This window comes from Micromonospora sp. LOL_013 (genome assembly GCF_048060315.1).
GTDB lineage: Bacteria > Actinomycetota > Actinomycetes > Mycobacteriales > Micromonosporaceae > Micromonospora_E.
Window position 1 is genome coordinate 115,344 of sequence record NZ_JBHMIQ010000008.1, and the last position, 42,880, is coordinate 158,223.

Annotated in this window: 40 protein-coding genes and 2 pseudogenes (1 of these 42 running past the window's edge); 31 read left to right on the plus strand and 11 right to left on the minus strand. The window is 70.2% G+C overall.

From position 1 onward, the window contains the following. Positions 1-660: the 5' portion of an acetamidase/formamidase family protein gene (locus ACFHWS_RS07745; protein WP_416552603.1), read on the minus strand. The gene continues 447 nt to the left of window position 1, outside the view; only the first 660 of its 1,107 coding nucleotides appear in the window; its start codon is at positions 658-660; its stop codon lies beyond the left edge, outside the window. A gap of 277 nt (positions 661-937) precedes the next feature. Here ACFHWS_RS07745 and ACFHWS_RS07750 point away from each other — a divergent pair, with 277 nt between their 5' ends. Genes ACFHWS_RS07750 through ACFHWS_RS07765 form a run of 4 tightly spaced genes read left to right on the plus strand, consistent with a single transcriptional unit; the run spans position 938 to position 4,126 of the window. Further along, positions 938-2,365: an aromatic ring-hydroxylating oxygenase subunit alpha gene (locus ACFHWS_RS07750; protein WP_416552605.1), complete on the plus strand. Its 1,428-nt coding sequence runs from the start codon at positions 938-940 to the stop codon at positions 2,363-2,365. Positions 2,366-2,369: 4 nt separating this feature from the next. Then, the gene (locus tag ACFHWS_RS07755; protein WP_416552607.1) at positions 2,370-2,891 is read left to right on the plus strand and encodes an aromatic-ring-hydroxylating dioxygenase subunit beta; all 522 of its coding nucleotides are present in this window, start codon (positions 2,370-2,372) and stop codon (positions 2,889-2,891) included. A 14-nt stretch (positions 2,892-2,905) separates the two neighbouring features. After that, complete coding sequence (locus ACFHWS_RS07760) at positions 2,906-3,211, plus strand: Dabb family protein (protein ID WP_416552609.1); 306 nt, start codon at positions 2,906-2,908, stop codon at positions 3,209-3,211. Between the two features lie 21 nt (positions 3,212-3,232). Further along, positions 3,233-4,126, plus strand: coding sequence for a VOC family protein (locus tag ACFHWS_RS07765; RefSeq protein ID WP_416567890.1), 894 nt, complete (start codon positions 3,233-3,235; stop codon positions 4,124-4,126). A gap of 28 nt (positions 4,127-4,154) precedes the next feature. Here ACFHWS_RS07765 and ACFHWS_RS07770 read toward each other — a convergent pair whose 3' ends face one another. From ACFHWS_RS07770 to ACFHWS_RS07790, 5 genes are all read right to left on the minus strand, one after another. Further along, the gene (locus tag ACFHWS_RS07770; RefSeq protein ID WP_416567891.1) at positions 4,155-4,418 is read right to left on the minus strand and encodes a hypothetical protein; all 264 of its coding nucleotides are present in this window, start codon (positions 4,416-4,418) and stop codon (positions 4,155-4,157) included. A 98-nt stretch (positions 4,419-4,516) separates the two neighbouring features. After that, positions 4,517-5,581, minus strand: a complete 1,065-nt coding sequence (aroF, locus tag ACFHWS_RS07775; protein WP_416567892.1) for a 3-deoxy-7-phosphoheptulonate synthase — start codon at positions 5,579-5,581, stop codon at positions 4,517-4,519. 54 nt (positions 5,582-5,635) lie between these two features. Then, positions 5,636-6,439: a TIGR03084 family metal-binding protein gene (locus ACFHWS_RS07780; RefSeq protein ID WP_416552615.1), complete on the minus strand. Its 804-nt coding sequence runs from the start codon at positions 6,437-6,439 to the stop codon at positions 5,636-5,638. Between the two features lie 430 nt (positions 6,440-6,869). Continuing rightward, positions 6,870-7,334 carry a transposase family protein gene (locus ACFHWS_RS07785; RefSeq protein ID WP_416567915.1) on the minus strand — a complete coding sequence of 155 codons (465 nt, stop codon included), beginning with the start codon at positions 7,332-7,334 and terminating at the stop codon, positions 6,870-6,872. Between the two features lie 3 nt (positions 7,335-7,337). Next, a complete protein-coding gene (locus ACFHWS_RS07790) occupies positions 7,338-7,628 on the minus strand; it encodes a transposase family protein (RefSeq protein ID WP_416567893.1) in 291 nt (96 codons plus the stop codon). Between the two features lie 86 nt (positions 7,629-7,714). Here ACFHWS_RS07790 and ACFHWS_RS07795 point away from each other — a divergent pair. Beyond that, a pseudogene (locus tag ACFHWS_RS07795) lies at positions 7,715-8,230 on the plus strand (DUF5987 family protein); the annotation flags it as partial. 42 nt (positions 8,231-8,272) lie between these two features. Here ACFHWS_RS07795 and ACFHWS_RS07800 read toward each other — a convergent pair. Then, positions 8,273-8,761, minus strand: a pseudogene (locus ACFHWS_RS07800) (hypothetical protein); the annotation flags it as partial. Between the two features lie 421 nt (positions 8,762-9,182). Between ACFHWS_RS07800 and ACFHWS_RS07805 the strand changes: the two are divergent. Next, positions 9,183-9,734: a dihydrofolate reductase family protein gene (locus ACFHWS_RS07805; RefSeq protein ID WP_416567894.1), complete on the plus strand. Its 552-nt coding sequence runs from the start codon at positions 9,183-9,185 to the stop codon at positions 9,732-9,734. A gap of 303 nt (positions 9,735-10,037) precedes the next feature. Here the strand turns inward: ACFHWS_RS07805 and ACFHWS_RS07810 are convergent, their stop codons facing one another. Then, complete coding sequence (locus ACFHWS_RS07810; protein WP_416567895.1) at positions 10,038-10,991, minus strand: carboxymuconolactone decarboxylase family protein; 954 nt, start codon at positions 10,989-10,991, stop codon at positions 10,038-10,040. Between the two features lie 242 nt (positions 10,992-11,233). On the opposite strand from ACFHWS_RS07810, the gene ACFHWS_RS07815 reads away from it, so the two are divergent. The 4 genes from ACFHWS_RS07815 to egtD are packed head-to-tail and all read left to right on the plus strand — an operon-like array spanning position 11,234 to position 15,511. After that, positions 11,234-12,514, plus strand: coding sequence for a glutamate-cysteine ligase family protein (locus ACFHWS_RS07815; RefSeq protein WP_416552692.1), 1,281 nt, complete (start codon positions 11,234-11,236; stop codon positions 12,512-12,514). After that, positions 12,511-13,818, plus strand: a complete 1,308-nt coding sequence (egtB, locus tag ACFHWS_RS07820; protein WP_416552694.1) for an ergothioneine biosynthesis protein EgtB — start codon at positions 12,511-12,513, stop codon at positions 13,816-13,818. The genes ACFHWS_RS07815 and egtB overlap by 4 nt, the downstream gene beginning before the upstream one ends. Continuing rightward, positions 13,818-14,570, plus strand: coding sequence for an ergothioneine biosynthesis protein EgtC (gene egtC, locus ACFHWS_RS07825; protein WP_416552696.1), 753 nt, complete (start codon positions 13,818-13,820; stop codon positions 14,568-14,570). The genes egtB and egtC overlap by 1 nt, the downstream gene beginning before the upstream one ends. Continuing rightward, positions 14,549-15,511, plus strand: coding sequence for an L-histidine N(alpha)-methyltransferase (gene egtD / locus ACFHWS_RS07830; RefSeq protein WP_416567896.1), 963 nt, complete (start codon positions 14,549-14,551; stop codon positions 15,509-15,511). The genes egtC and egtD overlap by 22 nt, the downstream gene beginning before the upstream one ends. A gap of 23 nt (positions 15,512-15,534) precedes the next feature. Here the strand turns inward: egtD and ACFHWS_RS07835 are convergent, their stop codons facing one another. After that, positions 15,535-15,933: a rhodanese-like domain-containing protein gene (locus tag ACFHWS_RS07835; RefSeq protein ID WP_416552700.1), complete on the minus strand. Its 399-nt coding sequence runs from the start codon at positions 15,931-15,933 to the stop codon at positions 15,535-15,537. Next, positions 15,930-16,130 (minus strand): hypothetical protein, encoded by a 201-nt coding sequence (locus ACFHWS_RS07840; RefSeq protein ID WP_416567897.1) that lies wholly within the window; start codon positions 16,128-16,130, stop codon positions 15,930-15,932. The genes ACFHWS_RS07835 and ACFHWS_RS07840 overlap by 4 nt, the downstream gene beginning before the upstream one ends. Positions 16,131-16,638: 508 nt before the next feature. On the opposite strand from ACFHWS_RS07840, the gene ACFHWS_RS07845 reads away from it, so the two are divergent. From ACFHWS_RS07845 to ACFHWS_RS07870, 6 genes are all read left to right on the plus strand, one after another. Next, a complete protein-coding gene (locus ACFHWS_RS07845) occupies positions 16,639-17,922 on the plus strand; it encodes a helix-turn-helix domain-containing protein (RefSeq protein ID WP_416567898.1) in 1,284 nt (427 codons plus the stop codon). Between the two features lie 83 nt (positions 17,923-18,005). Further along, complete coding sequence (locus ACFHWS_RS07850) at positions 18,006-18,647, plus strand: hypothetical protein (RefSeq protein WP_416567899.1); 642 nt, start codon at positions 18,006-18,008, stop codon at positions 18,645-18,647. 50 nt (positions 18,648-18,697) lie between these two features. Further along, a complete protein-coding gene (locus ACFHWS_RS07855) occupies positions 18,698-19,333 on the plus strand; it encodes a hypothetical protein (RefSeq protein ID WP_416552706.1) in 636 nt (211 codons plus the stop codon). 181 nt (positions 19,334-19,514) lie between these two features. Next, entirely contained in the window at positions 19,515-21,050 is a 1,536-nt protein-coding gene (locus ACFHWS_RS07860) for a type I restriction-modification system subunit M (RefSeq protein ID WP_416567900.1), read from the plus strand. Continuing rightward, positions 21,047-22,234 carry a restriction endonuclease subunit S gene (locus tag ACFHWS_RS07865; RefSeq protein ID WP_416567901.1) on the plus strand — a complete coding sequence of 396 codons (1,188 nt, stop codon included), beginning with the start codon at positions 21,047-21,049 and terminating at the stop codon, positions 22,232-22,234. Before ACFHWS_RS07860 ends, ACFHWS_RS07865 begins: the two co-directional genes overlap by 4 nt. Next, positions 22,231-25,662 carry a DEAD/DEAH box helicase family protein gene (locus tag ACFHWS_RS07870; RefSeq protein ID WP_416567902.1) on the plus strand — a complete coding sequence of 1,144 codons (3,432 nt, stop codon included), beginning with the start codon at positions 22,231-22,233 and terminating at the stop codon, positions 25,660-25,662. Before ACFHWS_RS07865 ends, ACFHWS_RS07870 begins: the two co-directional genes overlap by 4 nt. 147 nt (positions 25,663-25,809) lie before the next feature. On the opposite strand, the gene ACFHWS_RS07875 is transcribed toward ACFHWS_RS07870, so the two are convergent. After that, on the minus strand, positions 25,810-26,046 hold the full coding sequence (locus tag ACFHWS_RS07875; protein ID WP_416567903.1) for a winged helix-turn-helix domain-containing protein: 237 nt from the start codon (positions 26,044-26,046) through the stop codon (positions 25,810-25,812). A 222-nt stretch (positions 26,047-26,268) separates the two neighbouring features. On the opposite strand from ACFHWS_RS07875, the gene ACFHWS_RS07880 reads away from it, so the two are divergent. The 15 genes from ACFHWS_RS07880 to ACFHWS_RS07950 all read left to right on the plus strand — a co-directional run bounded on the left by ACFHWS_RS07880 (position 26,269) and on the right by ACFHWS_RS07950 (position 42,709). After that, complete coding sequence (locus ACFHWS_RS07880) at positions 26,269-26,622, plus strand: hypothetical protein (protein ID WP_416567904.1); 354 nt, start codon at positions 26,269-26,271, stop codon at positions 26,620-26,622. Then, a complete protein-coding gene (locus tag ACFHWS_RS07885; RefSeq protein ID WP_416552718.1) occupies positions 26,619-27,341 on the plus strand; it encodes a hypothetical protein in 723 nt (240 codons plus the stop codon). Before ACFHWS_RS07880 ends, ACFHWS_RS07885 begins: the two co-directional genes overlap by 4 nt. 14 nt (positions 27,342-27,355) lie before the next feature. Continuing rightward, positions 27,356-27,805 (plus strand): hypothetical protein, encoded by a 450-nt coding sequence (locus ACFHWS_RS07890; RefSeq protein WP_416552720.1) that lies wholly within the window; start codon positions 27,356-27,358, stop codon positions 27,803-27,805. 79 nt (positions 27,806-27,884) lie between these two features. Further along, positions 27,885-28,727, plus strand: a complete 843-nt coding sequence (locus ACFHWS_RS07895; protein WP_416567905.1) for a maleylpyruvate isomerase family mycothiol-dependent enzyme — start codon at positions 27,885-27,887, stop codon at positions 28,725-28,727. Between the two features lie 195 nt (positions 28,728-28,922). Further along, a complete protein-coding gene (locus ACFHWS_RS07900) occupies positions 28,923-31,127 on the plus strand; it encodes an acyltransferase family protein (protein WP_416552724.1) in 2,205 nt (734 codons plus the stop codon). After that, entirely contained in the window at positions 31,127-32,656 is a 1,530-nt protein-coding gene (locus ACFHWS_RS07905; protein ID WP_416567906.1) for a hypothetical protein, read from the plus strand. Before ACFHWS_RS07900 ends, ACFHWS_RS07905 begins: the two co-directional genes overlap by 1 nt. Before the next feature lie 25 nt (positions 32,657-32,681). Continuing rightward, positions 32,682-33,410, plus strand: a complete 729-nt coding sequence (locus ACFHWS_RS07910) for a sugar phosphate nucleotidyltransferase (protein WP_416552772.1) — start codon at positions 32,682-32,684, stop codon at positions 33,408-33,410. A gap of 47 nt (positions 33,411-33,457) precedes the next feature. After that, positions 33,458-34,759, plus strand: coding sequence for a nucleotide sugar dehydrogenase (locus ACFHWS_RS07915; RefSeq protein WP_416552728.1), 1,302 nt, complete (start codon positions 33,458-33,460; stop codon positions 34,757-34,759). Further along, complete coding sequence (locus ACFHWS_RS07920) at positions 34,759-35,799, plus strand: NAD-dependent epimerase/dehydratase family protein (RefSeq protein WP_416552730.1); 1,041 nt, start codon at positions 34,759-34,761, stop codon at positions 35,797-35,799. The genes ACFHWS_RS07915 and ACFHWS_RS07920 overlap by 1 nt, the downstream gene beginning before the upstream one ends. Continuing rightward, positions 35,790-36,623 (plus strand): FkbM family methyltransferase, encoded by an 834-nt coding sequence (locus ACFHWS_RS07925; protein WP_416552732.1) that lies wholly within the window; start codon positions 35,790-35,792, stop codon positions 36,621-36,623. The genes ACFHWS_RS07920 and ACFHWS_RS07925 overlap by 10 nt, the downstream gene beginning before the upstream one ends. After that, on the plus strand, positions 36,623-37,642 hold the full coding sequence (locus ACFHWS_RS07930; RefSeq protein ID WP_416552734.1) for a sulfotransferase: 1,020 nt from the start codon (positions 36,623-36,625) through the stop codon (positions 37,640-37,642). The genes ACFHWS_RS07925 and ACFHWS_RS07930 overlap by 1 nt, the downstream gene beginning before the upstream one ends. Before the next feature lie 46 nt (positions 37,643-37,688). Beyond that, positions 37,689-38,951, plus strand: a complete 1,263-nt coding sequence (locus ACFHWS_RS07935; RefSeq protein ID WP_416567907.1) for a glycosyltransferase — start codon at positions 37,689-37,691, stop codon at positions 38,949-38,951. Next, a complete protein-coding gene (locus ACFHWS_RS07940; protein ID WP_416567908.1) occupies positions 38,948-40,180 on the plus strand; it encodes a glycosyltransferase in 1,233 nt (410 codons plus the stop codon). Before ACFHWS_RS07935 ends, ACFHWS_RS07940 begins: the two co-directional genes overlap by 4 nt. After that, entirely contained in the window at positions 40,177-41,556 is a 1,380-nt protein-coding gene (locus tag ACFHWS_RS07945) for a lipopolysaccharide biosynthesis protein (protein ID WP_416567909.1), read from the plus strand. Before ACFHWS_RS07940 ends, ACFHWS_RS07945 begins: the two co-directional genes overlap by 4 nt. A 19-nt stretch (positions 41,557-41,575) precedes the next feature. Then, the gene (locus ACFHWS_RS07950; RefSeq protein ID WP_416552742.1) at positions 41,576-42,709 is read left to right on the plus strand and encodes a DegT/DnrJ/EryC1/StrS family aminotransferase; all 1,134 of its coding nucleotides are present in this window, start codon (positions 41,576-41,578) and stop codon (positions 42,707-42,709) included. Positions 42,710-42,880 lie beyond the last annotated feature (171 nt).

A 42,880-nucleotide genomic window follows, 5' to 3' on the forward strand; every position in this document is an offset into this window, starting at 1 on the left:
GTTGCCGCCGTGCCCGCCGGGCGGCACCGAGTGCACCATCTCGTCGGTGTCGACGGCGACCCCCATCAGGCCGAGGAACGGCGCGAGCGGAAACCGGGCGGCCCGGCCGGCACCGAACGGCAGTACGCCGTAGAGCCGGCCGCCGCTGGAGACGACCTCGGTGAAGTGGCAGACGCTGCCGTAGGCGCGGGGGTCGCTGTCGGGCCCGGTGTCGACCGGGGTGAGCGGGAACTCGCCGGGCAGCGCGCCGTAGCCGTGCCGGCTGCTGACAAAGCCGTACGGGGCCCGGATCGTCAGGTCGAGCACGTCGACCCGGAGCAGGTCGCCGGGCTGTGCGCCGTCGACGGTGATCGGGCCGGTGACCACGTGCGGGCCGTCGTCGTCGTAGTCGTGGGCGATGTCGGAGGCGGCCAGGTCGCGGGAGTCGGTGAGGACCTGATCGGCGGGTACGTCGTACTGCTTGAGGTAGCCCACCGGGTCGCGGCCCTGGTCTTCGAGGATGCCTTCGTGGCTGAGGGTGTCGATCGTCACGGTCTCGCCGGAGCGCACCCGTAGCACCGGGGCGTGGCCGCGGTTGGGCAGCCGGCCCCACAGGCAGGTCTCGGGGGTGGTCGGCAGGTAGTGGGCGCCGGCGATCGGTCCCTGGTGCGGCTGGAGCATCGGTTCCTCCGGAAGGGGTACCCGGCCGGCGGGCGCAGGGCGCGCGGCGGTGCGTGCCGCTGGTGGGCCGGGGGTGACGGGTGGATGACCGGATCTTTTCCGGCGAACCCGCAGGAACGTGTTGCTCCCCTGTTAACAGTGAGTAACCCGATCACGGAAGATGCCCTGCTCTTGACAGGTGGAGGGCTCTGATAGCAGCATCGGAGTGCGAGACACTGTCTCGCATGACGTAGCGCCGCCGAGGCGGGCGGACGGGACGAAAGAGGGCGGTGGGGTGATGACGCAGCAGACGCCGGTGCGACCGCTCGGCGGAGCCGACGGTGGCGCGCTGATCGACGAGGACTGGGAGGCGATGCGCTTCCGGGTGCACCGCTCGGCGTACCGCGACCCGGGTGTGTTCCGCGACGAGATCGCCAAGATCTGGGGCCACACCTGGCTCTACCTCGGCCACGAGACCGAGATCCCCAACGCCGGCGACTTCAAGACCCGCACCCTCGGCGGCCGGCCGCTGATCTTCTGCCGCGACTCCGCCGGCGAGGTCAAGGTCTTCCTCAACGCCTGCACCCACCGCGGCACCATCCTGTGCCGGCACAACGAGGGCAACACCAAGTTCTTCCAGTGCTTCTACCACGCCTGGGCGTTCAGCAACTCCGGTGACCTGGCCGCGCTGCCCGGCGACGAGAGCTACCCCGACGACCCCGGCTTCCGCGAGTCGATGCGGCTGCGCCAGGTGCCCCGGCTGCAGATCCACGAGGGCTTCGTCTTCGTCGCGTTCGACCCCGACGTGCCCGATCTGCTCACCCACCTCGGCCCGGCCGCGCACTACATGTCGCTGACCGCCAAGATCGGCGCGCACGGCATGCAGACCCTGCCCGGCGTGCAGCTCTACAGCGTCAAGGGCAACTGGAAGCTCGCCGTCGAGAACGCCATGGACGGCTACCACTTCGCGCCGACCCACAACACCTTCGTCGGCTACCTGCGGGAGACCGGCTTCGCGGTCACCGACGACGACCAGTACGCCTACGACCTCGGCGGCGGACACGGACTGCTCGTGCTCACCGGCCACAACGGCCGGATCGGCATGGTCTGGGAGCCGCGCTTCGGCGACGAGGAGAAGGCCCGTACCGTCGCCAAGCGCAACGAGATGATCGCCCGGCTCGGGCCGGAGCTTGCCGCCGAGATCGCCGACGCCAGCCGGATCCTCTTCGTCTTCCCGAACCTGCTGCTGTTCGACCTCGAAGCGCTGACCATCCGCCAGCTCGAACCGGTCGCCCCGGACCGCACCGACGTGCGGGCCTGGCAGTTCGTCGAGACCGGCGAGCCGGAGTCGGTCCGGGCGCTGCGGATCAAGACCATGGTCAGCTTCGTCGGCCCCGGCGGCCTGGCCACCCCGGACGACATCGAGGCGTACGAGGCGGTGCAGCGCGGCATCGTCGCCACCGCCGACTCGGCCGACCCGGCCCACGACTGGTCCGACATGTCCCGCGGCATGGCCAACGAGAAGCAGGGCAACCAGGGCCGCTCCATCGACGAGGGCGCGATGCGCAGCTTCTGGCGGCACTGGGCCGACCGGGTCGGGGCGGCCACCGCCGTCGCCGGCGACCCACCGGCAGATCCCGGTGCGCCTGGCCCGTCCACCGTCTTCACCAGCGACTCCGCAGCCAGCGCCGGCTCCGCCGTGCCCACCACCAGCGGGAAGGAGTGACCCGATGTCCGCGACGACCAGCGGAGCAGTGCTCAACGTGGGGGCCCGTGAGGTAACCCGGGCCGACGTGGAGGACTTCCTCTACCGGGAGGCGCAGCTGCTCGACGAGTGGCGCCTCGACGAGTGGTTCACCATGTTCGAGCCGGACGGCCGGATGGAGGTGCCGACCACCGACTGGGCCGGCTGGGACGCCACCACCGCCGGGTTCTTCGTCTGCGACGACTATGACCTGATCCGGGCCCGGGTGAAGCGGCTCAAGAGCCGCAAGGCGCACGCCGAGAACCCGCACTCACGTACCCACCGGATGGTCTCCAACGTGATCCTGCTGGAGGCCGGCGCGGAGACGGTGTGGATCAGCGCCAACTTCCTCATCCACCGCTACCGCGACGGCGGCGCCTACACCTACGTGGGCCGCTACGAGCACGTACTCAAGGTCGACGACGACGGCCTGCGCTTCCGGGTTCGCCGCTCCATCCCGGTGATGGAGTCGATGGACCCCGGCGCCCGACTCAGCTTCATCCTGTAGCGGGGGCCGCCGTCGTGATCACCCACATGCTGGCGTTCAAGTTCCGCGACGACCTGCCGCCCGGTGTCGCCGAGTCGGTCCTCGCCGAGCTGGACACCTTCCCGAGCAAGTACCCGGCGATGCGCAACTGGCGCAGCGGGGTCAACGTCAGCACCCGGGACACCACGATGACCCACGGTTTCGTCGTGGAGTTCGCCACCGAGCAGGACCTGCTCGACTACCTGCACAGCGAGTCGCACGAGCGGTTCGTCCGGGAACGCTGGCGCCCGGTCGTGCAACGCCAGGTCATCGTCAGCATCCCCACCGCCGGGGACGCGTAATTCACCATGAAGGGGTCGCAGATGTCCACCGAGGCCGCCACCCGCCGTCGCGGGCCCTACGGCATGGAGTACGCCCGGATCGAGGTGCCGGATCTGGCCGCCTCCATCGAGTTCCTGCAGTACCACGTCGGGCTGCAGTTGGAGCAGCACGACGACGAGTACGCGTTCCTGCGCGCCGACATCGAGCACCACAGCATCGAGCTGATCGCCGCACCGCACCGCACCGAGTCGTGGACCACCGCGGTCGGGTTCAGCGTCGAGTCCGACGAGGTCCTCGACGACCTGCGGGAGCGGGTCGTCGCCGCCGGCCACGAGGTGCTTGAACTGCACGAGCGGATGAAGGGCCTGTGCCAGCGCGGGTTCGCCGTACGCGATCCCAACGGGCTGATCGTCGAACTGTTCACCGAGTTCGTCGAGTACGCCGAACCGCCGTTGATCGAACTGCGCCCGGTCGACCTGGTGCACCCGTTCCTGGCCACCGACAAGTACGAGGAGTCGCTCGACTTCTACACCAAGGTCCTCGGCTTCCTGCCCAGCGACTACGTCGGCGACGTGACCGTCTTCCTGCGCTGCGAGGACCGCTACCACCACAGCCTGGCGTTGCAGCGCAACAAGGAGTTCTACGCCGCGCACCTGTGCTTCAAGATGAAGAGCTTCGACCATGTGATGCGCGGCCGGGCGCGGGCGCAGTACAAGAAGGTGCCGATCGCCTCCGATCTGGTCAACCACTCGGCGTCGACGTCGATCGCGTTCTACATGCACGACCCGAAGCACGGGCCGCGCTACGAGCTGTGCGACCGGCACCGGGTCTTCACCCCGGAGGAGCACGCCACGCACCGGGCCCGGCGGATGGCCGTCGACCCGCGCAACATCGACGTGTGGCGGCCGGCCGCCGACGACTGGGGTCGATTCTGACCGGCGGTCGTCGGCCACACCTGACCGGTCAACCTTGGTCCGCGTCGAGGCTCGGTACCTCCAGCCCGGCGGCGCGCAGCGCGTCGGCGCGTTCGTCGCGGGTCGCCTCCTCACGGGCGAGCAGGTTGGCGTACTCGGCGATGTCGGCCGGGTCGGGCAACGTACCAGTCCGGTCGAGGTAGCGGGCGGTCTGGGCGGTCGCCTCGGCGTACGCCCGGGCGGCCCGCACGGCCCGTGGCATCGCCCGGTCGTCGGTCCCGCGGTCGACGTCGGGTATGGCCTGGTCAGTCACGTCGCTGGTCCTCTCCGCCCGTGCCGCTGCACCGGATGTGAGGGCTCCTACCCACATCCGGTGCAGGCATGCGTCGGGTCGCGGCCGGGCGGTCCCCGTCAGCAGCCCGACTGGGCAGCGGCCCGTGGCCGGGCCGACCGCGCTGGTGTCGCGGGCCGGCGACCCATCAGCCGGGTGAGCTCGGTGATCCGGTGCCCGAGCTCGACGAGTTCGGCACCGACCAGCGCCTGCGGTCCGTCGCACAGCGCCTTCTCCGGCTCCGGGTGCACGTCCACGATGACGCCGTCCGCGCCGACGCTCACCGCTGCCCGGGTCAGCGGAAGCACCAGGTCGCGGCGTCCCCCGGAGTGCGACGGGTCCACGATGACCGGTAGGTGGGACAGCTGCTGGACCACCGGCACGGCGGAGATGTCCAGGGTATTGCGGGTCGCCGTCTCGAACGTACGGATGCCCCGCTCGCAGAGCACGATGTCGAGGTTTCCCCGCTGGGCGATGTACTCGGCCGCCATCAGCCATTCCTCGACCGTCGCGGACATGCCGCGCTTGAGCATGACCGGCCGGCCAGCCGACCCGGCGGCCTGCAGCAGCGGGAAGTTCTGCATGTTGCGGGTACCGATCTGCAGCATGTCGGCGTACCGCGCGACCAGCGGCACGTCCTCGGCGCTGAGCACTTCGGTGACGACCGGCATCCCGGTGCGCTCCCGGACCTCGGCCAGGATGCGGAGTCCGTCCTCGGCCAGTCCCTGGAAGGCGTACGGCGAGGTCCGGGGTTTGAACGCGCCGCCCCGAAGGAGGCTCGCGCCGGCCTGACGGGCCAGCTGCGCGGCGGCCAGCGTCTGTGTACCGGACTCCACCGCGCACGGTCCCGCGATGAAGGTGACCGTGCCCGGCCCGATCGGTACGCCACCCACCCATACCACCGAACGCTGCGGATGATGCTCCCGGCTGACCAGCTTGTACTTCGCCGAGATCCGGGTCACCTGGTGGACCCCGCGCATCGCGGCCAGGTTCAGCGTGGCGAACCGGTCGACGTCGCCCACCAGCCCGATGATCACCCGTTCGATTCCCCGGCTGACGAAAGCCTGGCCGCCAGCTGACTCCACGCGGTCGATGATCGCGGCGATGTCGGTTGCTGCGGCGTCTGCCCGCATGACGATCACCATGGTGACTCCTCCGTCGCGGTGGCCAGGTCGGAGCGCAGGTCCGTCGCGGCCGGACTACCGGCGGCCATCGGCGAACTGTCCGGGCCGTCGTCCGGGTCCGGCCGGCCCCCGGTACGCCTGGGCGATGTCGAGCCACTGGTCGGCCTCGGCCCCGGTGGCGGTCAACGTCAGGTCGGCCCGGTGCCGGCGCCGGGTCACCAGCAGGCAGAAGTCCTCGGCCGACCCGGTGATCCGCTGCGTGCCGTCGGCCGGGCCGAACTCCCACAGCTTGCCTGACGGGGCGGTGAGCTCGAACCGGAACTGCACGTCCGGTACGGCGAGTCCCCGTGCCAGGTAGCCGAAGTCCCAGGTGCGCACGGCGAAGCCGACGAGGAACCCGATGCGGTCGGTGCGCTGCGGTCGGACACCGAGCGCGTCGGCGATGTCCTGGCCGTGGCCGAACAGCTCCATCATGCCGGCCGACGCGAGCACCGCCGGCGGCAACGGCCGTACCAGCCAGGGTACGACCTGGTCGGCCGGCACTGCGGCCAGAGCCTTCTCGGCGGCGGTCCGCTCCGCCCGCCACCGGGCGAGCAGGACCTGAGGCGGGTCGGCGAGGTACTCCGCCAGCGCCCGGTCGACGTTGGCGTTGAAGTCGGGGCTCAGCCGTGCGGCCATCGCGGTGAAGCCCGCCGGGTCCGCCGCCGCGAGCGCTGCCATCCGGAACGTCGCGGCCAGATGGGCGATCTGGTGAGCGATCGTCCAGCCCGCAGCGGGGGTCTCCCGCTGCCACTGGCCGGCGTCGAGTCCGCTCACCAACTGGTCGACGGCCGCGCCGTCGGCGGAGAGAGCGGAGATCACATCCAGGTTCTGGGACATGGTGCTTCCTTCCCGGTAGTCACAGGATCTGTTCGTTCTCGACCGTCCGTGGTGGTCGGCGCATTCTGCTGCAGCCGTGACGGCGCGGGCTTCCATCGAGCCTAGGCGGTAGCCGTAACGGCCACGTCTTGCAAATTGCGGACCTGTTCGGGAATCGGCCGATCGCCGGTCGGTCCGCTCTTTGGTCTCTACGTACGGGAACAGCAACAGAGTTGAGCAGTTGGGTTGCTTCAAGCAACCATGAAGATGATGGGCGGGGTCGCAGCGTCCAATATGAGTCAAGGGCGGCCTGATAATTGACGGCGAACCTTGTCGGTTAGGTCGAGATGGGGCGTTCTTCTGCCCGGTCATTTAGTAGTAGCAGGAGGCTTTCCGTGATTCCAGCCCCGGCTGACGATGAGATGAGCATGACATTGGAGGCCTATGAGTTCTATTCGCAGGCGATCCTGTAGAAGTGCAACCCGATGACACAGGAGATCGTTTCTGTGAAGGTCGAAAGCGGTCTGCGGTAGTCGGTGTGCAGGATGCGCCCTGTCTTCAGGTTCGCGATGACCTGTTCCACAACCCAGCGGATCTTGTTGACCTGCCGGTTGTATTCCTTCTGCCATTCCGCGAGCTCGCCGCCCTTGGGCTTCTTGTACGGGGTGATCATGCCGTTGCCGACGTAGCCCTTGTCGCCGATCCAGTCTCCGGGATTCAGGCTGACGAGGACCTCGGTGTCGTTGATCGCGTACGAGTCGTGGTGGTTGCCGGTGACGGGATCGGAGATCCAGGCGAGCGCGCCGTCGAGGGTGCAGGCGACCTGGACGCTCATGCCCGTGGTCTTGTGCTTGCCGGAGTACAGACAGCGGTCCGTGCGCCATGACCAGCAGGGGAACAGAGTGCCGTCGACGATGTACTAGGCGGTCGGGTCGAGTTCGTCGGCGGTCGGTACGAACTCCGTCAGCACGCGGTCGAGGACCGGGGTGATGGCGGTGACCGCTCGGGAGATCGTCGGCTGGGAGACGCCGTGCGCCTCGGCGATCTCCGCTTGGACGCGGTTGCGACGCATGTAGGTCAACGCGACGACAGCGCGGTAGAGGCCGAGGACCGGGGGCCATGGCTCCGTGCTCAGATCCTGGCATTCCGCTCGGACCAGCGCGCATAGGTCGCGGATCTGGTCCGTGGTGAAGCCAGTGGTATGATACATGTTCGGCGGTCCGCTTTTCTTTGTGGTGTTGTGTGGTAACTCCATCCTACGGAAGAGTGGATCGTCCTTTTTGTTGAGGGTCTACTGTGGCGGGTCGGAGGCCTGCTGAAATAAGCCTCTATGCTGACACGATTCTTCCGGGCGAGAAACGTTCGGCCGAGGACCACGCGGTCGCGGGCGTCGCGTCGGGCGGCGGTGCGGCATCCGCCGGTGCGCTGGAGGTCCTGCGCAGCCCCGAAGGCGGTATGGAACCCGTGCTGGAGACGCTGGCCGAGCAGCTCAACGAGCACGCCCGTCGGTTCGCCGAGGAACATGGCCACCCGCTCGCCGCGGCCCTGCCGCCGTTCGTGGCCCTGGCCTGTCCCGAGCGGGTCGCGCTCATCCAGGAGCTCACCGCGCCCGACCACGTCGAGCGGGAGTTCTGGGTCAGCCTGGCGATGTTCAGCACGATCGCCTTCGACTCCGGCTCACACCTGCACACCACCGACGCCCTCGCCGCAGGTCATCCCGGGCTGACCACACTCGGCTACTTCCCGCCGGACGCCGACGGGCTCTGGCGGTTCCCCGCCTACTCGTACGGGCGGCAGCTGGCCCGCCCGCATGGCGCCGGACTCGATCAGGTGGGTCAGCCCGGCGAACTGGTCGCCGGCACCGAGGTGACCGGTGCGCCGCCCCCATTCCCAGGTGCTGCGGGCCTGGTCGACCCCGATCGACGCGCGGGCGTCCCAGTCGGTGAGCGACAGTCCCATGTTGGGAAAGACCCACCAGTCGATGTCGTCGGCCCCGAGCCCGGCTTGCGCCAACGCGCCGACGACCGACTCGCGCTCGGCGGTGAAGATCGATCGCACGAGTTCGACGAAGATCTCCGGGCCGTGCTGTTCGACGTATCCCGCGACGCGGGCGTCAGTGTCGATCGGCCAGCCGTTGCCCCCGTTGACGTTCGTCCACGGCTCGGCACCACGCTGCAGTCCCTCATGGGTGGTGTCGGCGACCGATACCGTGCTGAGCAGACGTGCCACACCACCGCCCCGGGCCAGCACGAGGGCGGTGCCGCCGTCGCCGTTGAGCGTGCCGCTGGTGCCGTACCGGTCGTAGCCCGGGGGCGTGGGCCCGCCCTGTCCATTGCCAGCCATCCCGCCTTGACTGCCAGATCGACCGGAGGAACGGTTTCCGAGACGCTGACGGAGAGGAATCCGTTCGCCTTCATCTCGTCTGCGTCGTAGCGGCCGTCAGCGACCGCCGCAGCGGTGCTCTCCCTACGTCCCAGAGACGCCGCAACCGCGTTGATGGATACATCGTCCCATCGCACCGACGGTCTCCCTTCGTGGTTGCAGATCTGGCTTTCGAGGGTGCGGGCCCGATCCCCGACATCGATCGATTGTGGCGCGATGTATGTTTCTGCCGCGACTCCGAGAATGCGCTTGTCCGGTGTCTCCGGGTCATCGTGGGTCGCGGTGGAACGCCGGCGCGGCGAACACATTGGCGTGATACGTTAGGTCGTATACATGAAGTTGAGTCCTGGTTGACCGGTTGAAGCAACTATTTGGAGGTATCATGGGAAAAGTCATCCTAGACATGACGGTGTCGATCAATGGGTGTGTCGCCGGAGCCAACGATGAGCCCGGCGGCCTGCACGACTGGTTCTTCATCCCGTCCGAGGTGAACCAGGCAGTGATCGAGGAGCAGATCAAGAGCACCGGCGCACTCGTGATGGGTCGGCGCACCTACGACATGGGCGCGAGTCAGGACGGGTTCGCCGAGAACCCGTTCCAGGTCGATCACTTCATCGTCTCCCACAGCGAGCCGGACAGCCGGCCCAAGGGCGACACCAGCTTCACCTTTGTCTCGACCGGGGTGCCGGACGCGGTCCGGCTGGCCCGCGCCGCCGCAGGCGAGCGCAACGTCGTGGTCGGCGGTGGCGCCAGCATCGCCCAGCAGTGCCTTGCCGCAGACCTGGTCGACGAGATCCGGCTCGCGGTGCGTCCGGTGGTGCTCACCGGCGGCATCCCGCTCTTCGGCGGCGGCGCCGGGATGATCGAGCTGGAGCGGCTCGCTGTCGTCGACACACCGGAGGTGACCCATTTCCGGTTCGCGGTCGCGCGGTAGCGGCAGCGCCGGTCCGGCCCGATCGCCGACGACCACCGGCCAGGCGACGGCCGTGCCACCCAAGGACGCTCGCGTCCTGGATGGCACGGCCGTCGCCTTTTTGGTTTCCCCTGCCCATCCTGATTGGCCGGATGGTGGCGGCGCACGACGGGAGATGCCAGTCGGCAGAAGGGCACGCACGATGGTGATGGCAATATGCGGCACGGGAGAGCTCGTCGGAGATGGAGAGATTCTATGGAAATCGAAGACGGAATCCGGGAGGACTTCCCGAAAGGGGGCCGCTCATTCGGCACCGAGTTTCGTCTATGTAACGCGGCGTGACGGCCGGGTGTGATCAACTCGGGCGTGTCGCTTGTGGAAACGGCGACCGGCATCGTCTAGACCATTCGGGTTATGTGGACTCGAACGATCGACGGCCGGCCGCCGCGTTGTGAGCGCATGACCGGGTTGGACTCCGATCAGGTCGACTGGTTGGTCCTCACACCACTGCCGGGCCAGCCCCGTCTCCTCGCCGCGCCAGCTCGCCAGCTGCTCCTCGACCAGCTGCCGGACCGGCGCGGACAGGCAGCGTTCGCCGGCGTCGGCCGGCAGCGCCGCCGCCGGCAGCAGCGGCAGCGACCGCCCCGGTGCGGGTGCCGCCCGGAGCGTCGGGTCGAGCTGCCGGCCGACGAGGTGTTTGAACCGTCGCCGTGCCGCCGGGGTGAGTCCGGGCGGCAGCAGGAAGCTGGTCAGAAAGACGTTGACCATCCGGGTCAGGTAGTGGAAGGCGACGACGACGCCGACCAGCTCCGGCCGTTGCGCTTCGGTGAACGGCACCGGTGTCGGGGCGTCCGGCAGATGGGCGCTGCGGGCCCATTCGACCAGCGCCCGCAGCCGCGGGTCCGTCATCGTCTGTGGCCGGTCGGCGACGACCGCATCGGCGTCGTGCTCGCCGGCCTGCGGGTACAGCCCGGTGCTGTGCATGTCCACGCAGTACGGGCAGATGTTGGCGACCGACACTCCGGCGGCGACCGCCTCCTTGGCGACGCGTTCCACCGCGCCCATCACCAGCAGCGGTTCGCGCATCAACATCCAGCAGGCACTGAGTGTCTCCGGTGCCGGCGAGTGGAGCAGGACCGGTGGGATGACCAGCCGCATCTCCTCGGCGCACTGGGCGTACACGGTGGCGACCGTGCCGAGCGCCGACTGCTCGGACACCGGACGGACGTGTCGCACCTGGCGTTGGGCGACCGACGCGACGACCCGTCGGATGACCATCGTGGCTCCCTCATGGCGCGGCGTACGGATGATGCGGTGTCAGTCTGATCACTGAAGGTGATCGCATGTTCATCAGAATGCCGACCGGTGGACGTCTGAGGGAACTTCCATATTGCCGAGGATCCCTGGTCACGGGGCTGGATAGCGGCGCTGCCCGATCGCCGGGGCGCTGATTGTCGGACCGTGCGGCTAGGGTGAGGTGATCTGTTGTCACAGAGTCGCATACGGTGACAATTGGAGGGGTGGGAGTGCGACACCTGCACCTGTCCGACGCCGTGCGGCCGGCCGACGGCGACGAGGTCATCGCCGACGTCGCCGCCGCCGTCGGCCACATCGGGCGGATCTGCTTCAAGACCGGACCACCACGGCGGGTCGGTGTCGAGCTCGAATGGACCGTGCACCACGTGGACGACCCGGCCCGTCCACTCGACCCGGAGATCCTCGGCCGGGCGCTCGGCGACCACGCCCCAGCCACCCTGCGCCGCGACAGCCCGCACCGGCCCCTGCCGCACGGCGGGCAGGTCACCGTCGAGCCCGGCGGCCAGGTGGAGATCTCCAGCCTGCCGGTCGACTCCGTCGCCGACCTGCACCGGCACACCGTCGCCGACACCGCCGCCCTTGACGCCCGGCTCGCCCGGGCCGGCCTGCGGCTCGGCTCCCACGGCTGCGACCCGTACCGGCCGCCCCGGCGCATCCTGCACAACCGCCGGTACACCGCGATGGCCGACGCCTTCGGCCGGTACGGCGCGGCCGGAGCGACCATGATGTGCGCCACCGCCGGCCTGCAGGTGTGCCTCGATGCCGGCACCCCCGCCCAACTGCCGCTGCGCTGGGCGGCCGCGCACGCACTCGGGCCGGTGCTGCTGGCGACCTTCGCCAACTCGGCACGGTACGCCGACCGGGACACCGGCTGGGTGTCGCACCGGATGCGGACCTGGCTCACCCTCGACCCGGCCCGCACCGCCCCGCCGACCGCCGTCGCGCCGGGGCAACCGCGGGGAGAGCCGGCGGGACAACCGCCGACGGACCCGGTGGCGGCCTGGACCCGCCGCGTCCTGGACACCCCGCCGCTGTTCATCGCCGACGGGCGGCACGGCTGGTCCCGGTCCGGCGCCGTCGGGTTCGGCGACTGGATCCGCAGCGGGCTGCCCCGCCCACCCACCTACGCCGACCTGTCGCTGCACCTGAGCACGCTCTTCCCCCCGGTACGCCCGCAGGGCCACCTGGAGATCCGCTACCTCGACGCCCAACCGGCCGACGACTGGCTGGCGCCGGTCGCCGTACTGGCCAGCCTGTTCGCCCGCGACGAGACGCTGCGTACCGCGTGGCGCCACGCCGCCCCGGTCGCCGACCGGTGGGCCGACGCCGCCCGCGTCGGCCTGGCCGACCCGGCGTTGGCCGCCGCCGCGCGAGCCGTCGTCGGCCTCGCCTGCGACCACCTCGCCGACACCGGCCTGCCGGCGACGACCGCCACCACGATCCGGCACTCGCTGCGTCGCCGGCTGCCGAAGGAGGACCTGTGACCGGACCGACCGACCTACGCGCCGTACTCGCCGACGACCTCGACCGCGCCCGACGACGCAGCAGCGCCCTCACCGACGCCGTCGACGACGCCGACCTGGTCCGCCAGCATTCGCGGCTGATGTCGCCGCTGGTCTGGGACCTGGCCCACATCGGCAACCAGGAGGAACTCTGGCTGGTCCGCGACGTCGGCGGCCGGGATGCGGTCCGCGCCGACATCGACCACCTGTACGACGCGTTCAAGCACGCCCGCGCCGACCGCCCCGCGCTGCCGCTGCTGGACCCGGCCGAGGCGCGCACCTACACCCGTACCGTCCGGGACAAGGTCCTCGACCTGCTCGACACGGTGACGTTCGACGGCCGCCGGCTGGTCGAGCAGGGCTTCGCCTTCGGCATGATCGTGCAGCACGAGCAGCAGCACGACGAGACGATGCTCGCCACCCACCAGCTGCGGGCCGGCCCGCCGGTGCTCACCGGCGCGCCGACCCCGCCGGCCCCGGCCGGACGCGTCGACGGTGAGGCGCTCATCCCGGCCGGGCCGTTCACCATGGGCACCTCCACCGAGCCGTGGGCGCTGGACAACGAACGTCCGGCGCACACCGTCGACGTGCCGGCCTTCTTCATCGACCGCGCGCCGGTCAGTAACGCCCGGTACCAGCAGTTCATCGACGACGGCGGCTACCACGACGAGCGGTGGTGGAGCGCCGAGGGGTGGGCCCACCGGCTGCAGGCCCGGCTCAGCGGGCCGGCGCACTGGCACGGCGACGGCAGCTACACCCGGTTCGGCCGGCGGTCGGCGATCGTGCCCGACGAGCCGGTGGTGCACGTCGGCTGGTACGAGGCGCAGGCGTACGCCAGTTGGGCCGGCCGCCGGCTGCCGACCGAAGCCGAATGGGAAAAGGCGGCCCGGTTCGACCCGGTGACCGGCCGGTCCCGCCGCTACCCGTGGGGCGACGACGACCCCGGCCCCGAGCGCGCCAACCTGGGCCAGCGGCACCTGCACCCGGCACCGGTCGGCGCCTACCCGGCCGGCGCGTCACCGGCCGGCGTGCACCAGCTGATCGGCGACGTGTGGGAATGGACCGGCACCTGGTTCACCGGCTATCCCGGCTTCGCGGCGTTCCCGTACCGTGAATACTCGGAGGTCTTCTTCGGCCGCGACTACCGGGTGCTGCGCGGCGGTTCGTTCGGCACCGACCGTGCCGCCTGCCGGGGCACCTTCCGCAACTGGGACTACCCGATCCGGCGGCAGATTTTCAGCGGTTTCCGCACCGCTCGTGACCCGCACCCCGGCGAGACCGCCTAGTGTGCCGCCACCAGCTCTACCTTGGCCCGCCGGTCAGCCTGACGCAGCTGCTGGTCGAGCCGCCGTACGGCCTGTACCGCCAGTCCTGGGCGCCCCGGGACATGCGCGGCGGCGGCACGGTCAACGTCGACGGCTTCGGCGTCGGCTGGTACACCCCGACCGGTCCGGTCCGCTACCGGCGGGCCGGGCCGATCTGGGCCGATCCCGGCCTGGTCGAGCTGGGTCGGGCCACCGCCGCCGGCGCGGTGCTGGCCGCGGTCCGCTCGGCTACCCCCGGGATGCCGTTCGGCGAGACAGCCTGCGCGCCGTTCACCGACGGAAGCTGGCTGTTCAGCCACAACGGGGTGGTGGCCGGCTGGCCGGACAGCGTCGCCGTCCTGGCCGCCGCCCTGCCGGTGACCGATTTGCTCACCCTCGACGCGCCGACCGACTCGGCGCTGCTGTGGGCGCTGCTGCGGCACCGGCTGCGGTCCGGCGCCGACCCGGGTACGGCGATCACCGACACCGTCACCGGCGTCCTGGCCGCCGCCCCGGCGTCCCGGCTCAACCTGCTGCTCACCGACGGCGAACGGGCCTGGGCCAGCGCCGTCGGCCATTCCCTGTCCGTCCTCGCCGGGCCGGAGCGGCTGATCATCGCCTCCGAACCGTCCGACGACGACCCGGCCTGGCGCCCGGTCGCCGACCGCCGGCTCGTCGTCGCCGACCGGCACACCTACACCGTGGAGGATCTGTGCGGATCGACATCGAGCTGACCGACGCCGACCAGCGGCACGCGCTGCGGACCGACGCCCGCGCCGGACTCACCGCCGACCCGAAATGGCTGCCCCCGAAGTGGTTCTACGACAAGTACGGCAGCGAACTGTTCGAACGCATCACCGCCCTGCCGGAGTACTACCCGACCCGGGCCGAGCGGGCCGCGTTGGCCGCCCATGCCGACGACATCGCCGCCGTCACCCGGGCCCGGACCCTGGTCGAGCTCGGCTCCGGTTCGTCGGAGAAGACCCGGCTGCTGCTCGACGCGCTGCGCCGGCAGGGCAGCCTCGACCTGTTCGTGCCGTTGGACGTCTCCGAGGCGGCGCTGCGTGACGCCGCCACCGCCATCGACCGGGACTACCCGGGTCTGCCGGTGCACGCGATCGTCGGCGACTTCACCCGCCACCTCGGGCGGATCCCGGCCGGCGACGACCGGCTCGTCGCGTTCCTCGGCGGCACCATCGGCAACCTGGTGCCGGACGAACGCGCCGAGTTCCTGGCCGCGCTGCGCGGGGCGCTCGGCGCCGGCGGCTGGCTGCTGCTCGGCACCGACCTGGTCAAGGACCCGGCCACCCTGGTCGCCGCCTACGACGACAGCCAGGGGGTGACCGGCGAGTTCAACCGCAACGTGCTGCGCGTACTGAACCAGCAGCTCGGTGCCGGCTTCGACCCGGCGGCGTTCCGGCACGTCGCGCTCTGGGACACCGACCGGGAGTGGATCGAAATGCGGCTGCGTGCCGACCGGGACACACAGGTGTACGTGGCCGATCTCGACCTGCCGGTGAGCTTCACCGCCGGCGAGGAGATCCGGACCGAGGTGTCGGCGAAGTTCCGCCGGGCCGGGGTTACCGCCGAGCTGGCCGCCGCCGGTTTCGAGCTGACCCACTGGTGGACCGACCCGGCCGGCCGCTTGGCGATCAGCCTGTCCCGCAGCCACTGACGCAGCTGCTGACCGGTGGTCGCTCAGCCCGGCTGGGCGAGCACCGGAAGCCCGGCGGCCCGCCAGGCCGCGAAGCCACCGGCCAGGTCGGTGGCCAACGGCAGGCCGGTGTCCTGCAGCGACGCGGCGGCCAGCGACGACGCGTACCCCTCCTGGCAGACGACGATCGGCCACAGCTGCGGGGTGTCGGCCACGTCGAGCCGCGCCGCGCTGTGCGGGTCGAGGCGCCACTCAAGCACGTTGCGTTCGATCACGTACGCCCCGGGAATTCCGCCGTACTCTGCGCGTTGAGCGGCCGGACGGATGTCGACCAGCACGGCCCTGCCGTCCTGCTGGGCCTGGTAGGCGGTCCGGGCGTCGACCCGGTCGAGGCGACCGCGGACCTGGTCGAGCAGTCTGTCGATGCCGGGTTCCGGGGTCACTGTGGCTCCTCCGTCGTCACGTCTGTCCTTTTGACTTGCCGCATCCGGCCGTCGACCAGGTCGGCGACGGTGGTGCCGTCCAGATGCAGCGGGGCCGCCGCCAGCCCCGCCGACCAGTATGCGGCGGCCAGCTCCGGCTCCACCGGGCCGTGCACCCGCGGCAGGTCCGGCCGGTCCGCCTGCAGCAACGACTCCACCTGGCAGGACGCCACCGTGTCCGGCAGACGAACCCGGAGTGGCCGAACGGGGTGACCAGCTCCTTCAACAGCCGGGGTGCCCCGGCCGGGAACACCGTACGCAGCATCGGATGCCGGGCCACGACGACGTCGACCGCCTGCTGGAAGCGGCGTCGGTCCAGCCGACCGGACAGCCGCAGCCGGGCCTCTTCCATGGCCTCGGTGGCGGGGTCGGCACCGGGACGGGCGTCGCCCGCCGACCGTCGTCCAGCATGACGAACTCGCCGACGGCCCCCGGGTACGCCTGCCACCCGCTTCCCGCTCCGGTCGCCGTGGCTGCTACTGGTACTCCTGCAGCCTTTCACGCGACCGGACCAACGAGAAAGCAAGACCGTTGAGGTCAAGAGGAAGGGTGGAACCTCCACGAAAGATGACAAGTGCGAGTTGTCCACAGCCCGTTGAATTGATCTCTTTGATCTGCGTTACTGGTGTTCACCGTGGACACGGGCCGCGACGGGAGGGCGTCCAGTTGACCGGACGGCGAGACGGTTTCATCAGGAGGCGCAGGGCGGCCGGCTTCAGCCAGGAAGGGCTGGCCGCGCGTCTGCAGGTCGACCGCACCACCGTTGCCCGGTGGGAGCGGGGTAAGGCCGAGCCACAACCGTATACCCGAGCACAACTCGCGGAAGCGCTCGGCACTTCGTTCGACGAGCTTGACGCCCTGCTCGCCGGGGAGCCGGAAAATCGATCTCTGGACATTGGCGATTGGGGCGGTACCGTTACATCGGGGGACGACAATGGAGGTGATCTTACGGACCGGCGTGCTTTCACGATCAATGCCGCTCTGGCGGGCCTGGGCATCGCCACCCCGCTGCGAGACTGGGTCACCGCTCCCGATGTGCCGCAGCACCTGAGCATGGAGCACCTGCAGCAGGTGTCGGCCACCATCGCGAGCCTTGAGCGGGCCGACGCGGCGGCCGGCGGCGGCAGCCTCTGCGACGTTGCCATCGCCATGCACCGCCGGCTGACCCGCTGGGAGCGGCAGGCCACCTATCCACGGCAGGTCGGCGACGCGCTGCAGAGCAACCTCGGCGATCTGGAAGCCTGGATCGGCTGGCTGGCGCTGGACGCGGAGCGGCGTGCCGAGTCGCGCCGCTACCTGCAGGAGGCGATCGTCCGCGCTCGACTGCGCGACGATCCGCACCTTGAGGTCCAAGTGCTGGCGATCATGGCGATGCTGGTCAGGGACGCCCGGCCGGTCGAGTCGGTGCAGATTGCCGAGGCAGCCCTCCGTATTTCGGCACCCTGGGCCACTCCTCGGCTTACCAGCCTGCTGCACCTGCGGACCACGCACGCGTCGGCGTTGATGGGCGACGCCGTCGAGTTCAACCGCGCACTCGCTAGAGCCAAGACCGCGCTCGATCGTGGCCCCAGCGACGACGACCCGCCCTACACCTGGCATGTCGGTGAGCGCGAGGTCAACGGAGCAGAAGGGCTGTCGCACCTGGCGCTCGGCCGCCCCGACAGGGCGATTTCCTGTTTGCAGGCGCGGGTGGCGCACCACGATCCGGTCTATCGGCGGAACCAGATTCTCGGCAAGGTCAGCCTGGCGATCGCGCTGCACCAGCAGGGCGACTCCACCGCAGCGGGCACCGTCGCGCTGGACGCGCTGCCCGACATCGCCGAGCTGAAGTCCGGGCGTGGCCGTAAGCGGCTCGCCGGATTGCGGGCCGACCTCGGGCAGGTGGCCGACCGGGTGCCAGCGGCACGGGACTTCGTCGAGGCGTACGACGTGGCGAAGGTGGCGGCCTGACGAGCCGGTCGACCTGCCGGTGCCGGCGGGCTGGGCCAGATGCTGGCGGCATCGGCTTGGCTGAGGCTGGGAGACTGGGCGGTATGTCGACTGTGATCGTGCCCGCCGGGTTGAGCATGGGTCCGCGCTACCGGTACGTCCGTCCACCGGATCCGACGCCGGAGTGCTACGAGGTGCATCTCGGTGACGACCTGGTCGAGCTGACCGAGACCGAGGCAGCGGTGTGGGCGGCGGCGTTCCTCTACCCGGACCGGCACGCCAAGCTGTCGGTCAACCGGGAGTCGCTGGTACGAATGCTGGAGACCGCACCCAAGCCGGAGCCGCAGGCCGCCCGGTACGTCGACGACCTGATCGCCCGGGGCCTGCTGGTCGAGTTCGACCCGGACGGCGACCTGCGTCCGGTGTTCAGCCGGCACAAGCTGCTGCCGTTGGCCCAGGGCCTCGGCTCCACCCCGGACGCCCCCCACCAGCACCGCATCGGCATCGCCGCCCAACCCCTCGTTGCCCTACCAAACTCGGTGTACGGGCTCTGGTCGTTCTCGTTCCACAGCAAGAACCTGTGGGAGGCGTGTGCCTACTATGCGGCGGCTGACGAGGACGAGCTGGAGCCGGGGGAGGAGCCCTTGGGGCTGACGCCGGAGTCGATAGCTCGGGAAGTCGCCGAGAACCTCCCGGTACTGATTTCGGCGACCTGCGCCTTCCTCGATCCGGTGGTCGACGAGTGAGCTGGCGGCGGCGCCAGTATCGGGCTGGTGAGAGACCAGCCCAGTCGTTCGTGCAGCAGTGGCGGCACGAGACGACGAAGGAAGGCACCGGCAACCTCGTCCAGCAGTTGGGGGCCGGCCTCGGTGCCCTTGCTGCGTTGGCGACCACGAAGTGGGGACTTCCGTCGTCCGTCGCGATCGTCGGTGCGATCCTCGGACACGCGGTGAGTGTCGCGGGCAAGGGCTTCGTCAACACGGTGTTGGACCGGCGACGTGAGGCTCGGGCGGGCGACGGCACGACCTCGGGCGGCTCCGGCGCTGGTGGTGGCGGTGCGAGACCGTTGAGCAGCGTCCGCCGCCGCTACCCCGGCCATCGGAGCCGGGGCGGTGGCGACCGGACGATCACTATCGGCGGCCCGGCGAGCCGGGGCGGCAGTGGCGGGGGCGGCGGGAGCACCGGCTCATACCTTCAGCAACTGCGTCGGCTGCTCGATGAGATCGAGACGCAGCAGGCGAAGCTGGCGAATGTCGCCAACGCGATGCGGGCGAGTCAGCTCGGCGTGGCACAGCTGCTCGCCGGTGGGCGTCAGGACCGTACGCAGGAGATCTACACCTGGTCGGAGCTGTCCCGCGCCAACGTCGAGGAAGCCGCCGTCCTGACTCACCAAGCAGTCAAGAGCCTGAAGGCGTACCTGTCGAATCTTTAGGTTGATCATGCGTTGACCAGCGTTGATTCCTCCGTGTGGTCACGAAGGTCGGCACGGTCGTTTGTGTCGTGCTGCGACAGTCGCAAGTAATCCGGCTCACAGTCCCTTGTGGCATGTGGAGACATGGCTGACTCTAAACGGTTCCGTGTCCACCACCACTCAGCCCTTGGGACATGACTCCGTGATCACTGGTGAACTGAAAAGCAAGATCGACCGCATCTGGGATGCCTTCTGGTCGGGCGGTATCTCCAATCCCCTCGAAGTGATCGAGCAGATTACGTATCTGCTGTTCATCCGCCGTCTCGACGAGTTGCAGACCCTCGCCGACAACCGGGCACAGCGCCTCGGCCCCGACGGGGTCCGGCACATTTACCCCGACGGCGACGACCCGCTCGGCGTGCCATACAGCGAGCTGCGCTGGCAGCGCTTCAAGAGCATCGATCCGCGGAAGATGTACGAGATCGTCGGCGAGCACGTCTTCCCGTTCCTGCGCACCCTGGGCGGTGACGGGTCGGCGTACTCGCGGCACATGAAGGACGCCCGCTTCACCATCCCGAACCCGGCGCTGCTCGGGCGGGTCGTCGACATGATCGACGACATCCCGATGGATGACCGGGACACCAAGGGTGACCTGTACGAGTACATGCTCAGCAAGATCGCGACGGCTGGGCACAACGGTCAGTTCCGGACGCCCCGGCACATCATCAACCTGATGGTCGAGATGGTGGAGCCCGGCCCGAAGGATCGCATCTGCGACCCGGCCTGCGGCACCGCCGGCTTCCTGGTCGGCGCGGTCGAGTACATCCGCCGGCGGCACCCGGACGCGCTGCACGACCCGGTGCTACGTGACCACTTCCACCAGGACATGTTCCACGGCTTCGACTTCGACAACACGATGCTGCGGGTCGGCAGCATGAACATGCTGCTGCACGGGGTGGAGAACCCGGCCATCGACTACCGGGACTCCCTCGGTGACGACGTCAGCGACGAGACCGAGGCGTACTCGGTGATCCTGGCCAACCCGCCGTTCGCCGGCAGCCTGGACTACGAGCGCACCTCGCGGATCCTGCAGCAGACGGTCAAGACGAAGAAGACCGAGCTGCTGTTCCTCGCGCTGTTCCTGCGGCTGCTGCGCAACGGCGGCCAAGCGGCGGTGGTCGTGCCCGACGGGGTGCTCTTCGGCTCCAGCAAGGCACACAAGGAGCTGCGCCGGATGCTGGTCGAGGACCAGAAGCTCGACGCGGTGGTCAAGCTGCCCGGTGGGGTCTTCAAGCCGTACGCCGGAGTGTCGACCGCGATCCTGTTCTTTACCAAGACCAACAGCGGTGGTACGGGCAACGTCTGGTTCTACGAGGTGAAGGCCGACGGCTGGAGCCTCGACGACAAGCGCAGTCCGCTGCTGCCGGAGGCGAAGCTCGGCCCGGTGCCGACCGAGGCGCTGACCGCCGAGGAGCACGCGAAGAACAACCTGCCGGACGTGCTGGCCCGCTGGAAGCAGCGCGACGGTGCCGAGCGGGAGCGGGCGCGCACCGAGCAGTCCTTCTGCGTGCCGAAGGACGACATCGTCGCCCAGGACTACGACCTGAGCCTCAACCGCTACAAGGAGATCGTGCACGAGGAGGTCGAGCACCGGCCACCAGCCGAGATCATCGCCGAACTCGAACGCCTCGAATCCGAGATCCAACAGGGCCTCGCCGACCTCAAGGGGCTGCTGTGACGGCGGCAACCACGGTACAACTCGGTGAGGTCGCGTCCCTGTCGAGGGATGTCGTCCCACCGGAATCTGTTAATCAGGATACCTTGTATGTGGGCCTTGAAAATATCGAGTCTGGTGGCGGTATTGCAGGCGTCGGCACGGTGGGTGCAAGTGGCGTAACGAGCGGAAAGTTTGTATTTGACGAGCGCCATGTCTTGTATGGCAAGTTGCGGCCATATCTCGCGAAAATTGCACTCCCCAATTTCTGTGGTGTCTGCAGTACGGATATCCTACCTGTGCTTCCAGGTGCAAATCTGGACCGTCGCTACCTTGCTTACTTCTTGCGGGTCCCGGCGAACGTCGATCTCGCAACGAGTAGGTCGTCTGGGGCAAATCTGCCTCGGTTGAGCCCGAAGGAGTTGATGAATTTTTCGATCCCGCTGCCGCCGCTGGAGGAGCAGCGGCGGATCGCGGACGTGCTGGACCGCGTCGACGCCCTGCGCGCCAAGCGGGCATCGGTGGGTCATAACTCGCGGTTGCTTCTGCAGTCGGTCTTTGTTCAGATGTTCGGATCTCCTTCCGAGATTCCTGACCGGTGGCCACTGCGGCCGTTCGATCATCTTGTCTCCGAGTTCAGGTATGGCACCTCGATTAAGTCGGGTGAGATCGGCTATCCGACACTTCGCATCCCGAACATCGTGGCTGGATCAGTTGATGTCGACGACCTGAAGCTTGTCGACGTTTCTCTGGCCGAGCTCGGCCGATTGCGGCTTGTTGACGGAGACCTTCTTTTCGTTCGCACAAACGGAAATCCCGATTATGTCGGGCGTTGTGCTGTCTTTGATTCGGCTGATATGTCGCGGCAAGGTGTATTCGGTGCCGACGTTATCTATGCCTCGTATCTAATTCGAGCTCGTGTCAATTCTGACCTGGTTCATCCTGTCTATGTGAGAGAGTACCTCAATGGGCCAATTGGCAGGTCTAGCATGCGCGAGCGATCCAAAACGTCTGCCGGTCAATACAACGTAAATACTGCGGGTCTCGGCTCGATTCCGATTCCTGTCCCGCCGCTGGATCGCCAGCAGCGCTTTGTTGAATCCGTGACTGGGGTCGAGCGAACGTGGGGCGTGCAGCGGCGGGCGTTGGGGGAGTTGGATGCGCTGTTTGCGTCGTTGCAGCACCGGGCGTTTCGGGGGGAGCTGTGACGGCGGCCAGCAACTTCGCGTTCCTGCGGGCTGAGTGGCCTGACCTGTTCGACGAGGCGCAGCGCGTCGAGCAGCACACGTACGCTGACCCGCGTACCGCCTGCTTCTATGCCCGGCGCTGCCTCGAACACCTGGTCAAGTGGCTCTACCGGGCCGATGAGGCGCTGCGGCGGCCGTACCGGGGTCAGCTCGCGGCGCGGATCGCGGAGCCGGCGCTGAAGAACCTGGTTGGCGAGGACCTGCACGCCAAGATGGAGATCATCCGGTTGCAGGGCAACAAGGCGGTGCATGAGAGCCGTCGGGTCAGTGATCGGGACGCGCTCGTGGTCTGCCAGGAGCTGTTCCACCTGATGTACTGGCTGGCCCGCACCTACACCCGCGACCAGGCCGCCGTGCCGTCGAGCAGGCTCGTCTTCGACGAAGCGCTGCTGCCGAGGCCGCAGGTGCGTCAGGCCAAGACCCGTGCCGAGCTGCGTGCCCTCGCCGACCAGCTCGCCGCGCAGGAGGAGCGCGAGGAGCGCGAAGCCGCCGCCGAGTTCGACGGTGACCTCGACGAGCAGGTCAAGCGACTCCGTGAGCAGGTCGCCGCCGCCAAGGCGCGCAACAGCAGGGTGCCGGACACCCACGACTACAACGAGCAGCAGACCCGGGACCTGTTCATTGACCTGCTGCTGCACGAGGCAGGTTGGGCGCTGGATCAGGCACGGGACACCGAGTTCCAGGTCAGTGGCATGCCGAATCCGACCGGCATCGGCTACGTCGACTATGTGCTGTGGGGTGACGACGATCGGCCGCTGGCGATCGTCGAGGCCAAGAGCGCCCGGCGGCACGCCATCGACGGCCAGAATCAGGCCCGGCTGTACGCCGACGCGCTGGAGCGGATGTACGGCCGGCGGCCAGTGATCTTCTACACCAACGGATACGAGATCTGGCTCTGGGACGACGTCAGATACCCGTACCGCAAGGTCCAGGGTTTCTACACCAAGGATCAGCTTGAGCTGCTGATCCAGCGTCGGTCGACCCGGCAGCGGCTGGCTGACACGTCGATCGACCGGGGCATCGTCAACCGGCACTACCAGCAGCGGGCGATCCGCCGGATCGCCGACACGTTCGAGGTCGACGGCCAGCGTAAGGCGCTGGTGGTGATGGCTACCGGGGCCGGTAAGACCCGCACCACGATCGCCCTGGTCGACCTGCTGCAGCGGGCCAACTGGGTCAAGCGGGTGCTGTTCCTCGCCGACCGGTTGGCGCTGGTGCAGCAGGCGACGAACGCGTTCAAGACGCACCTTTCGGACACGGTGACGGTGAACCTGTCGCAGGACCGCAACCGCACCGACGGCCGCGTCTACGTCGCCACGTACCCGACGATGATGGGTCTGATCAACGAGCTGGACGAGGGCGGCAGCCGGCGGTTCGGGCCGGGCTACTTCGACCTGGTGATCATCGACGAGGCGCACCGGTCGGTCTACCAGAAGTACGGCGCCATCTTCGACTACTTCGACTCGCTGCTGGTCGGGCTGACCGCCACCCCGAAGGACGAGGTCGACCGCAACACGTACCGCCTGTTCAACCTGGAGAACGGCGTGCCGACCGACGTGTACGGCCTGCAGGACGCGATCCGCGAGGGCTACCTGGTCCCGCCGCGTGCCGTATCGGTCGCGATCAGGTATCCGCGGCACGGCATCCGCTACGACGACCTTCCCGAGCACGAGAAGGAGAAGTGGGACGAGCTGGAGTGGGGTGAGGAGGAGGCCCCGGAGCGGGTCGACGCGCAGGCCATCAACCAGTGGCTGTTCAACGCCGACACCGTCGACAAGGTCCTCGAACTGCTGATGACCCGGGGGCACCGGGTCGCCGGCGGCGACCGGCTCGGCAAGACCATCATCTTCGCCAAGAACACCCGGCACGCCGAGTTCATCGCCGACCGGTTCAACGCCAGCTACCCGCAGCTGCTCGGCGAGTTCGCCCGGGTCGTGCTGCACAAGGACCGGTACGCCCAAACTCTCATCGACTCCTTCGGCGCACCAGTCAAGGATCCGCACATCGCCATCTCGGTCGACATGATGGACACCGGCATCGACGTGCCCGAGGTCGTCAACCTGGTCTTCTTCAAGCAGGTCCGGTCCAAGACGAAGTTCTGGCAGATGATCGGCCGGGGCACCAGGCTGTGCAACGACCTGTACGGCCCCGGTCAGCACAAGAAAGACTTCCTGATCTTCGACTTCTGCGAAAACTTCGAGTACTTCGGCCACTCGCCCACCCGCACCGAGGGGTCCACGGCCGCGTCGCTCAGTGAGCGGATCTTCAAGGCGAAGGTTGAGCTGATCAGTCAGCTCGACCAGCGGCTACCGACTGGCACGGTCATCGACGGCGACGGCACCCGCAGCGAGTCCGGCCTGCGCTGGGACGTCGCCAACGAGCTGCGCGGCCTAGTCGCCGGCATGCGGCTGGAGAACTTTCTGGTCCGCCCACACCGACAGGCCGTCGAGCGGTACGCCGACCCGGCGAGCTGGCAGCGGCTCACCCCGGCGGCGTCGGAAGAGATCAGCCACGAACTGGCCGGCCTGCCGAGCGACATGCGCCTCAGCGGTGACGAGGAAGCCAAACGGTTCGACCTGATGATTCTGCGGCTGCAACTCGCCCGGCTCGGTGCAGGTGGCCGCTTCGACCGGACCAAAGCTGACGTGCAGGCGATCGCCGCCGCGTTGCTGGAGCAGAGCAACATCCCGGCGATCCGCGCCGAGGTGGAGCTGCTCGACCAGGTCGCCGCCGAGGAGTGGTGGCGTGACGTCACCCTGCCGATGCTGGAAGGGCTGCGTCGACGGGTCCGGTCGCTGGTCCGGCTGGTCGAGAAGTCGAAGCGGGCGATCGTCTACACCGACTTCGAGGACCAGATCAACGACGTGACCGAGGTACGCCTCACCGGCCTTGACGTCGGCACCGACTTTGAGCGGTTCCGGGAGAAGGTCCGGGTGCACCTGCGGACCCACGAGGACCATGTGGCGTTGCAGAAGCTGCGGCGTAACCGGCAGCTGTCGCCGACCGACCTGGCTGAGCTGGAACGGATGCTGGTCGACTGCGGCGGCAGTGAGCAGGAGATCGCCCAGGCCCGGCGGCGGGCCAACGGCCTCGGGCTGTTCCTGCGCTCCCTGGTCGGGCTGGACCGGCAGGCCGCGACCGAGGTGTTCGACGATTTCACCGCCGGCCGCAACCTCGACGCGGGGCAGCTCGACTTCATCAACACGATGATCGACCACCTGACGCAGAACGGGGTGATGGAGCCGAGCCGGCTCTACGAGTCGCCGTTCACCGAGAAGGCTCCGGCTGGCCCGGACTCGGTATTTCCGTCGGCGGACGTCGACAAGCTGGTCAGCATCCTGCGTACGGTCAAGGCGAGAGCGGCCGAGCCGGAGGCCGACGCCGCCTGACCCTGGGCCACCAGAGCGACGGTCGTGGGCCGCATCCGTTCGCGAGTGGAGGGCTGAGGCACGTAATTCGGGCGTCTTAACGTGCCTCAGCCCTCCATTCGCGGAGGTCGCGGGGGATCCTGCCGGCGGCGGTCCAGCAGGTTCGGGCTACGAGCCGCCAGCGTCGTCGCGGTCGGCGACGAACACCCCAAGCCCGTGTACGCCATGGACCAAGCGCTCCATCTGCAGCACGAGGATGGCGTGCCGGACGACGCCAGCGGAGACGCCGTATTCGGAGCGCATTTCGGCGGTCGAGGGCAGCTTGTCGCCTGGACTGAGCTGGCCGGACGCGATCTGCTCACGGACGTGATCGGCGATCTGCGCCCACTTCGGTTTGGCGGGCATCTGGACTCCCTGGTCTGCACCGCCATTTGATCACGCCCTGCGCTGGTCAGACAAGTAGAGACTAGTAGGGAGTTGACTTGTACAGACTAGTATGACAAAGTTCAGCCCGGCTCCTTGGTCTGCAAACCCGGAGCTGGTTCCCCGCAAGGAGCCTGGTCAGCCGGCCGCCCCGCCGGCTGACCAGGTGCGCCCTCTCCACGCCTGAACGGGAGGCACCGACCGGTGACATCCGACCCCCGACCCGCCCCGACACCGACCCCGACCGCCACGGTCAACCAGAGGCCAGCTACCTACTACACGGCGTACGCCCGCGACCGGGTCGTCGCGGCGCAACAGGCCGTCGACACGCACACCACGTCGGCGTACAACGGGTGTTGTCTGGGCTGCGGACGACCCGGCCCGTGCGCCGACCTGGCCGCCGCCGAAGCGACCCTGGCCCGCTACCACCGGCTGCCGTTCCGCCGGCCCGGTGCGACCCTGCTCGACCAGGCCCTGCTCGACCAGGCCCTGCTCGACCCGGCCCGGACCACCGACAACGACCGGGCACGGTTCACCTGGTGGCGGAGGCCGGCATGACCGACACACCAGTCGAGCAGAACGACCCCGCTGACGGGCAGGCGTTGCAGGTGGCCGCCGACATGATCGACGTGCTGCGGACCGTCGCCCTGGCGATGGAGACCGCCGTCACCCACGCCGACGAGCAACTGGCCGGCGTGCGGCACCCGGACGCCGGGCTGACCACCGACCGTTATCAGAATGCGCTGCACGAGGCGTGGGACGCGTACGGTGATGTTCTCGACGCCGTCAGCGCCGGACGCCCGCAGCTGCCGGGTGGCCGACCGGTCGCGGTCGCATCCATTCTGTACGGCCTGCAGACCGCCCGCCAGCACGCCGCGCACGCCGCCGCCCAGCTGCCCGACCTGCGGCACCGGCTGGCGTACGCCACGGACCGGCTGCACCGCAGCGAACACCCGCACGCCCAGGCCACCGCCGACCGGCTGGCCGTAGCGCTGAGCCGGCTGCGTGACGTCGAGATCAGTCTGAGCGTCGGCACCGGCGCGGTGGACCGCTACCTCGACGCCCTCGACGCCGGGGTCGATCCGCCGGCCGCGCGGACCGCCCGGCTGGCCGCGGTGCGGCCGATAGCCAGCCCCAACGGGGACGCCCTTGCCGTCGGCACCCGGATGGCGGCGACGGTGGTGGCCGCCAACCGTCGGCACCTGCGATTCCGGACCCGCTGGCAGGTGTTCCGTCGGACATTGTGGAACAACGTGAAGCGGGAGATGCGCCTGTGACGACCCAAAAGCCGGTGACGAACCAAAAGCCGGTGCCGACCAACCAGCCGGTGGCGGCGCTCAGCTATCTGATGGCCGGGCAGGTACATGCCCATGATCGCTGGGTGCAGCGGTTCACCGAAGCCGACCGCCAGCACTATCTTGACCTGCTCAGCGCGTTGTTCGTGCTCTGCGCCGACCGGCGGTTCCGCCGCGACGACCACGGCGCGGTGATCCGGTTCGTGGCCAGCGTCCGGGAACGCTTCGACCCCGACCGCACCCTGGTCGATCCGGTCATCGCGGAGAACCTGTTGCTGGCCGCGCTCGGCAGTCACGAGACACTGCCGGCCACCGCCGAGAACATCACCGTGCAGACGCTGCTGACCGTCGCCCTGGTCAGCGACGAGCAGCCCAGCCCGGCCGGCTACGACGCGCTGCTGCGCGAGGTTGACGCCATGGTCACCCCCGCCTCTCCCGTCGGCTAGGCATCCACCTCGAACGCCGATCCCTGGTGGACAACTCCGGAATATGCTGATGCCTTTGCGACCGACCGGAGGGGACTCGATGATGACCGGGAACAGCCCGCCACCCACGCTGCTGCTGAGGACCGCCGGTCAGTCCGTTCTGGATCCCGCGCGGCTGCTCGACGTCTTCGCCGCCCAACGGCGGCAGCTCTGCGCCGACCTGCGGACTCTGAGCCCTGAGCAGTGGTCCTCGCCGACCCGCTGTCCCGGCTGGTCGGTGCAGGACACCGTCCGGCACCTGGGCGACGTCACCGTTGCGATGGCTCCCGATCCGGGCGACCAGATGTTCGACGTGACAGCCGGGTTCGACCCCCGGACCACTCCCCGCCACTGGCTGGCGGCATCGACCGGCGAGTCGCCGACCGACACCCTCGACCGGCTCGTCGCGACGACGGAGAAGTCGCTCGCCGTGGCCCGGGACCGGCTGGCCCGCGACGACCGGTTCGACGTCGTCCTGCCGTACGGACCGATGGACTGGACGGTGCAGGCGCTGCACGTGCTGTGGGACTCGTGGCTGCACGAACGCGACATCTTCCTGCCGCTCGGCGTCGACCGCCCGACCAGCCCCGAAGCGACCAGCTGCGCGACCGCGTACGGGCTGTTCATCGCGGCGGCGGTGGCGCAGAAATTCGGTGCCCAGGCACGTCAGCGTCTTGACCTCGGTGGCGACGGCGGCGGCGTCTTCGAGGTGGTCGCCGACGAATCGGTGACGCTGACCGCGACGCCTGCCGCGACTCGGGCGGAGTCGGCCGCCCCGCCGGCCGCCGAGGTCGCCGACGCGCTGGCCGGTCGCGGCTCGGCCACGGTGCTCGACGGCGTGCCCGACGAGTCGCGTACCGCACTGACCGTCCTCGCCACCTTCTTCACGACCCCGGCCGAGTAGGCCATGGTCTGACGTAGCACGGCATCGGCCGGGTGACGATCCGGCCGCAGGCTATCGACTAATCAGCGGACCTCGTTCACTTATGGGGTGGTTTTGCGCTCTTAGTGAGGTAATTCGGCAAACGTCGCTCTAGCGGTGAAAAGCACTGATAGAACTGTCCGTACCCGTCGGGGTTCGGAGAGTGGGTGCGTAGCGATGACCAGTTCCGAGCTGGCCACGACGGACGTGCCGGCGGGTATGTCCGGCGCGTCCGGCACGGTAACCACCGCTCGGGACCGGGAAAAGCCGCCCGGGCCGGCTCAGGGTCCGGCCCGCCCGGTCGCGCTCGGTGGCCGTGGGCACGGCACGTTCCGGCGCGACATCGAAGGGCTGCGCGGGGTCGCCGTACTGCTCGTCGTGCTCTACCACGCGGGCGTCCCACTGTTCGGCGGCGGCTACGTCGGCGTTGACGTCTTCTACGTCATCTCCGGCTTCGTGGTCACCTCGGTGCTGCTGCGCGAGTACGCCACCGACGGCACCATCTCCATCCTCGGCTTCTACGCCCGGCGCGCCCGGCGGCTGCTGCCCGCCGCCGTCCTGGTGCTGGTCACCACCCTGGTCGCCGCCTGGTGGTGGCTGCCGCTGCAACTGCAGTGGATCGCCACCCAGGCGATCGCGAGCGCCGCGTACTGCGTGAACTTCCTGCTGGCCCGTAACAGCGTCGACTACCTGGACACAATGCGCCGGGAGTCGCCGCTGGAGCACTACTGGTCGTTGGCGGTCGAGGAGCAGTTCTACCTGTGCTGGCCGCTGCTGCTGCTCGTGCTGCTCGGCTGGCCCCGCCTGCTGCGCTGGCGTCCGGGTGATCTGCGGCCGGTGCTGGTCGTCGTGGCTGGCGTCGCCGCGCTCTCCTTCGCGCTCTGCGTCTGGCTGACCGCCACGTCGCCCGGGTACGCGTACTTCGGCTCCCCGGCGCGGGCCTGGCAGCTACTGGCCGGCGTGCTGATCGCCCTCGGGGCCGGTGCCGTGTCGCGACTGCCGGCCCGGCTCGCCGCCGGCCTGGCCTGGACCGGGCTGGCCGCCGTGCTGGCCGCCGCCCTGCTGTTCGACAGCACCACCCCGTTCCCGGGTTACCCGGCGCTGCTGCCGGTCGCCGGTGCGGCGCTGGTGATCGCCGCCGGCTGCGCGCCGCACACCGGTGGAGCTGCCGGGCTGCTCGCCCTGCGTCCACTGCAGTGGATCGGCCGGCTGTCGTACTCGTGGTACCTGTGGCACTGGCCGTTCCTGGTGATCGGCGCGGCCCTGCTCGGCGGGCACGGCACGATCGGGCAGAACCTGGGCCTGGTCGGCGGTGCGTTGGTCGCCGCCGCCGGCACGTACCTGCTCGTCGAGGCCCCGTTGCGGCGGCGTCGGCATGCGCTCCGGCCGTGGCGCACCGTCGGCCTGGCAGCCGTGGCGTCCGCCGTCGTCGTCGCGGTGGCGGTGCCGGCGCTGGCGATGAAACCGACGCTGGTGGGGCCGGGCCGCCCGGTCGACACCGTCGCCACCCTGGCCGCCTCGGCCGACGTCGAGCGTGACCTGGCCCGGCTGGTCACCGCCAGCGCCGAGACCGGCCCGGTGCCGGCCAACCTGACCCCGCCGCTGCCCGAGGTGACCACCGACATCCCGGCCGTGTTCCACGACGGCTGCGTGGTGCTGCGGATCACCGACACCGGCACCGACCACCCGTGCGGGTACGGCGACCCGGACGCGCGGCAGACCGTGGTGCTGTTCGGCGACTCGCACGCGGGCAGCTGGTTCCCGGCGGTGCGCCGGCTGGCCGACGAGCGCGGCTGGCGACTGGTCGTCATGGTCAAGGGTTTCTGCAGCGCCGCGTCGGTGCGGTTCCACCTGGACTCGGTCAACCGGCCGTACGACGAGTGCGTCCAGTGGCGGGAGCAGGCCCTGCGACGGATCGGCGAGCTGCGACCCGCGCTGGTGATCACCTCGTCGACCAACTACACCTTCGGTGACCCGATCGGCGTGTTCACCGACCGTGACCGGGTCTGGACCGACGGCTGGGCGCGGACCGTCGACACGATCAGGTCCACCGGCAGCGAAGTGGTGCTGATCGGTGACGTGCCGTGGCTGCCGGCGACCGTGGTCGACTGCCTGGCGCTGCACCTGGCCGACGCGCGGACCTGTCACGGTGCGGTGTCCGACGTGGTGCTGGAGCCTCGTCGACGGCAGATGATCGCCTCCGCCGCGCGGGACCGGGGCGCACTGGTCGTCGACCCGACCCCGTGGTTCTGCACGTCGACGGTCTGCCCGGCGCTGGTCGGCAACGTGGTCACCCTGCGCGACGGTAACCACATCTCGGCCACCTACTCGCGGTTGTTGTGGCGGGCGCTGGACGAGCGGATCGGGCTGGCGGGCGCCTAGTGGACACCCGGACCGGGCCGGGCCCAAGTGACGACGCGCGTACGCCGGCGACGAGCTGGGTGCTGGCCGCCACCCTGATCCCGTCCGCCAGCGCGGTGCTGGCCTGCGTGGACCCGCGGCTGCGGCACTGGTTTCTGATCCCGGTCACGGTCTGCGGCGTACTGATCGGCGCCGACGCCTTCGAATGGTTGCGGCGGCGGCGCGACGTGTTCGACCCGCAGGCGATCCTCGGCCTGTTCGGCGTCCACTTCTACTACCTCGCGCCGGTGCTGCACGTGCTGCTGGATCACTGGCCGCCGCTTCTGCACCCGTCGGCGGCGGGGTGGCGATCGGCGTTGGGTGCGATGGCACTGCTGAACATGGTCGGGCTGGTCGTCTACCGGGTGGTCCTGTCGCTGCCCGGTCGCGGTCCACGGCCGGTCGGGCCACCCCGGCTCGACCCGGCGCGTTTCCAATCGGTCGCCCTGATGGCCGTCGTCGTCGGTGTCCTGGCGTTCGGGGCCGAGGTGGTACTGCTCGGCGGGCCGGGTGGCTTCCTGACGGCGATGACGCAGGACCGCACCGCCCTGGCCGGGATGGGCTGGCTGCTGCTGCTGAGCGAGTCCTTTCCGCTGCTGCTGTTCTGCCTGGTCCTGGTGCGCTGGCGGCAGCTGCTGCGCCGCCGCGTCGACCTGGTGGTGCTGCTGCTGGTCGGCCTGGTCGCGGTCCAGTTCCTGGTGGGTGGCCTGCGGGGCAGCCGGTCGGCGGTGCTGTGGCCGCTGGTGCTCGGCCTGGTCCTGGTGCATCTGCTGGTGCGGCCGATCACCCGCAAGGCGTTCGTCGCCGCGGCTGCGGCGGTGGTTGTGTTCGTGTACGCCTACGGGCTCTACAAGGGTGCCGGGGTGGAGGTCGTCGACATCGCCAAGGGCACCCGTACCGTCGAGGAGGTCTCCACGGAGACGGGCCGTGACCTGCCGACGGTGCTGCTGGCCGATCTGGGTCGGGCGGATGTCCAGGCGCTGCTGCTGGACCGGCAACGCCTCGGGGCCGCCGACTGGAGCTACGGGAGCACCTACGTCGCCGCACCGCTGTTGCTGGTGCCCGGCAGCGCGGGTGCCGAGCGGTTCCGGAGCAAGTCGGCAATCGGTACGGACGTGCTGTACGGGCCGGGCGTGTACGACTCCGGCCTGCGGTCGCAACGGGTCTTCGGCGTCACTGGCGAGGCGATCCTCAACTTCGGACCGGCCGGCGGCCTGCTGTCGTTCGTGTTCCTCGGGCTGTTCCTGCGGTTCGCCACCCGGTACTACGCGCAGGCGCGGCGTCGTGACGCCCTCGCCGCGAAGCTGCTCTGCCTGCCGCTGTGCGCGATCACGATCATCCTGGTCACCGCCGATCTGGACAACATCCTGGCTTTCTACCTCGGTGAGGCGCTGCCGCTGGCGATTGTGGTGCTCTGCGCGATCGCGCGCCGGCCACGGACGGCCGTCGATCATCGTCAATACCGACAATCAGGGCCTAACGCTCTGCTAGCCTCAAATCATCTCAAATAGCCGAAGGGGTGCACCGGTGGACGACATGCATGTCGTGATCATGGCGGGCGGCCGAGGGGTACGACTACGGCCGTACACCACCGCGCTGCCCAAGCCGCTGGTGCCGATCGGCGAGCACTTCGCGATCCTCGACGTGGTCCTGCACCAGCTGGCCGCCTGCGGATTCCGGACCGTGACCATCGCGATCAACCACCACGGCTCGCTGATCCGGGCGTTCGTCGGCGACGGCTCCCGGCACGGACTGTCCGTCGACTACGCCCAGGAGCGGACTCCGTTGTCCACCGTCGGACCACTGTTCACGATGCGCGACCGGCTGCCGGAGCGCTTCCTGGTGATGAACGGCGACATCCTGACCAACCTCGACTACGCCGACCTGCTACGCGCCCACACCGACTCGGGCGCCCCGGTGACCGTGGCGACTTTTCGGCGCAAGGTGCAAATTGACTTCGGAGTGCTGGCCGTTGAGGGCGACAAGGTCGTCGAGTTCAAGGAGAAGCCCACCTTGGACTACCGGGTCAGCATGGGCGTGTACGGGCTTACCAGGCAGACGATCGCGGCGTACCCGAGCGGCATCGCCTTCGGCTTCGACCAGCTGATGCTCGACCTGATCGGCCAGGGCAACCCGCCAGCCGCCTACGACTTCAACGGCTACTGGCTCGACATCGGTCGACCCGAGGACTACGACGAGGCGAACCGCAGCTTCGAGACGTTGAAACCGATCCTGCTGCCGGCCGCGCTGCGGGAGTCCGCATGAGCGTGGGCCCGGCCCGGACAGATCTCGATTCCGGACAAGGAGCGACAATGGCAAACCGGATCGGCATCGTGGGAATGGGGTATGTCGGGCTGACCCTGGCAGCCGGCCTGGCCCGCAACGGATGCGAGGTGCACGGCGTCGACAGCGAGCCGCGCGTCCGGGAGGAGCTGTCGGCCGGCCGGGTCCATCTGTACGAGCCGGGCCTGGCCGAAGCGCTACGGGACACCCTCGGCCGCAACCTGTTCGTTCACCCGGCGCTTCCGCCGGACCTCGACGCCGCCGTCATCTGCGTGTCGACTCCGGTCCGCGACGACACCCGGCAGCCGGACCTGACCAACGTCGCGGCCGCCGCAACCGAGATCGCCCGGCGCTGCGGATCGCAGACCCTGGTCGTGGTGCGCAGCACCGTGCCGGTCGGCACCAGCCGGCGGGTCGTCCTGCCGGCGTTGACCGCCGCCTGGGGCCGGGCCCGGCTGGTGATGGCACCGGAACGGACCATCCAGGGGCAGGCGCTGCGCGAGCTCACCGAACTGCCCCAGGTGGTCGGTGGTCTCGACGACAACAGCCGACGCGCCGGGGTGGCCCTGTTCGGCCGGCTCGCCCGGCAGGTCGTCCCGGTCTCCAGCCTGGAGACCGCCGAGCTGGTGAAGCTGGCCAACAACTGCCACACCGACCTGATCTACGCGTACGGCAACGAGGTCGCCCTGCTCGCCGGGGCGCACGGGGTGGACCCGTTGGAGGTCATCCGGGCCGCCAACCACGACTACCCCCGACCCGACCTGGCCCGACCCGGCTTCGTCGGCGGAAGTTGCCTGTCCAAGGACCCGTATCTGTTCGGCGCCTCTGCACCGGCGCACACCCCACTGCTCGTCGCCGCGGCCCGGCGACGCAACGAGCAGCTGCCGGTACAGGTGGCGGAGACCGTCGTCCGGCGACTGCGACAACTGCGTGGCGCGACCGCTGGCGCGACCCTCGCCGTCCTCGGCTGGGCGTACAAGGGCTGGCCGCCTACCGACGACATGCGCGGCGCGGCGGTCGTGGCGATGCTGCCGGCGTTCGGCCGGGCCGGGCTACGGGTGCTCGGCCACGACCCGCTGGTCGCCGACGAGGTCATCCGGGCCCACGGCGGCGAGCCGGTCAGCCTCGACAAGGCGTTCAGCGAGGCCGACGCGGTCCTGGTGCTCAACGACCACCCCGACTACCGGGGGCTGCCGGTGGGCACGCTGCTGCCCGGCACCGCGGTCCGGTTCATCTATGACTCGTGGCGGATCCTCGACGAGGAGTCGGTGCGGGCGGCCGGGGTGCACTACGAGAGCCTGGGCTACCGGTCCGCCAGGGAGCCGGTGTGATGCGCGCGCTGGTCCTCGGCGGTGCCGGGTTCATCGGCCTGCACCTGGTACGCCGGCTGGTCGCCGACGGCCACGCGGTCACCGTGGTCGACGACTTCTCCCGGGGCCGCGATGACGCCGAACTCGCTCAGGTCTGCGCCGACCCGGCGGTCGAGGTGGTCGCCGGTGACCTCACCCGGGCCGCGACCTGGGCGGCGCTGCCCCGGCAATGGGACCAGGTCTACCTGCTGGCCGCCGTGGTCGGGGTGCGCAACGTCGAGGCCGACCCGGCCCGGGTGGTCCGGATCAACACGCTCGTCGCGCTGCACCTGATGGACTGGATCGCCGCCGCCGACCGGGTCTTCTTCAGCTCCACCAGCGAGGTGTACGCCGGCGCGGTCGACGCCGCAGTGGCCGCCGTACCGACCGGTGAGGACGTCCCGGCGATGGTGGCCGACGTGACGGCACCCCGCTTCGCGTACGCCACCAGCAAGCTGCTGGGCGAGGCGGCCGTGCTGCACGGGTCCCGCGCGGTCGGCGCACACGCCGTGGTGGGTCGATTCCACAACGTGTACGGGCCCCGGATGGGCACCGACCACGTGGTACCGGAGATGTCGCTGCGGGCGCTACGCGGCGAGGACCCGTTCCGGGTGCCGGGCGCCGACCAGTACCGCGCCTTCTGCTACGCCGACGACGCCGTCGAGGCGGTGGTCCGGCTGATGGCCACCCCCGACGCCGCCGGCCGGATCGTGCACATCGGCGACGACACGGAGCAGACCAACATCGCCGACCTGGCGAAACTGGTGCTGCGTACCGCCGGCAGCCACGCCAGCCTGCGGCCCGAGCCGGCGCCCGCCGGCTCGGTGCACCGACGCTGCCCGGACCTGGGTCGGCTGCGCCGGCTCACCGGCTACCAGCCGGCGGTCGCGCTGGAAGAGGGTGTCGGGCGGACCTTCACCTGGTACCGCGACCACGGCCGGCCGGTCGGCACCGAGGCCCCGACACCGCCAGGTGCAGGTGCGCCGGACCGGATCGAAGGGCAGGTGCCGTCGTGGCGGTGAGCCTGCGTCGCCGGATCCTCGACGTGGCCGACGACCGGGTCGATCCCCGGATCATCGCCGGGCTCGGCGGTATCGCGCTGTCACTGCGGTCCCGCTCGCGCTGCGTCGTGCGGTACGAGGAGGACACCTGGATTCACCGGTACCGGGGCGGGACGGTCGTCAACACCGAGCTGGGCGGGCTGTCCGCCGAGCGGGAGGACCTGGTCGTGCGGGACACCTTCCTGTACGGCTACCACCCGCGTTCCGGTGACACCGTCGTCGACATCGGCGCCGGCGTCGGCACCGAGGTCCGGTTGTTCTCCCGGGTCGTCGGTCAGCAGGGTCGGGTACTCAGCATCGAGGCGCACCCGCGTACCTTCCACTGCCTGCGCCGGACCGTGCAGCTGAACCGGCTGTCCAACGTGACGCTGCTGGAGTGCGCGGTGGTCGGCGAGGCCGGTCCGGTCCGCATCGGCGAGGACGCGCTCAGCCACATCCGCAACGGGATCAGCCAGGAGGGCACCGGCGGGATCGAGGTCACCGGCCGCCAGCTGGACGAGATCCTGCGGACCTGCGGCGTCGACCGGGTCGACCTGCTCAAGATGAACATCGAAGGTGCCGAGCTTGGCGTGCTGGAGGGGGCCCGCGACGTACTCGACGTGGTCGGCAACCTCGTCGTGTCCTGCCACGACTTCAAGGCCGAGGGCCCGGCCGACGCGTGGATGCGCACCTTCGCCCCGGTCAAGGCGCTGCTGCGCGACGCCGGGTACACGATCACCACCCGACCGGCCGACCCCCGGCCGTGGATCCCGTACTACGTGTACGCCTCCCGGGGCAGGCAGTGATGCGGCTGTTCTACATCGGCGGGATCGGCCGCAGCGGCAGCACCCTGGTCGAGCGGGTGCTCAACGAGCTGCCCGGGGTGTGCGGGCTGGGCGAGGTCGCGCAGGTCTGGGACAACGGGGTACGGGACAACCGACGCTGCGGGTGCGGTGCGGCGTTCCGGGACTGCCCGCTGTGGAGCGAAATCGGCGAGTACGCCTTCGGTGGCTGGGACAACGTCGACCTCGCCCGGATCACCTGGCTGCGCGCCGTCGTCGGCCAGACCCGGCACGTCGGGCTGCTCGCCGCCCCACGGCTCGGTGAGCGGCGTCGGGCCCGGCTGATCGAGTACGTCGACTACCACGCACGCATCTACGCCGCCGCCGCGGCGGTGACCGGGGCCCGGGTCGTCGTCGACTCGTCCAAGGACACCGCGTTGGCGTACGGCCTGCGCTGGGCCGGTCCGGCCGATCTGCGGATCCTGCACCTGGTGCGGGATCCGAGGGGAGTGGCGTACTCCTGGATGCGCCGGGTGCACGACCCGGAGTCCGACACCGACGTCGCGGTGCCCCGGTTCCCGGCGGCCCGGTGCGCGCTGACCTGGAGCGGGCACAACGCCGCGTACGACCTGCTGGGCCGGCTGGGCCGGCGGCGGCACGGCGCGGTCGCCGGGCGGCTGGTGCACCGGATGCGGTACGAGGAGTTCCTCGCCGACCCGCCGGGTACGGCCGGGACGCTGAGCCGGCTCGCCGGTCTGCCCCAGACCGGGCTGGATCTGTCCTATCTGTCCGGTGGAGAGGTGGAGCTGGGCGAACTACACAGCGTCTCCGGCAACCGGATGCGGTTCACCACCGGCCGTCTCGCGTTGCGGATCGACGACGCCTGGCACACCGGACTGCCGGCCGCCGCCCGCCGGACCCTCACTGGGCTGTGCGCGCCGCTGCTGCGCCGGTACGGCTACCACCGTGCCCGGCCACCTGAGCCGTCAGCGTCCGAGACGGCGGAGATTGGGCCCGAGACGGATGATCGACTGAAAGTGTAGCTATCGCGCTGAACAGGGGATTTCCGACGGATGCCGGGGAGGGACGATGCGAGTGGTGGTGACCATCGAGGCGCGGTTCGCCCGCACCCCGGACGGCGCGATCTGGGCCCGGACCGGGCAGGACCACCAGTTCTGGAGCGGGTACCTGGCGGCGTTCGACGAGGTCCGGGTCGTCGCCCGGGTACGCGACGCGGCCGAGCCGGCCGCTGAGGCGAAACGGGTCGACGGCCCCGGCGTCGAGGTCTGGCCGGTGCCGTACTACCTCGGGCCGTACCGCTACCTCGCCCAGCGGAAGGCGATTGGCCGGGCCGTGCGCGATGCCGCCGGCTCGCAGGACGCGGTGATCCTGCGGGCGCCGTCGCCGATCGGCACGCTGCTGGCCACCGCCCGGGACCGCCGTCGCCTGCCGTACGCGATGGAAGTGGTCGGTGATCCGTACGACCTGTTCGCCCCCGGGGTGGTGGACCACCCCCTGCGGCCCGTCCTGCGGCGGCTGTACGTCGACCGGTTGCGCCGGCAGTGCCGCCGCGCTGTCGGTGCCGCCTACGTCACCGACCGTTTCCTGCAGGACAGGTACCCGACCTCGGTGGGCGCGGTGAGCGTCGCGGTGTCCGATGTCAACCTCACTCCGGTCGCGTACGTCGACACCGCCCGGACCATCGGACGGACCGGGACCGTCGCACCGACCCGGCAGCCCGCCACCCTGATCTCCGTCGGCTCGCTCGAACAGCGGTACAAGGGCATCGACACCCTCATCGCCGCACTCGCCACCCTGACCGCCGACGGCCGGGCGGTCCGCCTGGTCCACGTCGGCGACGGACGGCACCGCGCCGAGCTGGCCGACCTTGCCCGCCGGTACGGCGTCGCCGACCGTGTCGTCCTGACCGGCGCGCTGCCCGGCGGGGACGCCGTCCGCCGGCAACTCGACGCCGCCGACCTGTTCGTCATGCCGTCGCGCACCGAAGGGCTGCCCCGGGCGCTGATCGAAGCGATGGCGCGGGCACTGCCCGCGATCGGTTCACCTGTCGGCGGCATTCCCGAGCTGCTGCCACCCGGGTTCCTGGTCCCGCCGGACGACCCGGGCCGGTGGGCCGGCGCCGTCGCGGCGCTACTGGACCGCCCGGAGCTGATGGCCGCCGCGTCCGCCCGCAACCTCACCCGGGCCCGGGACTTCTCGGCCGATGTGCTCACCGCCCGGCGGACCGCCTACTACCAGGCGGTCGCCGAGGCGACCGTCGAGCGCACCGGAGGTCGCACCGGAGGTCGCGCCGGAGGGCCCGGCCGAGCCACCCAGAGGAGCTACGTGTGACCCGCCCAACTGCCATCCCAACCGAAGCTCCACCACAGGCGGGATCGCACCGCCCGGCCGGCAGAGCCGTGCACGTCGTCCACGTCATCGGCACGCTGGACCGCGGCGGCGCGGAGACGCTCTCGCTCGACATGTGCCGGGCCGTCCCGGCCACCGAGGTGCGCCAGACGTTCATCACCATGGGCGGACGGGCCGGCAGCCTGGCACCACAGTTCCGGGCTGCCGGGGCGGCGGTCGTCCAGGTCCCGCAGCGTCCTGCCCTCACCTTCCCGCTGCGACTGCGTCGCTGCCTGCGCCGGCGGCGGCCCGACGTCGTCGTGTCACACATCAGCCTGTTCAGCGCGGTGGTGCTGGCGGTAGCCGCCGGGATGGGCGTGCCGGTGCGCATCGCCCGCATGTGGAGCGAAGGGGACGGCCGCCGCGACACGGTCGCCCGCCGGCTGCTACGCGCCGCCCTGCGCCGCCTGCTGCATGTGGTCGCCACCGACATCGTCGCGGTCAGCGACGCGGCGATGGCGTACGCCGGCCGTCACGTCGGCATGCCCGGCTGCCGAATCCTCTACAACAGCGTCGACGCGACCCGGGTCGTCGGCGGCGACCGGGAATCGGCCCGCCGACGGTGGGGCATCCCACCCGAGGCCATGGTCATCGGCTACATCGGCCGGTCCGCGCCGGAGAAGAACCGGCCGTTCCTGGTTGACGTGCACCGTGCGGTCCAGGCCCGGACCGACGCCCCAGGCGGTACGGCGTCGCCAGCGGGCGCGGCAGGGCCGGCGGGTACGGCTCCGCCGGATACCCGGCTGCTCATCGTCGGGCCGTGCGGGGTCGACGACGTGGTGTCGGCCCACCCGGATGTGCCGGACGACCCGACGGTGATCCTCGGCGGAGAAGTGGACGAGATCGCCCCGGTGCTCGCCGCCGCCGACGTGTTCGTCCTGCCCTCCCACTGGGAGGGGTTGCCCGGCGTGGTGCTCGAAGCGCTCGCCGCCGGGCTACCCGTCGTAGCCACCGATCTGCCCTGCCTGCGCGAGGCGTCCCGGTACGTCGACGGCCTCACCCTCGTCGACCTTTCGGCCGGCGCGCACCGGTGGGCCGAGGCGGTGCTGCGCAGCGCCCGGACCGGCCCGGCCGACCGGGACCGGATCCGGGCGAGCTTCGCGACCTCACCGTTCCAGACCCGGCACGCCGCGGCACAGTGGCGGTCGCTGTGGCGGGCCGAGGCGCGGTGACCCGCGACCGGCGGTCCACCCTGGCTCTGCTGGCCGGCTCCAGCGCCGTCCAGATGAGCAGCAACATGGTGGCGGCGCTGCTGGCCGCCAGCGTGCTCGGCCCGCACGGTCGCGGTCTGATGGTGCTGGGCGTGTCCACCGCCGGCATCGTCCCGCTGCTCGCCGGCCTCGGCACCGGACCGCAACTGCGTTCGGCGTATCCGGTGGTGGGCGGCGGCGCCCGGCGACGCGACCTGGTCGCCAGCTACACCTGGTGGTCGGTGGCGGCCACGGTCAGCGCCGCCGTACTCGCCGTCGCGGTGTCGGCGCTGTCCGCGCCGCTGATCGCCCCGGCGCTCGCCGACCCCCGCTACCTGCTCGCCCTGTCGGTGCTGACCTGCGGGTACGTCGCCCACACCCAGTTACCCGACGGCTGGTACGCGGCCGGTCTGTTCCGGTCCGGCAGTCTCTGGGCGATGGCGACCACGCTCGGCGGCGGGCTCGGCCTGCTCGTCGCGGTCACCGTCGCACCGAGCGTCTGGTCGCTGCTGCTCGGGCAGGGGGCCGGCATGCTGACGGCGACCACCGCGCAGGTCGTCGCGCTGCGGGCCACCGGGCTGCTCTGCTTCCAGACCCCGACCCGACGCGAACTGTCCCGACTGCTCGGCCGGGGCTGCCGCGCACTCGGTCTCACCCTCGGGCTGGCCCTGGCGCTGCGGCTGGACCGCTACGTACTCGGCGCGCTCACCGGGGCGGCGGCGGTCGGTGTCTACTCGGTGGCGTCCACCCTCGGCCAGGTGCCGAGGATGGTGCCGAACGCGATCGGCCAGCTGGTCAACCGGGACGCGGCCGTCGCGTCCGGACCGTTGCGCCCGGTCCGCACGGTCGCGGTGACCGCCGGCGCGGTGACCGCTGTCGGCGCGGTGACCGGGCTGCTGGGCTGGCTGGTGGTCATCCCGCTGCTCGGCCCCGGGTTCGCCGCCGCCGGACCGCTGCTGGTGGTGCTGCTGGTCGCCGAGGTCGCGTTCGTGCCGTACGCGGTGGCGAGCCGGGCGCTGCTCGGTGCCGGCCGGATGGGCGCGGTCGGTGCGTTCGGTTTGGCCTGGAGCGCGGCGGCGCTGGCGCTGTTCCTGCTGGCCGTCCAACTGTGGGGTACGGCGGGCGCGGCGGTCGCCTGCGTCGCCGTGTACGCCGGCATCTCGGCGTCGTCCTGGCTGCTGCTGACCCGCCGGGCCGCCCCCCGGTCTGCTCGCCGCCGACCAGGTGCGGACCGCCGCCGACCAGGTGCGGACCGTCGGCGGGGACCGGGCGGACCCCGCCACACGGACTCCGCCGACCCGCGTCCCGAGCCAGCAGGCGACGCCCGACCGCGACCGTCCCCGCTCAGCCGGGTGTGACCCACCGACCAGTGATGGAGTGATGTCGATGCTTCCCTACGGGCGTCCCTGTCTGGACGAGTCCGACGCCGAAGCGGTCGCCGCCGCCGTACGCACCGAGTGGCTGACCGCCGGCCCGACCGTACGCCGGTTCGAGGGCGAGCTGGGCGGCTACCTCGGCGGGGTGGGCTGCGTCAGCGTCAGCTCCGGCACCGCCGCGTTGCACACCGCGTACGGTGCCGTCGGCCTGCGCCCCGGCGACGAGGTGGTCACCACGCCGTTGACCTTCGTCGCGACAGCGGCGACCGCCGCGCTGCACGGTGCCCGGGTGGTCTTCGCCGACGTCGAGGAGGCGACCGGCAACCTGGATCCGGCCGCCGTACAGGCCGCGGTGACCTCGCGGACCCGGGTGGTCACCGCCGTCGACTACGCCGGCCATCCCGCCGAGTACGGGCAGCTGCGCAAGGTCGCCGCCGACGCGGGGGCGCTGCTGTTCGACGACGCGGCGCACGCGATCGGGTCGACGTACCGTGGGGCGCCGGTCGGCGGGCTCGCCGACCTGACGACCTTTTCGTTCTTCCCGACCAAGAACCTCACCACCGGCGAGGGCGGCGCGGTGACCGGCACCGACCCGGACCTGCTGGACCGGGTACGCCGGTTCGCCAACCACGGCATGGTCCGCGACCCGCAGCAGCTGCGGTACGGCGACGAGGGCGGCTGGCACCAGGAGGTGCACAGCTTCGGTTTGAACTACCGGCTCTCCGACGTCCTCTGCGGGCTCGGGCTCAACCAGCTGACCCGGCTGTCCCGGTTCAAGGCCTACCGGGCCCGGCTGGCGGCCCGCTACCACGAACTGCTCGCCGATCTGCCGGGTCTGCGGCTGCCCGAGCAGCGGCCGTGGGTCGACCCGGTCTGGCATCTCTACCCGGTACGCGTTCTCGCTGGTCGCCGACGCGAGGTCTACGACCGGATGCGGGCGGCGGGCATCGGTGTCCAGGTCAACTACCTGCCGGTCTACCGGCATCCGGTGTTCGCCGACCTCGGTTACCGGCAGGGGCAATGCCCGACAGCGGAGGCGTACTACGCCGAGGAGCTGTCCCTGCCGATCCATCCCGACCTGACCGACGCCGACCAGGATTGCGTGGTTGACGCCCTGCGAACGATCTTGATGTGACCGGGACGATCCTCGGCTGGACATGGGTGGCCGGGCCATACGTTGAAGGGCCGGACCCCGGGGTACGGGGTCCGGCCCTTCGACGCTGTGTCTGCGGACGCTGTGCCTGCGGTCAGCTGTTCCAGTGCTGGGCGACCAGCTCGGCGGCCTGGGTCTCCCACTGGGCGTAGT

Bases quoted from the DNA above. Each gene is read 5' to 3' on its own strand.
- ACFHWS_RS07750 (WP_416552605.1), top strand. From the start codon at position 938: ATGACGCAGCAGACGCCGGTGCGACCGCTCGGCGGAGCCGACGGTGGC.
- ACFHWS_RS07755 (WP_416552607.1), top strand. From the start codon at position 2,370: ATGTCCGCGACGACCAGCGGAGCAGTGCTCAACGTGGGGGCCCGTGAG.
- ACFHWS_RS07765 (WP_416567890.1), top strand. From the start codon at position 3,233: ATGTCCACCGAGGCCGCCACCCGCCGTCGCGGGCCCTACGGCATGGAG.
- aroF (WP_416567892.1), bottom strand. From the start codon at position 5,581: ATGGTGATCGTCATGCGGGCAGACGCCGCAGCAACCGACATCGCCGCG.
- ACFHWS_RS07780 (WP_416552615.1), bottom strand. From the start codon at position 6,439: ATGTCCCAGAACCTGGATGTGATCTCCGCTCTCTCCGCCGACGGCGCG.
- ACFHWS_RS07790 (WP_416567893.1), bottom strand. From the start codon at position 7,628: ATGTATCATACCACTGGCTTCACCACGGACCAGATCCGCGACCTATGC.
- ACFHWS_RS07805 (WP_416567894.1), top strand. From the start codon at position 9,183: ATGGGAAAAGTCATCCTAGACATGACGGTGTCGATCAATGGGTGTGTC.
- ACFHWS_RS07810 (WP_416567895.1), bottom strand. From the start codon at position 10,991: ATGGTCATCCGACGGGTCGTCGCGTCGGTCGCCCAACGCCAGGTGCGA.
- ACFHWS_RS07850 (WP_416567899.1), top strand. From the start codon at position 18,006: ATGTCGACTGTGATCGTGCCCGCCGGGTTGAGCATGGGTCCGCGCTAC.
- ACFHWS_RS07875 (WP_416567903.1), bottom strand. From the start codon at position 26,046: ATGCCCGCCAAACCGAAGTGGGCGCAGATCGCCGATCACGTCCGTGAG.
- ACFHWS_RS07885 (WP_416552718.1), top strand. From the start codon at position 26,619: ATGACCGACACACCAGTCGAGCAGAACGACCCCGCTGACGGGCAGGCG.
- ACFHWS_RS07895 (WP_416567905.1), top strand. From the start codon at position 27,885: ATGATGACCGGGAACAGCCCGCCACCCACGCTGCTGCTGAGGACCGCC.
- ACFHWS_RS07900 (WP_416552724.1), top strand. From the start codon at position 28,923: ATGACCAGTTCCGAGCTGGCCACGACGGACGTGCCGGCGGGTATGTCC.
- ACFHWS_RS07910 (WP_416552772.1), top strand. From the start codon at position 32,682: ATGCATGTCGTGATCATGGCGGGCGGCCGAGGGGTACGACTACGGCCG.
- ACFHWS_RS07915 (WP_416552728.1), top strand. From the start codon at position 33,458: ATGGCAAACCGGATCGGCATCGTGGGAATGGGGTATGTCGGGCTGACC.
- ACFHWS_RS07920 (WP_416552730.1), top strand. From the start codon at position 34,759: ATGCGCGCGCTGGTCCTCGGCGGTGCCGGGTTCATCGGCCTGCACCTG.
- ACFHWS_RS07930 (WP_416552734.1), top strand. From the start codon at position 36,623: ATGCGGCTGTTCTACATCGGCGGGATCGGCCGCAGCGGCAGCACCCTG.
- ACFHWS_RS07935 (WP_416567907.1), top strand. From the start codon at position 37,689: ATGCGAGTGGTGGTGACCATCGAGGCGCGGTTCGCCCGCACCCCGGAC.